The 55,180-nt window shown below is 56.2% G+C and carries 57 protein-coding genes, 1 tRNA gene, 1 other RNA gene, 2 pseudogenes and 2 riboswitches (2 of these 63 cut by a window edge); of the genes and pseudogenes, 37 read left to right on the forward strand and 24 right to left on the reverse strand.

The window, feature by feature from the left end; translation table 11 throughout:
• Positions 1-952, reverse strand: partial view of a methyl-accepting chemotaxis protein gene (locus AAC622_RS04410; protein WP_340260513.1) — the 5' portion only. The gene continues 452 nt to the left of window position 1, outside the view; only the first 952 of its 1,404 coding nucleotides appear in the window; the start codon lies at positions 950-952; its stop codon lies off the left edge, out of view.
• Positions 953-1,080: 128 nt separating this feature from the next.
• Positions 1,081-1,863, reverse strand: a complete 783-nt coding sequence (locus tag AAC622_RS04415) for a glycosyltransferase family 25 protein (protein ID WP_340260514.1) — start codon at positions 1,861-1,863, stop codon at positions 1,081-1,083.
• Between the two features lie 226 nt (positions 1,864-2,089).
• Here AAC622_RS04415 and AAC622_RS04420 point away from each other — a divergent pair, with 226 nt between their 5' ends.
• From AAC622_RS04420 to AAC622_RS04430, 3 genes are read left to right on the forward strand one after another with little or no spacing between them, the layout of a single operon-like run.
• Positions 2,090-2,983, forward strand: coding sequence for an ABC transporter permease (locus AAC622_RS04420; protein WP_340260516.1), 894 nt, complete (start codon positions 2,090-2,092; stop codon positions 2,981-2,983).
• Complete coding sequence (locus tag AAC622_RS04425) at positions 2,980-3,786, forward strand: ABC transporter permease (protein WP_340260517.1); 807 nt, start codon at positions 2,980-2,982, stop codon at positions 3,784-3,786. Before AAC622_RS04420 ends, AAC622_RS04425 begins: the two co-directional genes overlap by 4 nt.
• Positions 3,783-4,871: an ABC transporter ATP-binding protein gene (locus tag AAC622_RS04430; RefSeq protein WP_340260518.1), complete on the forward strand. Its 1,089-nt coding sequence runs from the start codon at positions 3,783-3,785 to the stop codon at positions 4,869-4,871. The genes AAC622_RS04425 and AAC622_RS04430 overlap by 4 nt, the downstream gene beginning before the upstream one ends.
• On the opposite strand, the gene AAC622_RS04435 is transcribed toward AAC622_RS04430, so the two are convergent.
• Positions 4,868-5,110 (reverse strand): sulfurtransferase TusA family protein, encoded by a 243-nt coding sequence (locus AAC622_RS04435; protein WP_340260519.1) that lies wholly within the window; start codon positions 5,108-5,110, stop codon positions 4,868-4,870. The two genes, AAC622_RS04430 and AAC622_RS04435, sit on opposite strands and share 4 nt — an antisense overlap.
• Positions 5,111-5,217: 107 nt before the next feature.
• On the opposite strand from AAC622_RS04435, the gene AAC622_RS04440 reads away from it, so the two are divergent.
• From AAC622_RS04440 to AAC622_RS04450, 3 genes are all read left to right on the forward strand, one after another.
• Positions 5,218-5,964 (forward strand): cytochrome c biogenesis CcdA family protein, encoded by a 747-nt coding sequence (locus AAC622_RS04440; RefSeq protein ID WP_340260520.1) that lies wholly within the window; start codon positions 5,218-5,220, stop codon positions 5,962-5,964.
• A 52-nt stretch (positions 5,965-6,016) separates the two neighbouring features.
• Positions 6,017-6,187 (forward strand): hypothetical protein, encoded by a 171-nt coding sequence (locus AAC622_RS04445; RefSeq protein WP_340260521.1) that lies wholly within the window; start codon positions 6,017-6,019, stop codon positions 6,185-6,187.
• Between the two features lie 92 nt (positions 6,188-6,279).
• Positions 6,280-7,173 (forward strand): fructose bisphosphate aldolase, encoded by an 894-nt coding sequence (locus AAC622_RS04450; protein ID WP_445322596.1) that lies wholly within the window; start codon positions 6,280-6,282, stop codon positions 7,171-7,173.
• Here AAC622_RS04450 and AAC622_RS04455 read toward each other — a convergent pair.
• The 8 genes from AAC622_RS04455 to AAC622_RS04490 form a co-directional block, all read right to left on the reverse strand.
• Complete coding sequence (locus tag AAC622_RS04455; RefSeq protein ID WP_340260522.1) at positions 7,155-7,385, reverse strand: ribbon-helix-helix domain-containing protein; 231 nt, start codon at positions 7,383-7,385, stop codon at positions 7,155-7,157. The genes AAC622_RS04450 and AAC622_RS04455 overlap by 19 nt on opposite strands.
• Positions 7,382-7,579 carry a DUF4169 family protein gene (locus AAC622_RS04460; protein WP_340260523.1) on the reverse strand — a complete coding sequence of 66 codons (198 nt, stop codon included), beginning with the start codon at positions 7,577-7,579 and terminating at the stop codon, positions 7,382-7,384. Before AAC622_RS04460 ends, AAC622_RS04455 begins: the two co-directional genes overlap by 4 nt.
• A gap of 112 nt (positions 7,580-7,691) precedes the next feature.
• Positions 7,692-9,086: a class II fumarate hydratase gene (gene fumC / locus AAC622_RS04465; protein ID WP_340260524.1), complete on the reverse strand. Its 1,395-nt coding sequence runs from the start codon at positions 9,084-9,086 to the stop codon at positions 7,692-7,694.
• A gap of 66 nt (positions 9,087-9,152) precedes the next feature.
• Positions 9,153-9,713 (reverse strand): class I SAM-dependent methyltransferase, encoded by a 561-nt coding sequence (locus AAC622_RS04470; protein WP_340260526.1) that lies wholly within the window; start codon positions 9,711-9,713, stop codon positions 9,153-9,155.
• Positions 9,714-9,776: 63 nt separating this feature from the next.
• The gene (locus AAC622_RS04475; protein WP_340260528.1) at positions 9,777-10,274 is read right to left on the reverse strand and encodes an SspB family protein; all 498 of its coding nucleotides are present in this window, start codon (positions 10,272-10,274) and stop codon (positions 9,777-9,779) included.
• Positions 10,275-10,353: 79 nt separating this feature from the next.
• Positions 10,354-10,710: a DUF4345 family protein gene (locus AAC622_RS04480; RefSeq protein ID WP_317654854.1), complete on the reverse strand. Its 357-nt coding sequence runs from the start codon at positions 10,708-10,710 to the stop codon at positions 10,354-10,356.
• 114 nt (positions 10,711-10,824) lie between these two features.
• Positions 10,825-11,178: a transfer-messenger RNA gene (gene ssrA / locus AAC622_RS04485) on the reverse strand.
• Between the two features lie 107 nt (positions 11,179-11,285).
• Entirely contained in the window at positions 11,286-12,329 is a 1,044-nt protein-coding gene (locus AAC622_RS04490) for an extracellular solute-binding protein (protein ID WP_340260529.1), read from the reverse strand.
• Positions 12,330-12,611: 282 nt separating this feature from the next.
• Here AAC622_RS04490 and AAC622_RS04495 point away from each other — a divergent pair, with 282 nt between their 5' ends.
• From AAC622_RS04495 to AAC622_RS04525, 7 genes are all read left to right on the forward strand, one after another.
• On the forward strand, positions 12,612-14,027 hold the full coding sequence (locus AAC622_RS04495; protein ID WP_340260530.1) for a cryptochrome/photolyase family protein: 1,416 nt from the start codon (positions 12,612-12,614) through the stop codon (positions 14,025-14,027).
• A 78-nt stretch (positions 14,028-14,105) separates the two neighbouring features.
• A complete protein-coding gene (locus AAC622_RS04500) occupies positions 14,106-15,317 on the forward strand; it encodes a cyclopropane-fatty-acyl-phospholipid synthase family protein (protein WP_340260531.1) in 1,212 nt (403 codons plus the stop codon).
• A gap of 8 nt (positions 15,318-15,325) precedes the next feature.
• Positions 15,326-16,432, forward strand: coding sequence for an NUDIX domain-containing protein (locus AAC622_RS04505; protein ID WP_340260532.1), 1,107 nt, complete (start codon positions 15,326-15,328; stop codon positions 16,430-16,432).
• Between the two features lie 79 nt (positions 16,433-16,511).
• Positions 16,512-17,540, forward strand: coding sequence for a cysteine synthase A (locus AAC622_RS04510; protein WP_340251014.1), 1,029 nt, complete (start codon positions 16,512-16,514; stop codon positions 17,538-17,540).
• Between the two features lie 2 nt (positions 17,541-17,542).
• On the forward strand, positions 17,543-19,870 hold the full coding sequence (locus AAC622_RS04515; protein WP_340260533.1) for a mechanosensitive ion channel family protein: 2,328 nt from the start codon (positions 17,543-17,545) through the stop codon (positions 19,868-19,870).
• Positions 19,871-19,878: 8 nt separating this feature from the next.
• Positions 19,879-20,595, forward strand: coding sequence for an alanyl-tRNA editing protein (locus tag AAC622_RS04520; RefSeq protein ID WP_340260534.1), 717 nt, complete (start codon positions 19,879-19,881; stop codon positions 20,593-20,595).
• Positions 20,596-20,680: 85 nt separating this feature from the next.
• Positions 20,681-20,770 (forward strand) — tRNA-Ser (locus AAC622_RS04525).
• A gap of 695 nt (positions 20,771-21,465) precedes the next feature.
• Here the strand turns inward: AAC622_RS04525 and AAC622_RS04530 are convergent.
• Positions 21,466-21,900 carry a helix-turn-helix transcriptional regulator gene (locus AAC622_RS04530; RefSeq protein ID WP_340260536.1) on the reverse strand — a complete coding sequence of 145 codons (435 nt, stop codon included), beginning with the start codon at positions 21,898-21,900 and terminating at the stop codon, positions 21,466-21,468.
• On the opposite strand from AAC622_RS04530, the pseudogene AAC622_RS04535 reads away from it, so the two are divergent.
• Both AAC622_RS04535 and AAC622_RS04540 read left to right on the forward strand, forming a co-directional pair.
• A pseudogene (locus AAC622_RS04535) lies at positions 21,890-23,036 on the forward strand (IS3 family transposase). The gene AAC622_RS04530 and the pseudogene AAC622_RS04535 overlap by 11 nt on opposite strands.
• Positions 23,037-23,057: 21 nt before the next feature.
• On the forward strand, positions 23,058-23,489 hold the full coding sequence (locus AAC622_RS04540; protein WP_340260537.1) for a sugar phosphate isomerase/epimerase family protein: 432 nt from the start codon (positions 23,058-23,060) through the stop codon (positions 23,487-23,489).
• Between the two features lie 253 nt (positions 23,490-23,742).
• Here AAC622_RS04540 and AAC622_RS04545 read toward each other — a convergent pair whose 3' ends face one another.
• Positions 23,743-24,612, reverse strand: coding sequence for a LysR family transcriptional regulator (locus AAC622_RS04545; protein WP_340260538.1), 870 nt, complete (start codon positions 24,610-24,612; stop codon positions 23,743-23,745).
• The gene (locus AAC622_RS04550; protein WP_340260539.1) at positions 24,609-25,607 is read right to left on the reverse strand and encodes a phosphonate dehydrogenase; all 999 of its coding nucleotides are present in this window, start codon (positions 25,605-25,607) and stop codon (positions 24,609-24,611) included. The genes AAC622_RS04545 and AAC622_RS04550 overlap by 4 nt, the downstream gene beginning before the upstream one ends.
• A gap of 119 nt (positions 25,608-25,726) precedes the next feature.
• Here AAC622_RS04550 and phnC point away from each other — a divergent pair, with 119 nt between their 5' ends.
• The 4 genes and pseudogenes from phnC to AAC622_RS04570 form a co-directional block, all read left to right on the forward strand.
• Positions 25,727-26,506: a phosphonate ABC transporter ATP-binding protein gene (gene phnC, locus AAC622_RS04555; protein ID WP_340260541.1), complete on the forward strand. Its 780-nt coding sequence runs from the start codon at positions 25,727-25,729 to the stop codon at positions 26,504-26,506.
• 25 nt (positions 26,507-26,531) lie between these two features.
• Entirely contained in the window at positions 26,532-27,407 is an 876-nt protein-coding gene (gene phnD / locus AAC622_RS04560; RefSeq protein WP_340260543.1) for a phosphate/phosphite/phosphonate ABC transporter substrate-binding protein, read from the forward strand.
• Between the two features lie 23 nt (positions 27,408-27,430).
• Positions 27,431-28,255 (forward strand): phosphonate ABC transporter, permease protein PhnE, encoded by an 825-nt coding sequence (gene phnE, locus AAC622_RS04565; protein WP_340260545.1) that lies wholly within the window; start codon positions 27,431-27,433, stop codon positions 28,253-28,255.
• Positions 28,256-28,351: 96 nt separating this feature from the next.
• A pseudogene (locus AAC622_RS04570) lies at positions 28,352-28,705 on the forward strand (IS6 family transposase); the annotation flags it as partial.
• 122 nt (positions 28,706-28,827) lie between these two features.
• On the opposite strand, the gene AAC622_RS04575 reads toward AAC622_RS04570, so the two are convergent.
• Both AAC622_RS04575 and AAC622_RS04580 read right to left on the reverse strand, forming a co-directional pair.
• A complete protein-coding gene (locus AAC622_RS04575; protein ID WP_340260547.1) occupies positions 28,828-29,226 on the reverse strand; it encodes a hypothetical protein in 399 nt (132 codons plus the stop codon).
• On the reverse strand, positions 29,226-29,540 hold the full coding sequence (locus AAC622_RS04580) for a hypothetical protein (RefSeq protein ID WP_340260549.1): 315 nt from the start codon (positions 29,538-29,540) through the stop codon (positions 29,226-29,228). Before AAC622_RS04580 ends, AAC622_RS04575 begins: the two co-directional genes overlap by 1 nt.
• A 140-nt stretch (positions 29,541-29,680) precedes the next feature.
• On the opposite strand from AAC622_RS04580, the gene AAC622_RS04585 reads away from it, so the two are divergent.
• The 7 genes from AAC622_RS04585 to AAC622_RS04615 all read left to right on the forward strand — a co-directional run bounded on the left by AAC622_RS04585 (position 29,681) and on the right by AAC622_RS04615 (position 36,703).
• On the forward strand, positions 29,681-31,060 hold the full coding sequence (locus tag AAC622_RS04585) for an exonuclease domain-containing protein (RefSeq protein ID WP_340260550.1): 1,380 nt from the start codon (positions 29,681-29,683) through the stop codon (positions 31,058-31,060).
• 28 nt (positions 31,061-31,088) lie between these two features.
• Positions 31,089-31,190, forward strand: a riboswitch (SAM-I-IV-variant riboswitch).
• Positions 31,191-31,272: 82 nt separating this feature from the next.
• A riboswitch (SAM riboswitch) is annotated at positions 31,273-31,341 on the forward strand.
• A gap of 4 nt (positions 31,342-31,345) precedes the next feature.
• A complete protein-coding gene (gene metK, locus AAC622_RS04590) occupies positions 31,346-32,623 on the forward strand; it encodes a methionine adenosyltransferase (protein ID WP_340260552.1) in 1,278 nt (425 codons plus the stop codon).
• Between the two features lie 16 nt (positions 32,624-32,639).
• Positions 32,640-34,316 (forward strand): DEAD/DEAH box helicase, encoded by a 1,677-nt coding sequence (locus tag AAC622_RS04595; protein ID WP_340260554.1) that lies wholly within the window; start codon positions 32,640-32,642, stop codon positions 34,314-34,316.
• Positions 34,317-34,395: 79 nt separating this feature from the next.
• Positions 34,396-34,749, forward strand: coding sequence for a helix-turn-helix domain-containing protein (locus AAC622_RS04600; RefSeq protein WP_340261435.1), 354 nt, complete (start codon positions 34,396-34,398; stop codon positions 34,747-34,749).
• Positions 34,750-34,758: 9 nt separating this feature from the next.
• A complete protein-coding gene (locus AAC622_RS04605) occupies positions 34,759-35,772 on the forward strand; it encodes a hypothetical protein (RefSeq protein WP_340260556.1) in 1,014 nt (337 codons plus the stop codon).
• Positions 35,766-36,353 (forward strand): hypothetical protein, encoded by a 588-nt coding sequence (locus AAC622_RS04610; protein WP_340260557.1) that lies wholly within the window; start codon positions 35,766-35,768, stop codon positions 36,351-36,353. The genes AAC622_RS04605 and AAC622_RS04610 overlap by 7 nt, the downstream gene beginning before the upstream one ends.
• A gap of 8 nt (positions 36,354-36,361) precedes the next feature.
• Positions 36,362-36,703 (forward strand): hypothetical protein, encoded by a 342-nt coding sequence (locus AAC622_RS04615; RefSeq protein WP_340260558.1) that lies wholly within the window; start codon positions 36,362-36,364, stop codon positions 36,701-36,703.
• Between the two features lie 133 nt (positions 36,704-36,836).
• Here the strand turns inward: AAC622_RS04615 and AAC622_RS04620 are convergent, their stop codons facing one another.
• Positions 36,837-37,169: a hypothetical protein gene (locus tag AAC622_RS04620; protein WP_340251020.1), complete on the reverse strand. Its 333-nt coding sequence runs from the start codon at positions 37,167-37,169 to the stop codon at positions 36,837-36,839.
• A gap of 75 nt (positions 37,170-37,244) precedes the next feature.
• Here AAC622_RS04620 and AAC622_RS04625 point away from each other — a divergent pair, with 75 nt between their 5' ends.
• The gene (locus AAC622_RS04625) at positions 37,245-38,051 is read left to right on the forward strand and encodes an SDR family oxidoreductase (RefSeq protein ID WP_340260559.1); all 807 of its coding nucleotides are present in this window, start codon (positions 37,245-37,247) and stop codon (positions 38,049-38,051) included.
• A gap of 5 nt (positions 38,052-38,056) precedes the next feature.
• Here the strand turns inward: AAC622_RS04625 and AAC622_RS04630 are convergent, their stop codons facing one another.
• Positions 38,057-39,574, reverse strand: a complete 1,518-nt coding sequence (locus AAC622_RS04630; RefSeq protein WP_340260560.1) for a UxaA family hydrolase — start codon at positions 39,572-39,574, stop codon at positions 38,057-38,059.
• Between the two features lie 95 nt (positions 39,575-39,669).
• Between AAC622_RS04630 and AAC622_RS04635 the strand changes: the two genes are divergently transcribed.
• The 3 genes from AAC622_RS04635 to AAC622_RS04645 are packed head-to-tail and all read left to right on the forward strand — an operon-like array spanning position 39,670 to position 42,287.
• Positions 39,670-40,398, forward strand: coding sequence for a GntR family transcriptional regulator (locus tag AAC622_RS04635; RefSeq protein ID WP_340260562.1), 729 nt, complete (start codon positions 39,670-39,672; stop codon positions 40,396-40,398).
• A 10-nt stretch (positions 40,399-40,408) separates the two neighbouring features.
• A complete protein-coding gene (locus tag AAC622_RS04640; RefSeq protein ID WP_340260563.1) occupies positions 40,409-41,401 on the forward strand; it encodes a sugar phosphate isomerase/epimerase family protein in 993 nt (330 codons plus the stop codon).
• Positions 41,391-42,287 (forward strand): PfkB family carbohydrate kinase, encoded by an 897-nt coding sequence (locus AAC622_RS04645; RefSeq protein WP_340260565.1) that lies wholly within the window; start codon positions 41,391-41,393, stop codon positions 42,285-42,287. Before AAC622_RS04640 ends, AAC622_RS04645 begins: the two co-directional genes overlap by 11 nt.
• Here AAC622_RS04645 and AAC622_RS04650 read toward each other — a convergent pair.
• Together AAC622_RS04650 and AAC622_RS04655 are read right to left on the reverse strand one after the other, a co-directional pair.
• Positions 42,282-43,121: an amidohydrolase family protein gene (locus AAC622_RS04650; RefSeq protein WP_340251033.1), complete on the reverse strand. Its 840-nt coding sequence runs from the start codon at positions 43,119-43,121 to the stop codon at positions 42,282-42,284. The genes AAC622_RS04645 and AAC622_RS04650 overlap by 6 nt on opposite strands.
• Positions 43,122-43,143: 22 nt before the next feature.
• The gene (locus tag AAC622_RS04655; protein ID WP_340260566.1) at positions 43,144-44,169 is read right to left on the reverse strand and encodes an aldo/keto reductase; all 1,026 of its coding nucleotides are present in this window, start codon (positions 44,167-44,169) and stop codon (positions 43,144-43,146) included.
• Between the two features lie 106 nt (positions 44,170-44,275).
• On the opposite strand from AAC622_RS04655, the gene AAC622_RS04660 reads away from it, so the two are divergent.
• The 4 genes from AAC622_RS04660 to AAC622_RS04675 are packed head-to-tail and all read left to right on the forward strand — an operon-like array spanning position 44,276 to position 48,419.
• Positions 44,276-45,079 (forward strand): BtpA/SgcQ family protein, encoded by an 804-nt coding sequence (locus AAC622_RS04660; protein WP_340260567.1) that lies wholly within the window; start codon positions 44,276-44,278, stop codon positions 45,077-45,079.
• The gene (locus tag AAC622_RS04665; RefSeq protein ID WP_340260569.1) at positions 45,076-46,167 is read left to right on the forward strand and encodes a M42 family metallopeptidase; all 1,092 of its coding nucleotides are present in this window, start codon (positions 45,076-45,078) and stop codon (positions 46,165-46,167) included. Before AAC622_RS04660 ends, AAC622_RS04665 begins: the two co-directional genes overlap by 4 nt.
• A 15-nt stretch (positions 46,168-46,182) precedes the next feature.
• Positions 46,183-47,679: an FGGY-family carbohydrate kinase gene (locus AAC622_RS04670; protein ID WP_340260570.1), complete on the forward strand. Its 1,497-nt coding sequence runs from the start codon at positions 46,183-46,185 to the stop codon at positions 47,677-47,679.
• Positions 47,679-48,419 carry a creatininase family protein gene (locus tag AAC622_RS04675; protein WP_340260571.1) on the forward strand — a complete coding sequence of 247 codons (741 nt, stop codon included), beginning with the start codon at positions 47,679-47,681 and terminating at the stop codon, positions 48,417-48,419. Before AAC622_RS04670 ends, AAC622_RS04675 begins: the two co-directional genes overlap by 1 nt.
• A 13-nt stretch (positions 48,420-48,432) precedes the next feature.
• On the opposite strand, the gene AAC622_RS04680 is transcribed toward AAC622_RS04675, so the two are convergent.
• The 4 genes from AAC622_RS04680 to AAC622_RS04695 form a co-directional block, all read right to left on the reverse strand.
• A complete protein-coding gene (locus AAC622_RS04680; RefSeq protein ID WP_340260572.1) occupies positions 48,433-48,888 on the reverse strand; it encodes an RbsD/FucU family protein in 456 nt (151 codons plus the stop codon).
• Complete coding sequence (locus tag AAC622_RS04685; RefSeq protein ID WP_317654729.1) at positions 48,888-49,805, reverse strand: carbohydrate ABC transporter permease; 918 nt, start codon at positions 49,803-49,805, stop codon at positions 48,888-48,890. Before AAC622_RS04685 ends, AAC622_RS04680 begins: the two co-directional genes overlap by 1 nt.
• A gap of 1 nt (position 49,806) precedes the next feature.
• Positions 49,807-50,988 (reverse strand): carbohydrate ABC transporter permease, encoded by a 1,182-nt coding sequence (locus AAC622_RS04690; protein WP_340260574.1) that lies wholly within the window; start codon positions 50,986-50,988, stop codon positions 49,807-49,809.
• 82 nt (positions 50,989-51,070) lie between these two features.
• Positions 51,071-52,708 carry an extracellular solute-binding protein gene (locus AAC622_RS04695; protein ID WP_340260576.1) on the reverse strand — a complete coding sequence of 546 codons (1,638 nt, stop codon included), beginning with the start codon at positions 52,706-52,708 and terminating at the stop codon, positions 51,071-51,073.
• 222 nt (positions 52,709-52,930) lie between these two features.
• On the opposite strand from AAC622_RS04695, the gene AAC622_RS04700 reads away from it, so the two are divergent.
• The 3 genes in view from AAC622_RS04700 to AAC622_RS04710 are tightly spaced (at most 32 nt apart) and all read left to right on the forward strand, a layout consistent with a single transcriptional unit that may run on beyond the window.
• On the forward strand, positions 52,931-53,995 hold the full coding sequence (locus AAC622_RS04700; RefSeq protein WP_340260578.1) for an ABC transporter ATP-binding protein: 1,065 nt from the start codon (positions 52,931-52,933) through the stop codon (positions 53,993-53,995).
• A 32-nt stretch (positions 53,996-54,027) separates the two neighbouring features.
• Positions 54,028-54,480, forward strand: a complete 453-nt coding sequence (locus AAC622_RS04705; protein WP_340242635.1) for an RbsD/FucU family protein — start codon at positions 54,028-54,030, stop codon at positions 54,478-54,480.
• A 9-nt stretch (positions 54,481-54,489) separates the two neighbouring features.
• A protein-coding gene (locus tag AAC622_RS04710; protein ID WP_340260579.1) for a ribokinase crosses the window boundary here: on the forward strand, positions 54,490-55,180 show its 5' portion. It continues 230 nt past the right edge of the window; the window shows 691 of its 921 coding nt (coding positions 1-691); its start codon is at positions 54,490-54,492; its stop codon lies beyond the right edge, outside the window.

A 55,180-nucleotide genomic window follows, 5' to 3' on the forward strand; every position in this document is an offset into this window, starting at 1 on the left:
ACCCGCGCCCTGCTGCGCCGGCGCGCGCGGCCTCAATCGCGGCGTTCAGCGATAGCAGATTGGTCTGCGCCGCGATCCCGTCAATCACGGAAATGATTTGCGCAATGCGATCTGAGCTTTCCTTGATTTTATGCATGGCGGCAACGGCATTGGCCACCACTGCCTCACTTTCGCGGGTGCGGTCACGGGTGGAATTGGCCCCTGACGGAACCCGCCGTGCGGTGTCGACATTCGCCTTTGTCGAAGTGGTGAGTTCCTCAACCGCAGCAGCCGTTTGTTCGATCTGCGCAGCCTGTTCGGTGCCGCGATTTGCCAAGGCATCTGCGGCGCTGTTGATGGCGTGACCCACCTCCTTCACCTCGCGGCTGACATTGGTTGCATTTAGCATCAGATTACCCAATTGCGTTGCGGCCTCATTATAGGCCACAGCCACCTTGGCCAGATCAGGCAGTTGGCTGAGGGTGACCCGCGTGGTTGAATCGCCCTCGCGCAAGGCAAATAGCGCCTCTGCGATTTCCTCGACTGCAGTGACGCGTTCGGTGATATCGGTCGCGACTTTGATAACACGGGTCAGATTGCCGTTCTCATCCTTCACGGGCGCATAAGTGGCTTGGATCCAGATGGTTTGACCTGTCTTGGTGCGGCGTGGAAATTGATCCGTGAATATTTTGCCACCCTTCAGATCATCCCAAAATTTCGCATAGGCCGTGCTACGGGCATAGTCAGGATCCACAAAAAGGGAGTGATGTTTTCCCACCACCTCATCTAACCGATAGCCGAGTGTGGAAAGGAAGTTGTGATTGGCCGTAATGATGGTGCCGTCAATTTTGAAATGAATGACCGCTTGGGTATCATTCACCATGGACAGGAGAGCCTGATCTGCGATTGCAGAAAGGCGGGCCTCTTCGCCATCAATATCATGCTTATGTGGTGTGGCGCGCTGCAGGGTCATGAAGGAATCCGTCATCTATATTCAGTTACAGATGATAACGAACAGCTTAAGGTTGAGTTTAGACACGCGCGCAAAAAATATTTGATGCAATAATTTTTAATTAAAGCTTCTATTTTGCTGCGCTCATCTCATCGTAGAAAGCTGTTTCCCCATGCACGGAATAGTTGAAATATCCGTATGATCAAGCGAGAGATTTCCAGCCATGCGCGATAGGGCAAAACCGTCAAATAGCGCCATTTGGGCAGTTTGAAATCAGGCCCTTGGTTTTGGATTTGCGTCACCTCGCCTGTAATTTGCGCGCAAGGCAGGGGTTTGACGAAAACCGCCCGCAGGCCTGCAAGATATTCGAGGTCAAACATAATGTCATAGGCCAACTGCATGGGCAGTTGCCGCACCAACCATTTGGCCGCGCGCCGATTGACCATATAGGCCCCCGCACCTTTTTCTCGGGTTAGGGCTACGGCCAGGCGATAGCGCCCAGTAAGCCCGCTATAGGGAATGGCGCGGCCCGTGTTCACAGTGGAGAGGCGCAGAATATCCCATTCGCCCGCGCGCGCGATTGCGGCCTGCATCACCTGCCTAAAATCGGGCTCGAATGCAATGTCATCTTCTAAGATCAGCGCGTGATCCGCATCACTGTTTAGAAATTCGCGCAAGGCCTCGATATGGCTGAAGTAACACCCAACCTCAGCAGGCGCGCGTCTGCGGCCATGCAGCAGGCGATAAGCCAAATCGCTGAAATCAGGATGCGGAAACTGCAGCATTTTGCCATCCACCGCCGCGATCCGCTGATAGGGAAGGCTAATCGCCTGAAGCCGCGCGTCAAGTTTGGCCAGGCGCGCAGGTGCGCGATCCAAATTGATCAGATAGGTTTTCACCTTATCAAGGGAGGCGCTTGCAGATTGGGGCATGGATATTATGATGGGCCTGTCAGTGTTGGTGAAAAAGGGGCTACAGGCTTGCCTGCGTTGGTGCAAGGGCCAAGGCGCAGGCAATGGTGCGGCACGACTGTGCAGAATATTCGCGCAAGCGCCCGATCTTGCGCCTTCACGCATCGAATCCCTTGCGCAAAGATTGATTTCTTCTAAAGGTCGAATGCTATGCACCCCTGATTAGGGGCGAATTTGGGGGATATAAATGGCCCGATCCTTTGATCTGGGAAGGTTCCTGCGCCGCGATGAGACCAAAGGAATGGTTCTGATCGCCCCCCCATTCATTTACGCGGTTTTGCTGCTGGCGGCCCCTTTGGCCGCGATTGTTTTGTTTTCCTTCTGGACACAGGATTTCATGACGATTGATCGCAGCTTTACTTTGTCGAATTACCGTGAGGCCTTCACAGACCCGCTATATATGGAATTGCTGTCGCGCTCTTTGCGCATATCGTTATCGGTGACCGCCATCACGGTCGTATTGGCCTTTCCCGTGGCCTATTTCGTGTCTTTCTATGTGGCCCCAGAACGCAAATCCTTGTGGCTGTTTTTGATCACAATCCCGTTTTGGACAAGCTACCTGATCCGCGTGTTTTTGTGGCGGGTGATCTTGGCCTATGATGGGCCTGTAAACGGCACATTGGTGGGCCTTGGTGTGATAGACGAGCCTTTGGCCTGGATCCTCTATTCGGCCAATTCCGTGGTGATCACCTTGGCGCATGCTTATGCCCCCTTTGCGATTTTGCCGATTTTTGTCAGCCTTGAGAAAATAGATCGATCCTTGCATGAGGCGGGGCGCGATTTGGGAGAAAATCGCGTAATGGTGTTTTTGCGTGTCACATTGCCCCTCGCGATGCCAGGTGTTTTGGCAGCGGTTTTGATCGTGTTTATTCCGACAATCGGCGATTACGTCACCCCGCGTCTTGTGGGCGGGTCGGATGGCACGATGATTGCGAATATGATCCAAACCCAATTCATGCGCCTCAATAACGCGCCGATGGGGGCGACCTTATCGGTTTTGGCGATGCTGATGGTGGGGTTTGTCTCGCTTGTGATGATCATTGGCACATTGCGGTGGACACGCGGAGGCAAGTCGAAATGAAGGGGCAAAGTCTTAAGATCTATGTGATCCTTTATTTGGTGTTTTTATACGCACCGATTATGCTTTTGCCATTATTTGCCTTCAATTCGGGCACGGTCATCGCCTTCCCGTTGCAGGGCTTTACCTTTGGCTGGTTCATCGAGGTTTTCACCACCCAAGCGTTGGTTGAGGCCACGCGCAATTCCGTCTTTATCGCGGTCTCGGTTGCGGTCTTGTCGACCTGTTTTGGCCTCTTCGCGGCACGCGCGGCCACGCGGTATAATTTTCCTGCCAAAGGGGGAATTGTGGGCTTTGTCATGCTGCCCTTGGTTCTGCCCGAAATCATCGTGGCGGTGTCCCTATTGGTGGTGTTGATCCAAGCGGGGCTGTCCACGGGGATTTGGTCGGTGATTGCGGGCCATGTTTTAATCTGCACCCCGTTTTCAATTGCGATCCTGCAAGGCAGCTTTGCCAATATGGACAAAAGCCTAGAAGAGGCGGCTGTGGATTTGGGCGAAACACCGCTCAGCACCTTTCGCCTTGTCACCTTGCCGCTTGTCGCACCTGGCATCATTGCGTCCCTTTTGATCTGCTTCACGATCAGTCTGGACGAATTTATCATCGCCTTCTTCCTGTCTGGGAATGAGCCAACCTTGCCCGTGTATATCTGGGGTTTGCTGCGCTTTCCTGCGCGGGTTCCTGTGATCATGGCGCTTGGCACATTGCTGGTGGCGTTGTCGATTATTCTGTTGATTACTGCCGAATATTTCCGCCGCCGTGGCCTGCGCCGTGCAGGCAAGCGCGATGTTGGAGGGTTTTTATGACCAAGCAAGAGCCAATCATCCGTCTGGAGAATGTCCACAAATATTACGGCGATTATCATGCGCTGCGGGGCATCACGGCCGAAATCGGGCAGGGTGAGTTCTTCTCACTGCTTGGGCCATCAGGCTGTGGCAAGACCACGCTTTTGCGAGCGATTGCGGGCTTTGAGGATATCTCCTCAGGCGCGATCATGCTTGGCGGCAAGAATATGGAGGGGGTGGCGTCAAACCATCGCCCGACCAATATGGTGTTTCAATCCTATGCGATTTTCCCGCATTTGAATGTCGAGCAAAACGTGGCCTTTGGTTTGCGAAAATCGGGGATGTCTGCAGCGGATAAGACACGCGCCGTAGGGCAGGCCTTGGAAATGGTGGGCCTTGGGGGCTATGGCGCGCGCGCGGCACATGCGCTTTCGGGCGGGCAAAGGCAGCGTGTCGCATTGGCCCGTGCCTTGATCCTAAAGCCGAAGGTTTTGCTTCTTGATGAGCCACTTTCGGCCTTGGACAAAAAAATGCGCGAGGTGATGCAGGTTGAATTGATCAAACTGCAACGCGAAGTGGGGATTACCTTTATCCTTGTGACCCATGACCAAGAAGAGGCTTTGGTCATGTCTGATCGCATCGCGGTGATGTTCGAGGGCGAGATCGCGCAATTGGATGACCCCGAGCGGCTTTATCGCCGCCCTGTCAGCCGTAGGGTAGGGGAATTCATCGGGATGATGAATTTCCTTGAGGGCAGTTTGGCACATTCAGGCGGTTATTCTGTAGATATCGCGGGGCTTGGCCGCGCGGAGATCGCCCCCGAGCAAGTGGTTGGATCAGGCGCTGCGGGGGCAGTTTCCATTGGGTTGCGCCCTGAAACCCTGTCGATCCTCTTTGACGATGATCCCAAATCCGCGCGCACCGCCGAAGGTGTGGTGGATGAGGTCGTCTATTATGGCGATATGACCTATTATGATTTGCGCCTTGATGGGGCTGCGCGCCCTGTGCGGATTTCTATGCGCAATGTGGTGGGCCGCCCTGTTCTTGAAGTCGGCGCGCGCGCCCGCGTCAGTTGGGATCCCCGCGCGTTTACTGTTTTCACTTAACCCTGCTTTTCTACAAAAAACATATAGGTGCCATTCTCTTGGTGAGATGAGATGAGGGCGTGGCCCGCCTCGGCACAAAAATGCGGCACATCAATCTGGGCCATCGCATCGGTGGCACAGAGCTTGATTACCGCGCCGATCTGCGCCGCCCGTATCGCCTTTTGCAGACGCAAAACAGGCAGCGGGCAGCGTAAATCGCGCGCATCAATTTCAATCTCATATGGGATATGGTCTTGCATGGGGTGTGGCTTAGCGCGCGGGCCTGCCTGCCGTCCACAAGAATGTGATCTCCTGCGCAGAGCGGCCATAGGTGACGCAGCGGCAAAAATGCCCTAAAGCCAAACTTATGTTCGGAATCGATCTATATGACGCATCGCTTTTGCCCGCGATCCTAGTGGCGTTAACCGCAGGGGTGCTGAGTTTTCTTAGCCCTTGTGTATTGCCAATTGTTCCACCTTATCTGGCCTATATGGGCGGGATCAGCCTAGACGAGGCTAAGGGGCGGGGACGCAATCGTGCGGTTCTTGCGGCCTTGTTTTTTGTTCTGGGCCTTTCGACCGTGTTTCTATTCTTGGGTTTTACCGCCTCAATTTTCGGCCAGTTTTTTCTGCAAAACCAAATTCTTTTGTCCCGTATCTCGGGCGCGGTGATCATCGTTTTTGGCCTCCATTTTTTAGGGGTTTTCCGTATCCCGATGTTGGATCGCGAAGCACGGCTTGATGCGGGTGATCGGGGCGGATCTGCGCTTGGGGCCTATGTTTTGGGCTTGGCTTTTGCCTTTGGCTGGACGCCGTGCATCGGCCCGCAGCTTGGGGTGATCCTGACCTTAGCCGCGAATGAGGCCAGTCTCGCACGCGGCACAATTTTACTTGGGGTATATGCCGCGGGATTGGGGATACCGTTCTTGCTAAGCGCGCTGTTTCTTGAGCGTGCGATGGGGGTCATGGCGCGGCTCAAGCGCCATATGAAGCTGATCGAGCGGCTGATGGGGGCGCTTTTGAGTGTCGTGGGGCTTGCCCTTTTGACAGGTGCGTTTTCCGCCTTTTCTTTCTGGCTTTTAGAGAATTTCCCAGCCCTTGGTGCGCTTGGTTAAAGATTCCTTTTTCATATAGCAATTTCCACTCTTTCGGCGATAGTCTGGCCGCATGGATCGGGTGGGTCATATCGTGCGCCATAGGGCGGTGTTCTCAGTGCCAGGGTTTGACCCTGCGCTGCCACGCGCCTTGCGCGAACGGTATCGCCGCAAGGCCGCGAAACAGGCCCATCTAACCCTGCGCGCCGCCAATGGGATTTGGCTAAACATCACGCAGCGCTAACGGTAGCGATAACATCGCCCATGCCCCTATGCAGCCTTGTTTTATTGGCGTATGCAGCCAAAAAGGCGCAGCTAGAAAAAGGCGGTTTTACGATGTTTGATATGTTCCAAGACATGCGCTCGCGCATCATGACGGATGCAGGTTTTATCGCCGCTTTGGATCAATCGGGCGGCTCCACCCCGAAGGCGCTGGCGCTTTATGGCATCACGGAAGATGCTTATAGCAGCGAGGTGGAAATGTTTGCGCTGATGCATCAGATGCGCGCTCGGATCATTATGGCGCGCGATTTCACTGCCGAGAAAATTCTAGGCGCTATCCTGTTCGAGCGCACCATGCGCGACACGATCAACGGCACGCCTGTGGCAGAACTTCTGTGGCGCGATAAGGGCGTTGTGCCGTTTTTGAAAATCGACAAAGGCTTGGAAGAGACGCGCGATGATGTGCAGCTTCTTAAACCGATTTCGGGCTTAACGGCGCTTTTGTCAGATGCGCGCGCCTTTGGCGTCTTTGGCACCAAGGAACGCTCGGTCATCCATGCCGCCAATTCTGGTGGCATCGAGGCGGTCGTGGCGCAGCAATTCGATCTTGCGGCAGAGGTCTGCGCAGCAGGGTTGGTGCCGATTATTGAGCCAGAAGTGAATATTCACGCGGATACCAAATCCGAGGCGGAAACCCTATTGCGCGATGCCATTGCCCGCCATTTGGATCAACTGGCCGTTGGCCATGAGGTGATGCTCAAGCTGACCATTCCAAATGAAGCAGGGCTTTATGATGGTTTGGCCGATCACCCCTGTGTCTTGCGGGTGGTGGCCCTGTCGGGGGGCTATAGCACAGATGACGCTTGTGCGCGCCTGTCGCAAAACCCAAAAATGATAGCAAGCTTTAGCCGTGCCCTGACCGAAGGCTTAAATGTGGCGCAATCTGATGCCGAATTTAACGCGGCACTTGGGGCGAATATTGATAAGATTTACCGCGCGTCTCTTTGAGCGCGCAATTCTTTTAGGACAAATAACCTAATCGCCGTGGCAAGGCCCGAGGATAATCCACGGGCCTCGTCTATTTCTGCGGCTAGGGCATTCACCGACTGCCCGCGCGCAGCGGCAATAGCGCAGAATTCCTCCCAAAACGGAGTCTCCAATGAGACGGAGCTGCGATGCCCGCGCAAGGTGAGGGAATGCTTTTTGGGGCGGTCAGTCATTCTGCATCATATTCTGAATCGGGGGTCAGTTTATGCTGATCCAACACTTCGCGAAGACGCGCCTTGCGCGTGGCGGCGAGTAATTTCTCAGCCTTTGATTGACCAAATTTTACAGCATTTTCAGATGCCTGTTTGCGGTTCTTCATGCGTTGTTTTTCCTTGCGCGCGCGGCGTAGATTGATGATCTGGCTCATACTCGTCACTCTTTGCAAGGTGGCTATCTGGCGGTTTCATCAGTGATTTGGCAAGAAAAATGGGGTGCCTGCAAGAGGCACCCCATCATCCGTGATGAAAATGCAGCAGTGATTAGCCTTTTGGGCCAATCATATCTTCGGGCCGCACCACGCGGTCAAAGGTTTCCCCATCGACAAAGCCCAGATTGATGGCCTCTTCGCGCAAGGTGGTGCCATTCTTATGCGCAGTTTTTGCAACTTTGGTGGCATTGTCATAACCGATCGTGGGCGCAAGCGCGGTGACCAACATCAGGCTTTCGCGCATTAGTTTTTCGATCCGTTCGACATTGGCCTGTGTGTCTTTCAGCATACGCTCGGTAAAGCTATCTGCAGCATCCCCCAACAGCTGCATGGATTGTAGCAGGTTATAGGCCATCATCGGGTTATAGACGTTCAATTCAAAATGGCCTTGGCTGCCCGCAAAGGAAATCGCGGCATCATTGCCCAAGATATGGGCGCAGACCTGTGTCATCGCCTCGGCCTGTGTTGGGTTCACTTTGCCGGGCATGATTGAGCTGCCTGGTTCATTTTCGGGCAGGATCAATTCCCCAAGGCCCGATCGCGGTCCAGAGCCCAAGAAGCGCATATCATTGGCGATCTTATAGGCGGCCATCGCCGTTGTTTTAATCGCGCCCGACATAAAGACCATCGCATCATGCGCGGCCAAGGCTTCGAATTTATTGGGCGCGGTTATGAAGGGCAGGCCCGTGATCCGCGCCATGTTGGCCGCAACGGTGGTGTCCCAGCCTTTATCTGTGTTCAGGCCAGTGCCAACCGCTGTGCCGCCCTGCGCCAATTCGTAAATGCCCGGCAGGGCCATTTCGATACGGGCGATCCCATTGCGCATTTGCTGCGCATAGCCCGAGAATTCTTGCCCCAAGGTCAGCGGGGTCGCATCTTGGGTATGGGTGCGGCCAATCTTGATAATGCCTCTGAACTCCTTGGCCTTCGCCTCAAGGGCGGTGGCCAGTTTGTCGAGGCCAGGCAGCAACACATCGCGCGCGGTCATTGCGGCGGCGATATGCATGGCGGTGGGGAAAGTGTCGTTAGACGATTGCCCCATATTGCAATGGTCATTGGGGTGAACGGGGGTTTTCGAGCCGATCACACCGCCCAAAATTTCAATCGCGCGGTTCGAGATTACCTCATTCGCGTTCATGTTGGATTGCGTGCCAGAGCCTGTTTGCCACACCACAAGGGGGAAATGATCATCAAGCTTGCCATCGATCACCTCTTGCGCAGCGGTGATCATGGCATCGGCCAAGTTCGCGGGCAGTTTGCCGCTTGCCTTATTCGCCTCGGCACAGGCGCGTTTGATCATCCCAAGGGCGCGCACGATGGCAACGGGCTGTTTCTCCCACCCAATGGGGAAGTTAATTAAGCTGCGCTGTGTCTGCGCGCCCCAATAGCGGTCGGCAGGAACCTCCAACGGGCCAAAACTATCGGATTCGGTGCGGGTTTGGGTCATCAAAGATCCTCCAGTATGCTGTTGCATACCAAATAGGGCCTGCGCTGCTTAATCGCAACGGGGAATTTAGTGCATCGGCCGCGTAAAGCGATAGACGCGGGCAGGGGGCAGGTTGCGCCAAATCTTATCGCTGCGTGTCCATGACAGGGCCATCTCTTTGCGCAGATCGGCATTTACCGAAGGGTTTGGCCCATAGGTGAATTGCACAAAGCTGCCCTCGCGCGCGAGGCTGTTGAAACTGCCTTTGAGAATATCGCGCTGCACCCCAATGGGCATCGACAGGAGCGGCAGGCCCGAGATCACGGCCTGCACATTGTTTAACCCTAATCTTTCGAGATCACAGGCGCTCATGTGATGGACATTCACCCCTGCAAAACTCTCGCGCAGATGGGTGCAAAAGTTGGGGTTCATCTCAACCGAATGCAGCATCTGCGGGGCAATGCCACGGCCCAAAATGGCGCGGGTGATATTGCCCGTGCCCGGGCCCAATTCGATCACGGGGCCTTTATTGGGATCAAGACCTGCGACCATCTCTTGGCACAGCGCCGCCGATGAGGGGGCCAATGCCGCAACCTGATGGGGTTTTGACACAATCTGAGAGAGGAATAGGCGCAGATGTTTGTTCATACCGCATCCGATGCAGGGTTATTGTAATTTATTTATGTCGAATATGCGGAATGCCCACAAATTTCAGGTATTTTTTCTGAACCTATCCAGAGATACCACTTCGCCCTGCGCTTTGGCCCCTTTCGGGGCGAGGTCGGGGTCTGTGACGGGGTCATCCTCGGCGGGGGTGTCTGGATCAGGGGTGTCATCTTCGGCTTCCACCGATTCAAACCGCAGACCAAATTCAACCGAAGGATCAACAAAGGTGACAATCGCGTCAAAAGGCACGCGCAGCGCCTCGGGGTTGTCGCCAAAATTCAGAACGATGGAAAACCCGTCCTCATCCACCTCAAGCGCGTCATACCAATGTTGGATCACAATGGTCATTTCCGCGTCATAGCGCTCGCGCAGCCAATCGGCCATTTCCACATCAGGATGGCCCGTGGAGAAGGTGATAAAGAAATGATGGTTCCCAGGCAGGCCGTTATCCGCAACATCCTCTAGCACAGTCTGGATCAGCTTGCGCATCGCGTGATGCATCAAGCGACCATAGGGGATAGAGGCGTTGGAACTCGAACTCATCATCATTGCCTTTACTGCATCTGCAGACCCAAGCATAGAAGATTCGGAACGGAAAGAAAGCGCGGTTTTGGCCCGCGCCTCAGCTGTTTGCGAGGATCAACCACGCGGCTAATCCCGCCTCGCAGCCAAAAAAGGTCAGGCTTTGACGCGACCACGCCTTGTCGCGCAGGATCGAGGTGATCCGACCAAGCGCCGCCCCCGCATAGGCCAATCCCACCACAACCCATGCCAGCGGGTCATTGATCAAGATCGCGCCCAGACCAAGGCCCACAAACAAACAGCCCGAGGCGGCAGAGACTTCGGTATAGGCCATATTGGTGGGGCCTGCGCGCATATCAAGCACATCCATCGTCCAACGCGTGGCCAACCACCCAAGCGCGCCAAGGGCGATGGTGATCGCGCCCGCCGCGAAATTTAGAATATCAACGATGCCCATCTGACCCTTCCAAGCCCTGTCTTTCGTCTTATTCGGCCGGAACAGGGGATTGGATCACTTTTCCTTGCATCTGCAAGAAAATCTTTTTCGCGATTTAGGTGGCAATCGGGGGGAAGTGCAGGCTTCTGTTGCCAGGTGCCTGCGGACCCCGCCTTACGCGGCTAGGCGCAAGGGCTTAGTTTCGGCGACCCGAACTGCTTACGCAGCCAGAGCCATTGCCGGAGCACGGTTGTCATTTGCAACTGTACGATTTGAACCGATAACGGTGGTATCTCACCGAGACAAAGCTAACCCCTTTAGACGTTCGTCGATCCTATTTCGGCCCCATGATCCGCAAATGACGGGGTATGGTGGAGCCGCCGGGTACCGCCCCCGGGTCCGATCCGCTTATTACGAGCGCGTTTATGTCCATAGCCCCGCGAAGGGGACAGGGGGATTATAGGCGCTGTGGGGGCGGATGGGAAGGGGGGGCAGCCTTCTAATGGTTGGTTCGATTAGCGTCCGTCCCACGCCCCCCCAAACGCAAAACGAGCGCCCTTTCGGGCGCTCGTCTCGTTTCCACCTTCTGACCTAAATCAGAAGCCTGCTTTGATCCGCACAAAGGCCTCGGCCTGTGCCTCGCGGCGGTCGTTGCTGATGGGCAGCTGTGCCAGAACGGGCACGGTCACTTCGCCCAAGCCATTGGCCTCGAGCGTTTCTGCGCCAAGGGCGGCAAGGGCCGCGCTATTGGCGGTGCCAAAGCCGCCATCAAGCAGGGGCTGTGCTGACACCTCGGACTGCATCGCGTTGACGAAGTCATAGGCCTTGTCCTCCGACCCTGGCGCATCGGCCATATTCACATAGCCGCAGAGCCAGACAGATGTGCCCTCGACCGTGTTGCGCGCGAAGCCAACGGGGAAGCCCTCATCGGCCAATGCCACGGGCACCTCGTTCCAAGCCCAAGCCACCAGAACCTCGCCCGATGCCATCAACTGGCCCAATTCGGCGGGGTCGGTCCAATAGGTGCGCAGGTTTTCGTGAATCGAACGCAGCCATTCGGTGGCCGCCTCAAACTCGGCATCGGTGGCTTTGGTCCAATCGGTCACGCCCGTGGCGAGATAGGCCAACGCATAGGCGTCATCGACATTGTCAGGGATCGACAAGCGGCCCGCGAAGGCGGGATCAGTGAAGACCTGCAAGGAGGCCACCTGTTCAGCGGTCACCTCTTCGGTGTTATAGGTGATCGCAGTTGTGCCGTAATCGGTGGGCAGGAAGAACAATTCAGACGTGCCCGCAAGCACATTTTGGCCCACAAGGCTTGCGTCCAGATCATTGAAGGCCGCGATGCGGTTCTGATCCCATGGTTCAATGATGCCCGACTCTTGCCAACGCGGCACGGAGCCTGCGCAGATATGGGTCACATCGGATTTGAACCCAGAGACCAGACGCTGAAACGCTTCATCTTCATCCCCGAAGAACACAAAGCTGGGGCTTGCGCTATGTTGGTCGATATAGGGTTGGTGGTAGCCGGGTTCTTCAAAGCCCGAATAATCGAACACGGTCAATTCGCTATCTTGGGCGAGGGCCACACCAGACATCGCCATCAGTGCAACAGTGCTAAAGAGCATTTTCTTGGTCATAAGCAGCAATCCCGATCCTGTGAGTTAAGGGAAAAATCGCAACGGACGCTAGGGCGAAGCCAACCATCACGCAAGAGGATTCGCGAAATTCGCGCTTTGGGATCGGGCAAGCGCCAAAACATTGAGCAGTTTGTGACCCGAGATTTTACCCCCCATACCTTGACCCGCCAGATGCTGCACTAGCTTGCACCCAAAAGATTGGGTTGGGCCTTGTGACACCGCCCCAAAACAGGAAATGCCAAGGCCAATCGCGCCAGCGGCCAAAGATAATAAAGAGGGGCCATGACAGACGCGCCTGTCCTATATTGGATCCGCCGTGATTTTCGCCTCAGCGATAATCCAGCGCTTGTGGCCGCCGCCGCCATGGGGCCTGTGATCCCCGTTGTGGTTTTGGATGACAGCGTTGATCAGATGGGCGCGGCCTCCCGTTGGCGCTATGAAATGGGGCTGCGCGCCTTGGCCCACGCCTATCGCGCCCACGGTCTTGATCTGGTGATCCGCAAAGGGGCGGCTGATGCGGTCTTGGCGGATCTTGTGGCCACGACTGGGGCCAAGGCGGTGCATTGGAACAGGCTCTATGACCCCCATGCCCGCGCGCGCGACAGCGCCATCAAGACCGCGTTGCGTGATCAAGGCATCGCTGCGCAGAGCCATAATGGCCATCTCCTGTTCGAGCCATGGGAAGTGCAAACAGGGCAGGGCGGGTTTTACCGCGTCTATACCCCCTATTGGCGCGCGGTGATGGGGCGTGATGTGGCGCGCCCCTTGCCTGTGCCAGCCTTGCGCGGGGTCGATCATGCGCTTGACAGCCTATCGGCCGAGGATCTGAACCTTGCGCCGCAAATGCGCGGTGGCGCCGAGGTTTTGGCGCGCTATGCGCAAATCGGGGCAGAGGCCGCCCAAACCCGTCTGGCGCAATTTCTCGATCACAAGGTGGGCGCTTATAAGGACAAGCGTGATTTTCTCGATCAAGACGCCTGTTCTAACCTGTCCGAGCATCTCTCGCTTGGAGAAATCAGCCCGCGCGAGATTTGGCATATGGGGTGGGAGGCACATCGCCATGGTGCGGCGGGGGCCGAGCATTTTGTGAAGGAATTGGTTTGGCGCGAATTCGCCTATCATCTTATGTATCACTCGCCCCAGATTGCGACTGAGAATTGGCGCCCTGACTGGGACAGTTTCCCATGGGCCACCGACCCGCATGCCCCGCAGGTTCTGGCGTGGAAACAGGGGCGGACGGGCATTCAAGTGATCGATGCTGCGATGCGCGAGCTGTATGTGACGGGGCGCATGCACAATCGCGCGCGGATGTTGGTGGGGTCCTATCTAACCAAACATATGATGTGCCATTGGAAAATTGGCCTTGATTGGTTCGCCGATTGCCTGATTGATTGGGATCCCGCCGCCAATGCGATGGGGTGGCAATGGGTTGCGGGCTCTGGCCCTGATGCGGCCCCTTATTTCCGCATCTTCAACCCAGAAACCCAAGGCGAAAAATTCGACAAGCACGGGCGGTATCGGGCGCGCTGGATTGCTGAGCTATCAAACCCTGCACCGCAAACCGCGCTTGATTTCTTCGAAGCCGCGCCGCGGTCGTGGAATTTGCAGCCTAATATGGGTTATCCCACCCGACCCATTGTGGATCTGGCCGAGGGGCGCGCGCGGGCGCTTGCCGCATATAGCGCGCGAAATTCTTAACACATGCAACGATGAGATGAATTCGCTTGAGCCTGCACAGGTTTAAGGCGAAACTGGCTGATAGTGTCAGGGGGAACGATGACAATAAAAACAACCACCAAAGGTGAACCAAACCTACCGCGCTATTTTGAGGCGGTTTTTGCCAAATCTGTGGACATGAAAAACGGCCGTTTGGATATGGTTCTGCCCGATGGTCGCATCTTCCGCGCCGAAGGGGCTGGACAGGGGCCTGTTGCTGAAATTCACATTCACAATGTGGATGTGTTTGCGCGCCTGATCCGCGAAGGGGATCTTGGGTTTTCCGAGGCCTATTTGGATGGGTGGTGGTCAACCCCTGACCTGCAAGCCTTTCTTGATCTGGTTCACGCGGGCAATGACGATATCTATGATGGTTTCTTGGGTCTCAAAATCGCCCGCGCCTACGAGCGCTTTCGGTTTTGGCTGCAAAGCAATTCCAAATCTCAAGCGCGCAAGAATATCTCTTATCACTATGATCTGGGCAATGATTTCTACAAATTGTGGCTTGATGACACGATGACCTATTCCTCGGCCCTGTTCCAAACGGGCCAAGAAAGCCTTGAGGCCGCGCAGATCGCCAAATACGCCTCGATGGTGGATCAGATGGGCGCACAGCCTGGGGATCATGTTTTGGAAATCGGCTGTGGATGGGGTGGGTTTGCCGAATATGCCGCGCGCGAACGCGGCCTTAAGGTCACGGGCCTAACCATCTCGCGCGAGCAGCATGATTACGCGGTTGATCGGATTGCCCGCGCGGGCCTGTCTGATCAAGTCGAGATCAAGATGCAAGATTACCGCGATGAAACGGGGCTTTATGATGGGATCGCCTCGATTGAGATGTTCGAGGCGGTTGGCGAGAAATATTGGCCCGTCTATTTCAAAACGCTGCGAGATCGCTTGAAACCTGGCAGACAGGCAACTTTGCAAATTATTACAGTTCAGCATCGCCGTTGGCAGATTTACCGCAATACGGTCGATTTCATTCAGAAATATATCTTTCCCGGTGGTATGCTGCCATCGCCCGTTGTTTTGCGCGAAGAAGTGCAAAAAGCGGGGCTTGAGGTTGCGGGGTCAATTGAATTTGGCGAAAGCTATAGCCAGACCTTGCGGCGTTGGTGTGACACTTTCAACGATCGTTGGGATGAGGTGGCCGCCCTTGGGTTTGATGATCGCTTCCGCAGGATGTGGAATTTCTATCTAACCTCTTGTGCCGCAACCTTTCATTTCCGCAATTGCGATGTGACCCAAATCACGGTGCGCAAGCCAAGCTGAGGGATAGTATGACTGATCTCGCGCTTTACGGCACGCTGCGTGATCCTGATATCCTCAAGATTGTCTTAGGGCGGGCAGGGGGCGAGATGCCATCTGCCCGTCTCTCTGGCTATCGTGTGGCGATGGTTGCAGGACAGCATTATCCCATGATCTGGCCCGAGGGCGGGGCGGACTGCGAGATAGAAATTTTGCAAGGGTTGGATGCGGGCGATCTCGCACGGATTGATTTTTATGAGGATGTGTTCGGATATTCCCGCATAACCATTTCCCATGAGGCGCGACCGCTGCAGATTTATCTGCCACCTGAAGGTGGGTCTTGGCCGAAAGGTGGGGTCTTTGATCCTGCAACTTGGGCTGTGGCACATGGCGCACTCACCCGTTTGGCCGCGCAAGATATCATGTCGTCATATGGCATTGAAACGGCCAAGGTCGTTGCCGCCCGCCTGCCGATTATTCGCGCAAGGGCGCAGGCCCATCTGCGTGCGGGCGATCATCCGCCCGTGGGCAAGACCCCCAAGCGCAACATGAGTATCGTTCATCAAGATATTGTCTATAATGGATTTTTTAATTTAATTGACATTGCAGCCTCCTATCAACGATTTGATGGCAGCCTGTCTGATCCTGCGGGGCGTTTGATCCTTGATCTTGGCGAAGCTGTCACTGTGCTGCCTTACGATCCCAAGCGGGACTTGGTGCTTTTGATTGAACGATTCCGCCCTGCCGCGGTGGTTCAAGGTGATCCAAACCCATGGCTGCATGAGACTGTGGCAGGCATATGTGACGAGGGCGAAACCTACGAGCAGACTGCGCAGCGCGAAGCTCGCGAGGAAGCAGGGGTCGCGCTGCACGCGCTGCATCTCATCGGGCGGTATTACCCAAGCCAAGGGGCGGTTGCGCAAATCCTGATTTCTTACATCGGGCTTGCTGATTTGGCGCAGGATTATGACAGCACCCATGGCCTGTTGGCCGAAGGAGAGGATATTCGCGCCTTAACCTTACCCTTTGACGCAGCCTTTCGCCTTGTGCGGGAGGCGCGCCTGAGCAACGCGCCGCTTTTGCTATCCTTGATGGCGCTTGATCGCATGCGTGCCGAGCGGGGCTGGCCCTCACAATAGCGCCAACGCCCCTTGAGTTATCGCCCCATCCCACCTATCCCTTGAGAAAGCAAAGAATTCTGCCAAAAAGGGGCGCGCTATGACCATTTATTCCGATCTTTCTGCTTCGATTGGCAATACGCCCCTGATCCGTCTGAACAAGGTCAGCGATGAGACTGGGTGCGAGATTTTGGGCAAAGCGGAATTCATGAATCCCGGCCAGTCGGTTAAGGATCGCGCAGCCCTTTACATCATCCGCGATGCCATTGCGCGCGGTGATCTCAAGCCCGGCGGCACGATTGTTGAGGGCACGGCGGGCAATACGGGCATTGGTCTTGCGCTTGTCGGGGCCTCGCTTGGGTTTCGCACTGTGATCGTGATCCCCGAAACGCAAAGCCAAGAAAAGAAAGACATGCTGCGTTTGGCAGGCGCCGAATTGGTGCAAGTGCCTGCGGCTCCCTATAAAAATCCGAACAATTATGTGCGATATTCGGGGCGTTTGGCGGCTGAACTTGCAAAATCCGAACCTAATGGGGCGATTTGGGCCAATCAGTTTGACAATACCGCCAATCGTCAGGCGCACATTGAGACAACAGGCCCCGAGATTTGGGAACAGACCGCGGGAAAGGTGGATGGGTTCATCTGCGCGGTCGGATCCGGCGGCACATTGGCGGGGGTTGGTGCCGCGCTGCAACCCAAAGGCGTGCGCATCGGTTTGGCTGATCCTGAAGGGGCCGCGCTTTATAGCTTTTACACCAATGGAACCTTTGACGCGCCAGGAACCTCGATCGCCGAAGGGATCGGGCAGGGTCGCATTACTGCGAATTTAGAGGGGTTCACGCCCGATTGCGCCTATCGCATCTCGGATCAAGAGGCGCTGCCGATCGTGTTTGATTTGCTCAGCACGGAGGGCTTGTGCCTTGGTGGCTCATCAGGGGTGAATATCGCAGGCGCGGTTCACATGGCGCGCGAGATGGGGCGGGGTCATACCATCGTGACAATTTTGTGCGACTATGGCACCCGCTATCAATCAAAGCTGTACAACCCTGAATTCCTGCGTGAAAAGGGCTTGCCCGTGCCCGCGTGGCTTGACTGCGGCGCGGCGGATTTGCCCGTGGTATTTGAGTAATGATGACATTCGCACGACCAAGTTTGGCCCTGACGCGGCTTTTGATCGCTTTTGCGGTCTTGTGGCTTAGCCTCACAGCCGAGGTTTTGGCGCAAGACCCGCCCGATTACACCGCGTGGTCACAACTGAGCGCGCGCGCGCAGGTGATGATTGACGGGGATCGCGCGTCAACCTCGATGCTTGAGGCGGTGCGCGCTGAGATCGTCACGTGGCGCACGGTGTTTTTGGACGCGCAAGATATCAATGCCAGTCGCATCGCAACATTGCGCGAACAGATCACGGCCCTTGGCCCTGTCCCCGCAGAAGGGGAGGTCGAGCCTGCGGCGATTGCCGCACAACGCGCGGATTTGACCCAACGCCTGACTGATGCAGAGGCACCCGCGCGGCGCGCGGAGGCGGCCCATCGCGAGGCGCAAGGCCTCATCGGGGAAATTGATGCGCAAATCGCCGCCCGTCAGGCGGGCGCCTTGTTGCAGCTTGAACCCGCCCCGATTAACCCCGCCAATTGGCCCAGTGCGGTTGCAACACTGCTTGGCTTCGCTTTTGCCGTAGGGCAGGAGGTCGTAACCTACTCACTGGCGCCTTCGCAGATATCCGCCCTTGGGGCGAACCTGCCGCTTGTGGCGATTTTTGTGATTGTGGGGCTTGTTCTTTTGACCCGTGGCAGGGGGTTTGTGGGGCGGTGGATGGAAACGCACCACAGCCCAAGCCCAACCCCCACAGCGCGGCTTGCCCTGTTAGGTCTGTCACTTTTGCATCATGCCATGCCCGTCATTGGGGTTTGGGCCTTGGCCTATGCGGTGCAGATCTCGGGCATGGTCGGGTTTCGCGCGGCGGTGTTGGTGCAAATGGCCGCCCCGATGGCGCTCAGCTTTATGGCGGCGATTTGGCTTGGGCGGCAGGTTTTCCCCCTCGATGAGACCAACCGCCCCCTTCTGCGCCTAGACGAGGCGACACGCGCAACAGGCCGCCGCTTGGCACGAGTTTTGGGGGCGATTGTGGGGCTGTGGCTTTTGGTGGGGCAGGTCGCACAAACCGAAAATTTCACTTCCGCAGACCGATTGGTGATCAGTTTCCCAATCGTGGTCTTGGCGGGTCTGATGATGTGGCAATTAGGCTGTCTGTTGGCCGTTCATGTCAAAAATTCAGCCCAGTTGGACGGCGCGCGCCCCCTGATGCTGCGCATGACACGCGCGCTGTCTTTGGCGGTCATGGCGCTTGGTCTTTTGGGGCCGATTTTGGCAGGGGTTGGGTATTTCACCGCAGGATCGTCCTTCCTTTTGCCGATGTTGTTCAGCCTGTCCTTGCTTGCGGTTCTCGGCATCTTGCAGCGGGTGGTGACTGATGCCTACGGGGCCTTAACCCGCCGCAGCGAGGGGTTGGACGAGGCTCTGACCCCGACCTTGATCGGGTTTATCTTGGTCTTGGCCTCCTTACCCGCCTTTGCCCTGATCTGGGGGGTGCGGCCCGCGCAATTATCTGACATTTGGGCGCAGATTGTCTCGGGGTTCACCATTGGCGGCGTGACGATTTCGCCTCGCAATTTCCTGATTTTCGCGATTGTCTTTGCGATTGGCTATACGGCAACCCGCGCGCTTCAAAGCACGCTGCGATATAACCTTCTGCCAAAAACCCAAATCGACCAAGGCGGTCAAAGCGCGATTTTGGCGGGAACGGGCTATGTTGGTATTTTCTTGGCCGCACTTTTTGCCATCACCTCGGCAGGAATTGATCTGTCCTCCCTTGCGATTGTGGCTGGTGCGCTGTCGGTCGGTATCGGTTTTGGCCTGCAAACAATCGTGTCCAATTTCGTCTCAGGGATCATTTTGTTGATCGAGCGCCCGTTCAAAGAGGGTGATTGGATCGAGGTCAATGGCCAGATGGGGTATGTGCGTGAAATCTCCGTGCGCTCGACCCGCATTGAAACCTTTGATCGTTCCGATTTGATTGTGCCGAATGCCGATTTGATTGCGGGGGTGGTCACCAATATGACCCATTCCTCCGACACAGGCCGCCTGATTTTGCCCGTTGGGGTGGCCTATGACAGCGACCCGCAGCTTGTGATGAAAATCATGGCCGAGGTTGCCGAGGCGCATCCGATGGTGATCTTGAAACCAAAACCAACCATCTTGATGGTAAATTTTGGGGCAGATGCGTTGGAATTTGAAATTCGCGCGATCCTGCGGGATGTGAATTTCCTATTGTCGGTGAAATCCGAGATGAACCTTGAATTGCTGCGCAGGTTCCGCGAGGCAGGTATCGAAATCCCATTCGCACAGCGTGATTTGTGGCTGCGCAACCCCGAGGCGCTTGCCGCCCCTAAATCTTGAGTGCTGGTATGAGTGAGCTTTTATTTCTAGAAGATGCCTATCGCAAAACTGCGCCTGCGACTGTAAAGGGGCTGACGGATGCAGGTGGGATCATCTTGGATCAAACCATTTTCTATGCCCAAGGGGGCGGGCAGCCGGGCGATAGCGGGTGGTTGGATTACGAGGGCGGGCGCATCGCCATCGCCACCACGATGAAGGGCGAGGGCGGGGATGTTGTTCTCTTGCCTGCCGAACCCGTGGCCTTGCCAAAATCTGGCGCGGCGGTTGAGCAGCGTCTTGATTGGGCGCGCCGCTTTAATCATATGCGCATGCACACCGCCTTGCATCTTTTGTCTGTTGTGCTGCCTTATGGGGTGACAGGCGGGGCGATTGGCGCGGAACGCGGGCGGCTTGATTTCGACATTCCCGATAGTTTGCCCGAGCGTATGATCCTGCAAGGTCAACTTAACGCATTGGTGGATCGCAACCTGCCCGTAACACAGCACTGGATCACCGAGGCGGAATTGGATGCAAAGCCTGAGATGGTCAAAACCCTCTCGGTCAAACCCCCGCGCGGCGCGGGCCGTATTCGTCTTGTGCAAATCGGCGAGGGGGCTGCGCAGATTGACCTGCAACCTTGCGGCGGCACCCATGTTGAGCGCACGGGCGAGATCGGCAAATTGGAGATCCTTAAAATCGAAAACAAAGGCCGCCAAAACCGCCGCGTCAGCATCGGGTTTGCCTAATCTCGGGCTACGGTGAAATTCTCTGCGGGGGATGTCAATTCACGGGTTGCACAAAGGGGGTGAAATCCTATAGGAGACCCCTCACGGACAGGTGGCCGAGTGGTCGAAGGCGCACGCCTGGAACGCGTGTAGGCGGGAAACCGTCTCCAGGGTTCGAATCCCTGTCTGTCCGCCACCTATACTTACCGAAACCGATAATGGGCCCTCGCGGGCCCCTTTTTTCTTTTGGTTTCAAAGGGGTTTAGTCATGGTGACCGCCCTTCAGAGACTGTCATAACGGTCAAAATCGGTCTCGGAACTGCACTTGTCTCTAATCGAGCGCCCCCGGCCCTCAGAGGGGCGCTTTCAAAATATCGTTTAATTACGGAATCTTGGAGATTTCGGTCGAGCGCCCTTTTCGAAAGTGTAACCGATAGCAAAATACGTTTCGAATCCGAGGGACTGGCGTAGGACGGTCGGAAGTTTGAATTCAGAGCGGGTTCAAATACGGTTGGGTGCCAAATACGTCCCCGCGCCGAGCCGCTCACTCCAGTTCATAGGCCGCTGCGGATGTTTCGACGAGGGAATAGGCGTATTGCAGATGGTCATGGAGAAGCGTTTTGGCACGCGTATCGAGGGTTAACCGACCGCTCTCGAACAGTGGACGCTTTTCAGTCCTCAACGAGGGTATTATAAAAGCGGTTGGCCACATAGACGCAAAGTTGATCGCCCGACAGCCGGCCGCTTGCGTGGCTGTTCAGCCTGGTGACCAGCCCGTATTTCTTAGGCAAAGTCTTTGTTTTTGTATCGATCTCGCGACCCGACATGCCGCAACAGACGAGTTCACTGTCCCTGGGTTGGTTTCGACCTTCAAGCAGTCGATCATGAGGGCTACGACGAAGCACTGCCGAAATCCTCCCTGTAACGACGAGGCGAGGTTCCCACGCCCTTCGCAAAGGCACGAGTAAAGTGCGCTTGATCGGAGTATCCGGCAAGGAAGCCGATCTCTGCGAGGCTCGGGCCGCTCTTTTCGATCAAATACCCCGCCGCAACCTGCAGGCGCGCCTCGGCGACCAGCCGGGACAAGCTCAGCCCCTGATCAGTCAGGCGGCGTTGCAGCGTTCGGGCGGACAGTCCTGCACCATCCGAAATCTCGTCGAGAGTCCAGCGCCTCAGCGGGTCGGACGCAAGGCGATGACGTAGGTCCGGGACCAACGCGTCGGCCGGTTCGGTTGCGACGGGCGGTTCGGCGACCAGACTGAGCCTCCCCCACTGAACCGGTCCACTGCTATGTTTAGGAAACGGAGGACCATGAATGGCAAACAAACGACCAAAGCCCGAAGAGATCGTTACAAAGTTACGTCAAGTTGAAGTGTTGATTGGGCAAGGATTGTCCCGTCTTGATGCGATCAGACAAATTGGTGTTGTTGAGCAGACCTATTATCGCTGGCGCAGACAGTATGGCGGTATGGGCGTTGATCAATTGAAAGAGCTTAAACGTCTACAAAAAGAGAATGAACAGCTGAGAAGAGCTGTTTCTGATCTGACACTCGATAAGCTGATCTTAAGAGAAGCTGCACGGGGAACCGTAGGTCCGCGCAGCGAAACTTCTAAGCCCCGCTCGTCGCAGGGCATGTATTGATCATGTTCGCACGCAATTGGATGTTTCAGAGCGCAGAGCCTGTCGTGTGCTTGAGCAACATCGATCCACACAACGTAATCCCCCAAAAGGGCGTGCGGATGAAGAGAGACTTGTTGCGGATATGATTGAGTTTGCCCGACGGTATGGCCGCTATGGCTATCGCAGAGTGGCCTACCTTCTGAGAGAGGTGGGTTGGTCAGTCAGCGATGGTCGCATTGAGAGGCTGTGGCGACGAGAGGGGCTCAAAGTTCCACCTAAGCAACCCAAGAAAGGGCGGCTCTGGCTGAATGACGGTTCATGCGTCCGTCTTCGTCCCCAGTACCGCAATCATGTTTGGAGCTATGATTTTGTGCACTGCAGAACGGATGACGGGAGACCGTTTCGAACCTTAAACATTATCGATGAGTACAGTCGGGAATGCTTGACCATCAAAGTTGAGCGGAAATTGAACTCCACGAATGTGATTGATGCCTTAACAGATCTGTTCATCTTGCATGGGCCACCTGCATACATTCGTTCTGACAATGGGCCTGAGTTCGTTGCTCTAGCGGTCAGAGATTGGATTGCGGCTGTTGGCGCAAAAACAGCTTATATCGAACCTGGAAGCCCGTGGGAAAATGGATATTGCGAAAGCTTTAACGGCAGGTTCCGTGATGAGCTTTTGAATGGCGAAGTCTTCTACACGCTACGAGAAGCCCAAATCATCATTGAAAAATGGAGACAGCACTACAACACAAAGAGACCGCACAGTGCATTGGGCTATCGCCCGCCCGCTCCTGAAGTCATCATACAAATGGATCAGAGGCCAAATATGCACTAACTATAAACTCGGACCGGTTAAATGAGGCTGCTCAACACGCTAGCTAGGGTTGTTAAGCGTGCAGAAAGCCAAGGCGTTACTTTGGTGATCGAAAATATTATGGATATTGATCCGGCAGAACGGCGTAGATTAGCGGAAAGCTTTGAATCGGAACGTGTGAAGTTGTCTGTGGATACTGGGCATGCGCATTACGCTCACAATTCAACAGGTGCACCACCGGTGGATTACTTTATCCAAGATGCTGGGGCTATGCTAGAGCATGTACATCTACAGGATGCGGATGGCTATGCAGACCGTCATTGGAGCTTAGGCGAAGGGACAATCCGCTGGGACGCGGTGTTTCGTGCAGTGGCGTCACTCGAGCAGCGCCCACGGCTGTTGCTTGAACTGCGCGATAAGAGCCGGATCCATGACTCGATGCGCTTCCTCCAGGAACGGGGTTTGGGGCGATAACATTTGGCCGCGCGGTTTCGTTTTCTGCTTTGCATCTAATGGGAGGTTAGAGATGATTTCAGCTGCGCGGCTAGCTCATCTCCACGAGGTCGCGCAGGTTCATCATGTCAGTGGTCATCGGTGGTCCTCTCGATTTTGGGTTGGTGTCAGCAACCAGACCTTAACCGAACATCGCCGGTGACCACCTCACCCAGAACCACACCACGCTCAGGGAGAGCATCCAAAAGGCGATCTTGGCGGGCCGACGATCGGCCTATGCGTGTTCGGGGATCAGAAAATCCAACATGCGCGCGGCGGGGACGGCTGCGGCACTGTCCTTGAGAATCGCGAGATAGAAAGGTTTTGTCAACGCTTTGCCTTTCAGGCGGCAGATCGCCAGATCGCCTGAGGCCACTTCTGACCGGACCGAGCGCGCCAGCACGATGGACGCCCCCAAGCCGGCGGCCACGGCGCGCTTGACCGCTTCGGTCGAGCCAAGGTTGCCGACGGTGTTCAACTCTGCCGCCTGCGGGCCAAGGGCTTCAGTCAGGAGCGTGCCCGTCCCCGTGCCTCGTTCACCGCCCAGAATGCGAAGCGTCTTGAGTTCGTCGAAGCTGATCTCGGGCCTGGTGGCAAAGGCATGGTCCGGCGGCAGGATGATCACCATCTCTTCGTGGGCCCAGGCCCTTGCGGACACGGCGGCATGCGACAGGGGCCATTCCATCGCGGCAAGGTCAACCTCACCGGTCAGGAGCATCTCGGCGATCTTGGGATTCGGGGCCGATACGACCTCCCACAGCATCTTGGTGTCCTGGGTGGCCAGAAAGGCCGCCAGGTTCTGCGGCATGACATACGAGGCGATATTGCCACTGCAGCCGATCTTGAGCGTGTCGGAAAGTGCCGCATCGCGCGCCCGGGTGGCAGAGGCCAGAACCTGCTGGGCATGCGGCAGAAAACGCGCGCCAGCCGGGGTCAGGCGGCTGCCCGCGTGGTTGCGGCTGACCAGCTCGGCCCCGAGATCGCCTTCGAGCTTCTTCAGGTGCTGCGACAATGTCGGCTGCGCAATGCCGATTCGTTCGGCGGCGGCCTGAAAGCTGCCTGCTTTGGCGAGGGCCACGAAACTGTGCAGGAGCGTGATGTTCATCGACCCAGAACCTCGGGGTTGAGCGCGTTCCGGGGGCAGCCGCCCTTGAGGGTGGTGATGATGCAATCGGCGGCGGAGGCGGCGATCTGGCGGCGGACATCGGTGACGGCCGAGCCGATATGCGGGCTGAGCACCGTACGGTCGCTGGCGAGGATATCGGGATGGATCCGGCGCGGCCGGTCCGGCCTGTGCCAATCCTCCATTTCGAAGGTATCCGCCGCGTATCCGGCAAGATCGCCCGCGTTCAAGGCCGCAGCGACCGCCGCTTCATCGACAAGCGATCCGCGCGCCGGATTGACCAGGTAGGCACCGGGCTTCATGCGCTTGAGGAAATCGGCATTCACGATATGCAGGGTGCGGGGCGTGAGGGGCAGCGCCAGCACGACGAAATCAGATGTCGAGAAGACCGTGTCCAGCGGCGCATATTGGGCGGCAAGCGCTTTTTCCGTGGTCGGATCGAGACGTTCTTCGTCAAAATAGAGACGGCTTCCCCGGAAGCCCGACAGAAGGCGCATCGTCTCGCGGCCTACCGCACCTGCGCCGATCACGCCGACCGTGGCACCCTGAATGCTGCCACCGTAGAAGCGGGGGCGCCAGCCGGCGAATGCGCCGGAGCGGACATAGCTGTCACCGGCACGCATGTTGCGGGCCAATGCGATCATCAGGCCAAGGGCCAGTTCCGCCGTCGGTTCGGTCAAGAGGTCCGGAACATAGGTGACCAGCACACCACGACGGGTGCAGGCGGCCACATCGAGGTTGTCAAAGCCCTTCAGGGCCCCGGCCACGATTTTGAGATCGGGACAGGCGGCAAGGAAATCATCATCGATACATTCGGTCATGAAGGCCATGACCGCAGCCGCATCGCCGCAGAACGCGCGCAGGGCATCGGGGGAGACAGGCTCGCGTTCGGTATTGGCCACGACATCGCCAACCGTCTGAAGGCGCGCGATGGTTTCGGTTTCGATCCAGTTCGGGACCACGATCTTGGGCTTCATCAGCATTCCTCCGGGCAATGTGGAGTTTGGCTAGCAGGATTTCCGCGTTATCGCAATATGTAATAAAATTGTCATAAATATTGCTTATCGAAAGGTAACTACGATGGAGAATCGATACCATGGACGGGTCACCAAAGCTTGCCGCAACCGATATCTTGAGCCTGCACGGAATCGAGGTGGTCTACCCAAACGGCACAAGGGCGCTGCACGAGACGACCTGCCAATTCTCGGATGGTGAGTTGACGATCCTGCTTGGGCCGTCGGGTGCCGGCAAGTCGACCTTGCTGCGGGCCTTGAACATGCTGACGCGCCCCACCGCCGGCACGATCTTGGCCAAGGGACATGGCGCGCTGGAAACGGCTGCGGATATCCGTGCCCATCGCCGCGATACCGCGATGATCTTCCAGCAGCATCAGCTGATCGGGCGCATGAGCGCCTTGCGGAACGTCCTGATTTCGCGTCTTGGCCGGCATTCCCTATGGAGCAGCATGAGCGGGTTTTCCATGGCCGAGCGGCGCCTTGCACTGCAGTCCCTCGAGCGCGTGGGCCTGTTCGACAAGGCGCTTATCCGCTGCGACAGCCTGTCGGGCGGCCAGCAGCAAAGGGTCGGCATCGCGCGCGCCCTGACCCAGGAGCCCAAGCTGATCTTGGCGGATGAACCGATCGCGTCGCTCGATCCGGCGTCATCGAACCGGGTGATGACCATCCTGCGCGATGTCTGCCGCGAGGATCGCATCCCGGTGATCGTGAGCCTGCACCAGCTTGATTTCGCTAAGGCCTATGCCGACCGGATCATCGGCCTCGCGGGGGGCAGGATCGTGTTCGACGGCCCGCCCGAAACCCTGACCGACACCGCTCTGACGCGCATCTACGGCGCGCACGCGGACAGCGCCACCTGACTTCATCAACCCTAGGAGACCCAAAATGAAGACGATCCTGACCTTTACCGCCCTGCTTCTGGGCACGACCGCGGCCTTTGCGGCGGGTGATCACGACCCCGACACGCTGCGCGTCGCCCTGCTGCCGGACGAAAACGCTGCCACCGTCATCCAGAATAACAAGCCGCTGGCTGCCTACCTGGAAGAGACCCTGGGCAAGGATATCGAGCTGATCGTGACGACCGATTATTCGTCGATGATCGAAGCGATGCGTTTCGGACGTGTCGACGTCGCCTATTTCGGGCCGGCCTCTTACACGATCGCAAAGGCCAAGATGGAAGGTGGCGACCTGGATATCGAGCCCTTCGCGGCCCGTGTGAAGGATGGCAGCACCACCTATCAATCCGTGCTGATCGCGAATGTCGAGAGCGGCATCGATTCGATCGACGATATCGAAGGCAGCGGGATCGACGTGGCCTTCGGCGACCAGGCGTCCACCTCGAGCCATTTCGCACCGAAATACACCATGATGCTGGAAGGCGTCACGGAAGGCGACGATTACAAGCAGAACTTCACCGGGGCGCATGATGCCGTGGCGCGCAATGTCGAACTGGGCAATGCCGCTGTCGGCGGGTTGAGCCGCCCAATTTTCGAAAGCCTTGTGGCGAAAGGCACGGTCGATCCGGCCAAGGTGGTGGTGATCGGATATTCCGCCGACATTCCGCAATATCCTTGGGTTATGCGCACCGACATGACCGAAGAGCTGGAGCAGGGCATCAAGGACGCGTTCCTGTCGCTTGAGCGTGGCACCGAGGCTGGAGACGCTGTGTTGAAGCCGTTCAAGGCCGATGGCTTTGCCGCGATCACGGATGCGGATTACGACATCATCCGCGACATCCGCAAGAACCTCCAGTCCAACTAAGCCAGCGACCGAAGGACAGCACCATGCGCCGCCCCGTGACCGATACATCGACCTTGACCGATCCCGAGATGATCCTCGCCGAGGACAGCAAGGGGCGGCGCATCCTGTTTCTTCAAATTCTTGGCGTCCTGGCCATTGTCATCCTGTCGCTTTGGCTGACCGGTATGCTAGACGGAGACCGCCTGGCGCAGGGCCTGCCGGCGATCGGCGTCCTGGTCACCGAGATGCTCCCGCCCGATTTCGGACGCTGGCGGGATTGGATCGACCCGCTTTTGGAAACGCTGGCCATGTCGATCGCCGGAACGGCGCTGGCCATCGCGCTGTCGCTGCCGCTGGGGTTTCTTGCCGCGCGCAACACGACCCCCAACAGGATCGCCTATCAGATTGCGCGCTTCGTGCTGAACACGCTGCGCTCGATCCCGGAGCTGATCCTGGGCATCATCTTTGTCGCCGCTGTCGGTTTCGGGATGCTGCCGGGTGTTTTGGCCCTGGGGCTGCATTCGGTTGGAATGGTCGGCAAGTTCTTCGCCGAAGCGATCGAGCACGCGCATCCGGCCCCGATCGAGGCGACCGAAGCTTCGGGGGCGACGCGGATGCAGGTGATCCTGCACGGGGTGTTTCCGCAGGTCTTTCCGCAATTCGCCGATGTCAGCATGTATCGGTGGGAGTACAATTTCCGTGCGTCCACTGTAATGGGCATGGTTGGCGCAGGCGGAATCGGCACCGAGCTTGTCGGGTCGTTGCGGCTGCTGGATTATCCGCAGGTCGCGGCGCTGCTTCTGGTGATCCTGGGCTGCGTGACGCTGGTGGACATGCTGAGCAATGCGCTACGCTCGCGTTTCAAGTGAGGCAAGGTGCGGCGGTTCAGATAGCCGAACCCTGGGGACGGCTGTGTCAGAAGAACTTTGCTTGAGGCAGGGCAGGGAGCGGACTAGCGTCAGGTTATGACCAAACGCTCCCCCTTCAAGTATTTCAAAACCAGTCCTGAGATCATCCGCCTGGCCGTGATGCTTTATGTCCGATTTCCTCTGTCGCTGAGGAATGTCGAAGATTTACTGCACGAACGCGGCATCGACGTCAGCCATGAAACCATCCGGTTCTGGTGGAACAGGTTTGGGCCGATGTTTGCCTCCGAGATCCGCCGGCGACGTGTTCAGCAACTGCGTGCGTTTTCGCCATGGCAATGGCACGTGGACGAGGTCTTCGTGAAAATCAACGGTGAGCGGCACTACCTCTGGCGAGCTGTCGATCATGAAGGCGAGGTGCTTGAGAGCGTCGTCACCAAGCGAAGAAACAAGGGTATTGTCAGAGGAACTTGTCTTGAGGAGGGGCAGGGCGCTGGCTAGCGTCCCTGCATGACCAAACGCTCGCCTTTCAAGTGCTTCAAGACCAGTCCAGAGGTCATCCAGCATTCGGCCCTTCACTTCGCGCCGCCGTCCTCCGCAAACACCACGCCAGCCTGATCGGCCCAAGGCAAGCCCGCACACTCTGACAGCTGCATCACGGTCACGGCAGATACCTCTCGCCGAAACACCAGTCGTTTCAAGACCTCAGGCGCGAGATATGCCAACCGCAGCTGCCTGCTGACATGGCGCTCTGCGAGGTTCACGGCGATTGCCAGGTCGCGCACTGTGCCGAACTCTCCGGCTTCCATCCGCCGCCGCCAGGACCATGCGCGGCCGATGGCACGCAGGATATGCGGATCTTGGGTGTTATCCTCGCTGGGCAGGTAATCGGCGGGCGGCATGATTTTGGGCCGCCCGTTTTTCTTGCGGAGCTTGAGGGGGACGAAGACTTGGATGGTGTCGGGCGCGGCCATTATTCCGCAGCCTCAAGCTGGCGTGGGGTCATCATCTCCCGCATGACACCGGCTATCCCGTCGGTCCGCAAGTCGATCACTAGGCCTTCAGCGGTCACTGTGACGCGCCGGACGAGCAACTGAATGATGCGGGCCTGTTCGCCCGGAAAGAGCTGATCCCAAAGCTTGGGAAACTGTTGGAGCGCCTCGATGGCCTCTGCCTCGGGTATATCCTCGCGGTCCAGTGCAGCTATGACCTGTGCCGTGGTTTCTGGCGTGCGCAGGACACGGCGGATTTCCGTGATGACGGCTGCCTCAGCGGTGTCGGCCGGCAAACGCTTGGTCGCAAAGGTTACTGGTTATATCTGGCAGCGCACCCAAAGTTTCTTTGGCAGCGGATCAGCCGGCAGAGCATCTGGCGTACCATCACGCCAGAGCAGTTAGGGTCCTTTTCATTCGCCCGAAAGCGCTAGCGGTGGATTTTGTTTTTTACGATTTAGAGACCACAGGGATCTCCCCGGCGTACGACCAACCGCTGCAATTCGCAGCGATCCTGACGGATGAACATTTCGTGGAGAAGCAGCGTGTGAACCTTCGCTGCCGTTTAGCTCCCCATATTTTGCCATCGCCGCAGGCTTTGATCGTTACAGGGGTCACGCCTGATCAACTGACGGACCCAAGCCTGCCATCCCTTTTTGAATTCTCTCAGAAGGTCGTTGCACTGACAGAGCAGTGGGCACCGGCGATTTGGGTTGGCTACAACACAATGAAATTCGACGAGGAGGTGCTGCGGCAGACCTTCTATCAGAACCTGTCGCCGAGCATTTACGCCACCCAGTTCAACGGCAATACCCGCTTCGACATTATGACGGCTGTTTATACAGCCTACGTGCGAGACCCCGGACTTCTGGCCTGGCCCCAAGATGAAGCCGGGCGGCAGAGCTTCAAGCTCGACCGACTAGCCCCCGCCAACGGGTTCAATGGCCACAACGCTCATGACGCACTTGGAGATGTGGAAGCCACGATCCACATCGCCCGCCGGATAGCTGACAGAAACCCAAGCCTCTGGGCAGAACTCTTGTCCACTGCCCATAAAACGGAAGTTCAAGCCAAACTCGAAACCTTTCAGCCGATGGAGTTGGTCCTTCGCTTTGGAGGGGGCGAACCCCGTGCCTACACGGGAGTCTTTTGCGGCTACACCCCAGGGAACAATACACGGGCAGCATTCTTCGACCTAGATGCCGCTAATCCTGCGGATCTATTGAGCGCATCCGACGAGGCGCTCTTCGCGGCGGTTGATGCGTCCCCCAAAGTCATCCGTAGCGTGTCGACCAACAAGGCGCCGGCGCTCTTGAGCATGGCAGAGCCCAGTCCCGAACATCAGCGGCGCGCCGCAGTTATTGCAGCCGCACCAGAATTTCGAAGCAGGGTTGGGGAGGCGATGGCTGAGCGCTTTGTTGATGATCCTGAGGCGCCACCGAAGCCGGTTGAGGAACTGATCTACGGCGAGTTTTATTCAAACGCTGACAAGAACCTGCTTGGGGAGTTTCAACACGCTGACTGGCCACGTCGCCAAGAGATCGTTTCCAGCCTGTCTGATCGTCGCCTTCGTCAACTGGGCAACCGTTTGGTCGCGTTTCATAGCCCCGAACTTTTGACTACTGAGGAGACCGCGCGGTTCCGCGACTACCTGCGATCAAAGTGGTTGCCAGCGGCGGAAGAAAAGACCCAATGGATGACCCTTGGTCGAGCCGCCGAAGAAATCACCAACATCCAAGAGATGAACGGGACAGATGACGCGGTCATAGACGCCATCCGACAATTTTTCGCAGACCGCCGGAGGGTGCTTGATTGACGAGGCCGTCGGCTTTTGATATTATTACTAAATGCATCAAGAGCTGGGCTGACGCCCGCGCCAACCTGCCAAGACCGGCAAGGTGGTTTCCCGAGAGGGGATGCGGCCCTAGGCAACTAAAGGTCGTTAGCGTCGTCAGCCCTCCTCGGAAACGAAGGAGGGTTTTTTGTTTTCGACCTAACCAGATCAGGCCTCAAATCCTGACCAACCGTAACACACCCGGGCATTTGAACATCAGCTTGTGCGCCCTGCCAGATGGCTAAAGCACTAAAGAGAGGAAAGACCATGAACCAACTTTACCCATTTTCGTCTGAGAGCGTTTCTGCTGGGCACCCAGACAAAGTTTGTGACCAGATTTCAGACGCGATCCTAAGCGAGTGCCTCCTGCAGGATCCGGCATCACGTGTGGCTATCGAAGCCTCTATCAAAGACCACACACTTTTTCTCTTCGGAGAAATCACCTCGCGAGCGCGCATTAACGCCCCAGAAATCGCCAAAGATATCCTGGCTCGCATCGGATACGACGATCCTGCTTGGGGTTTGTCGATTGAACGCCTCCAAGTCATCGAGGCGATCTCTAGGCAGTCCGCCGAGATCGCATTCGGCGTCGATGGCGACGAAACCGGCGCAGGCGATCAAGGCATCATGTTTGGATATGCCTGTAACGAAACGCCAGAGCTTATGCCTCTTCCAATTACGCTCGCTCATCAGCTCATGCGCGCGCATCACAGTCTGCGGCGGTCTGAAGCGGGCTCGGGGCTGGGTCCTGACGCAAAAGCTCAGGTGACGGTGCTCTACGAAAACGGCCTGCCTCGAGAGGTCACGGACGTTGTCTTGTCAACGCAGCATCGCAGTAGTCTTGGTCTCCGTGCTTTGCGCGAACTGGTTATCGATGCCGTCATCAAGCCAACGCTGGGCGACCGTTGGCGACCAAATGTGCGGCTCCACATCAATCCCGCAGGGACGTTTCACATGGGAGGGCCTGCCGCTGATGCAGGTCTGACGGGGCGAAAGATCATTGTGGATACTTACGGCGGATCCGCTCGACATGGGGGCGGTGCGTTCTCGGGGAAAGACGCAACCAAAGTGGATCGGTCGGCAGCCTACGCCGCGCGCCAACTCGCCAAGGATGTGGTCAGCCGGGGCTGGGCGGACAGCTGTGAAGTACAGGTGGCCTATGCCATAGGTGAAGCAAGGCCTGTCAGTTTTGCGTTCTTGCCCACCGGTGATGCGAAAGGTCATGAAATTGCCAAACGATATCAGCTGGAAGGCATTGATTTGTATGGGCTCTTCGAACCAGCCCAGATCATCGAACGCCTGCAATTGCGCTTGCCAAGCTACCTTCGCACGGCTGCTTTTGGTCATTTTGGCCGCGATGATGTCAGTTGGGAAAAGCCGCTCGATCGATCGCAACAGGAGCGAGACCATGTCAGGGAGCTCGCCATCCGCGAACAGGTTGGCAGAACGGGTTTCGTATCAGGCTTGGCGCTGGACCAAGTGAAAGCGAAGCGTGCTGAAGACTACGCGGAGGCCCGCGCAGAGTTCATGGCAAGTCACATTTGAAGATAGGGAGAGAAAAATGTCCGATTTTGTGAAGTCTCTCGCTCAGTCTGCCGCTCAGATCGACAAGGTCGCTTCCGGCAGTCTTTATCCACATCAATCTGATGGGGTGGCCTTTTTGCTCTCGAAGCGCCGCGTCATCTTAGCAGATGACATGGGTCTTGGGAAAACCCGCCAAGCTATTGTTGCCATGGAAGTCGGCGCTCCTTCGGGGAAGATCCTCGTCGTGTGTCCAGCGTCGCTAAAATTGAACTGGAAACGAGAAATCCAGCTTGTTGACCCCGAGGCCTCAGTAGAGGTGCTTGGTGTTGATCGTGAAACACCTGATGACGCGCGTTGGATCGTTCTGAACTACGACATTCTCGGCAAGCATGCCGAGCGCCTGCATGGCGTAAACTGGTCAGGCGTGATCCTTGATGAAGCGCATTTCATCAGAAACGCCAGCCAGCGTACCAACCACTGCCTGAAATTGCTCGGTGTTCAGGCTGAAGCTCGAGCGCCAGTTCTTGGTCCAGACTTCGTATTCCTGTTGACTGGGACGCCGATGACGAACAGGCCGAAAGACCTGTTCAACTTGTTGCGCTGCGTTGGCCACCCTTCAGCAAGATCGTTTTTGTCTTATGCCAAGCGGTACTGTGACGCCTATCGCAACGATTATGGCTGGGTAACGACCGGTGCTTCGAATCTCGATGAGCTGAACCTATTGCTGAAGGAAGTCTCTATCCGACGGAAAAAAGAAGACGTGCTCGATCTACCGCCCAAGATCCGCAGCTGGGTGCCAGTGGATATATCGGGCAGCGCTGCAGCATTTAACGCAGTGGAATCGTTCGTCACCTGGTATTCGGGAACTGATCCTTCAAAGCCCAACGACACTGAGTTTTTGGCTCGCCTGACCAAGGTCAGAACTGCGTTGCACAAGGCGAAGCAAAAAGCCGTCGAAGAACGCATTCGGGACGTGGTGGCAAGCGGCGAGAAGGTGGTTGTTTTCACATGCTTCAGCGAAGGCATTGAACGCCACAAGGCTAAGCTAGGCGATACTGCGATCACGATCACCGGTGCTGATACAGCCGAAAAACGCATCGCCGCTGTTGACCGGTTCCAACAGGACGAAACCGTCAAAGTCGCACTGTGCAATATTATTGCAGGCGGCGTTGGCATCACACTGACTGCTGGCACACATGTGATCTTCCAAGATTTGGACTGGGTCCCTGCAAACCATGCTCAGGCAGAGGACCGCTGCTACCGCTTGGGACAAACCCGCCAGGTGACGGTTGAGTATTTCACAGCCGACGGCACTCTGGACGGCTATATAGCCACCCTGCTGGATCAGAAAATGAAGCTCATTGCAGCCGTGGAAGCTGAGGAACTTCCGGACACAAGCATCCTGCGTGAAATCCAAGACGGCCTCCGCCGCCTCGCCCCTGCATTGATGGAGGAGGCCCGAGCAGCGCGTGCCACTGGCGATGTGGCGCAACGGATTGAGAAACTGGCAGCGGCCCAACCGCGTGCCACTGCTGACACCAGTCCGCTTGGGGAAACAGGGCAGTGGGAGTTTACCAGTTCGAGAGACCCATCTGCGCGCTACCTCGTGACCTTCGGTCGAGCCGGACATTTGGAATGCACCTGTCAGGGGTTCGCCTATCGTGGCAACTGCAAACATGTGCGAGAAGTTCGCGGGAAGATTTTCGACGAATAGGCTCTCTATTCTATGGCCGGCAGTCAACGCTGTCCGGCTAACTATTGACATGTCGTGTAGTAGTTACTACACACTACACATGAAGAGTTTTGGATCATATGTGCGAACACGCAGGGAGGCGCTGAACGCCGAGGACAAATCTATGTCCCTGCGTCAGGTGGCATTGAGGATCGGTGTGGAGCCGGCCTTCTTGAGCAAGATTGAGCGCGACGTGGCGCCGCCGCCATCAGAGGCAAAGATAGTGGCACTTGCAGAAGCCCTTGGTGAGGATCCTGACTTACTCTTGGCGATGGCAGGGAAGGTCTCCAGCGACCTTCAGGCCATTATCCGAAAGCGCCCGCAACTGATCGGGGAGCTCCTTCGGCAGCTGAAGACGCAGCCTGATCACGCAATTCTGAGCATCGTTCGGCAGGTCACGGACGGCGACTGGTAGGAGGTCGACATGATTACACTTCAACATGAACAGTTGGTATTTCGTTTTCCGCATGTTGATGATGATGCGGGCATCCGCATCGATTTCCAACGGACGCTTCGCCTGCCAGACGACGGCCACGACTATCACCTGCCGCCGGGGCTGGGGCGCTTTCCGCTCCGTCACATCGAAGATTTTGATCTCGGCTCGAGCAATCGCCGCAAAGCGCGCGGCGGTGTCATCATGCCGATGTTTCAGACGGATGCACTTTGGCTGAACTTCAGCAGCCTTGGCTATGGGCGGCCCGCGCTACCAGTCGCGCTGAAGATTGGCGCCGGAAAAATCAACGCTGTCTCCGGTGAAAAATGGGCGGATGGCCTGAGTCAAGATCCACAGAATTACGTCGTCCTTCCCGAACAACCCTGGCTCGATGGGTTCAATGTGGAGAAAGGTAAGGTTCGGCAGTTCGTCGCTATGCCCTTGGGCAAGGGCTATACTGTCGAAGAACAGATTGATCCTGAGAGCGATGTCGGCGGCATCCAGATTGAGGCTATCCCGATGAAGAAGGAGGTCTACGAAGAACTCAAGGCAAAGCGCGAGGAAGTGTCCTCAATTCGGTTTGGCGTCAACATGATGATGGCCTGTGAGGCGCCTGCCTCTATGGAAATGGGGCTCGGCATGGGCGGCTCAATGCGCCAAGAAATCTATGATGATGAGTATGGTTTGGATGCTTGGGACCTGGCAAATAGCCAGCGCTGTTTCATCATGCTCGCGAATGCTGAGCAGTGGATGTCTATTACTGGCGAAGAGCCGCCGCTCTCACCGATTTCGGCAGAAGCTTACAGCAAGGCTGGCCTGCCTTGGTTCGACTACTATGACGGCGATCGCCAGGCTATCGAGGGAGCAAAGGCCCTCGGGAACATAAAATCGGTAAAGGCGATCGCAGAAGCCAAGCGCGAAGACGCTTGGCCAGAAGAAAAATCGAAACTCGATTACTTGGTGAAGAAAATCAAAGGCATGAAGGTTTCGGACGGTTCATGGTGAACGGGGGCTCGGAGCTTACCAGGGCTACCGGTGAAATCTACTATCTGCCTGGCATGGGCGGTCGGCTTGATGCAGGTCTTGGCGAAGAATTATTGCGGCGCGGATTTGCGCTTAGTGGTCGGGAGACTATCGGGGCCTTCAAGAAACTACGCTTCGGCGAACAGGTCGATGCGGTCAAACAGGACTTGGTCGAGGGGTTCTGGAGGCCAGAGGCGCGGGTCATAGCAAACTCATTCGGGGGCTATCTGTTCCTTCATGCGCAGCTTGTGCTGGAGCCGTTTCCAGGCCGGGTGCTTCTCCTTTCCCCTGTGATTGGTGCCACCGCGCAAGGCGCAACTGGCATGAGGTTTTATCCTCCTAGGGCGGATGCGCTGATGCAGACGGCCCAAGCCGGTGGATTTCCTAAGCCTGACAACATTGAGGTGCATGTCGGAGAGGAAGACTGGCAAGCAGGACCGCAGGCTCTTGTAGAATTTTGCAACGCTGTCAGGATTAAAGTGCATTTGGTTCCAGGTCGAGGTCACATGCTTGGGTCTGACTATGTGGGCTCCTTGCTTGAAAGTTGGCTAAATAGTGGGTGACCAATAAGATGGCAAAATCATCCAAGAAGAAGACCCGCGACGAACAGGCTCGGAAAATTGCCGTGCAGTTGGTCAAAGCTCGAAAGCAATTGTTGGAATTGAGACGAAAGCTCTTAGAGACGGGGGCCATTGATGAAGACCGGCGTCGGCAAGCTATCGATCTGATCGCTAAAATAAATAACTATAAACAGCAGCTTATAGAAATGGGTCTAGATCCAAAAGAAGCTGCCAAGTGGGCTATGGAGCAAAATAAAACCAACCGCAAAGGTAAGCGTTCGTCTGTTAAACGCCCACGGGGAAGTGGTATCGGTATGTACGGTTTGGGCAACTCGGTGAAAATTTGGAGGTAAAATCGCGCCGAAAAATTCTCGTTCGCAACTGATACTTGGCGCTACGTCGCTCTTCGTTCTCTTTGGAATTTGAGCGAGAGAGAGTTGGGTGCCAGGTTGGCTCCCTCCGCCACCCCACCCTTTGATGAGCTGCTTACATCGGATCAAACTGATCGGCGGCAAAGACCGTGTGAATGACATGGCCGTCAAACATCTCGAACAGCCGCTTTGATACTTCTTTACTTTGCCATCTTGTGGGGGAATTCAGCGCCTCTTCGATGTCATCGCGGGTTTTGAATTTCATGGCCATCACAAGCGGGAAGGGGCTGTCGGGGTCATCGCTTTCCACTTCGCGCATCACGCGCAACTCTTGCAGATTGGGAAAGGCTGACCAAAGCGGCACAAGATTTTCGCACCAATGGCTGTGGAAGTCTGCCTCCATGCCATCCTTGATTTTACCCTTAAAAAAGGCGCATCTTACAAACATCTGTCCCGCTCCATTCTATGTGTTGCAGCGATAGGATTGCCGAAAGCCTGCGCACAAGCAAGGGGAATGGGATGGATGTTCGCCCCTGTGAAACATGGGGGTCATGTAAGCGAGAAACGGGGGCGGGTCATGGATTTTGGACTAAAGGGGAAACCCTGCATCGTGACAGGCGGGGCATCGGGGATTGGCGAGGCGATTGTGCAGGATCTTGTGGCCGAAGGGGCCAAGGTCATCGTGATCGACAAAAACCCCTGCAAGGTGGCGCAGATTGCGACATCCGTCACCCTTGATTTGACCGATGATGCGGCTTGTGCTGCGGCATTGAGCGATATTCGCGCTGAATTTGGGACGATTTACGGGCTTGTGAATAATGCAGGCCTCAATGATGGCGTGGGGCTAGATGCGGGGCCTGACGCGTTTCGGGCCTCTCTCAATCTCAACCTCGTGCAATATTACACCTTGATGCATCACCTGCATCATGACCTGCGCGCAAGCCGTGGTGCGGTGGTCAATGTGGCCTCAAAAACCGCTGTGACAGGGCAGGGCGGCACATCGGCCTATGTGGCCGCAAAGGCGGGCGTCTTGGGTTTGACGCGGGAATGGGCGGCGGAGCTGGCCTCGGAGGGTGTCCGCGTGAATGCCGTTTTGCCCGCCGAGGTTATGACGCCTATGTATCAAAACTGGCTGTCGACCTTGCCTGATCCAGATGGGATGCGCGGCAAGATCGAGGCCGCGATTCCCCTGTCGCGCCGGATGACCGAAAGCGCGGAAATCGCGGCAATGGTGGTGTTTTTGCTCTCTGCGCGGTCGAGCCATACCACGGGGCAATGGATGTTCGTGGATGGCGGATATGTGCATCTGGATCGCAAGCTGACGCTCTGATCCAACTACATCACTGCCCCCACTTGCCACGGCACGAATTCGACCCCACCAAAGCCCAATTCCTCGCTTTTCGTGGTGCCGCCCGAGGCCACGCGTAGGATTTCGCGGTAAATCTCTTGCCCCTTATCTGCAAGGCTGATGTTGCCGCTAATGATGTCACCGCAATTGATATCCATATCGTCCCCCATGCGGGCATAAAGATCATCATTGGTCGAAAGCTTGATACAAGGTGTGGGCATATAACCCGACACAGACCCACGGCCCGTGGTGAATGTGATGATATTGGCGCCTGAGGCAATCTGCCCTGTGACCGAGCATGGGTCATATCCAGGACTGTCCATATAGACAAAGCCCTGCGCGGTCAGGGTTTCAGCAAATTCATAAACCCCCGCCAAAGGGGCAGTTCCACTTTTGGCCACCGCGCCCAAAGATTTTTCAAGAATTGTGGTCAGCCCGCCGCGTTTGTTGCCTGGGGATGGGTTATTGTCCATCTCGCCGCCATTTCGGGCGGTATAATCTTCCCACCACTGAATGCGCGAAATCAGTTTTTCACCAATTTCGGGCGATATCGCGCGGCGGGTCAAAAGATGCTCTGCCCCATAGATTTCTGGGGTTTCAGACAGGATTGTGGTGCCGCCCTGACGCACGATTAAATCAGACGCATACCCCATGGCAGGGTTGGCGGTGATGCCAGAATAGCCGTCCGAGCCCCCACATTGCATGCCTACCAACAATTTTGAGGCCGGCGCAGGGGCGCGTGTCGCACGATTGGCCACGGCTGCAATCTCGCGCAGCATGCTGAGACCCCGTTCAATTGTGCGCTTTGTGCCGCCTGTCTGCTGAATGGTCATATAGCGGAAACTCTCGCCATCGCGCAGACGGGCGGGGCCGATCAGGTCAGGCACCTGCATCACCTCGCAGCCCAGACCGACCAACAGGATCGCCCCGAAATTTGGGTTTTTCGAATATCCTGCCAAGGTTCGGAAAAGCATCTGATACCCTTCGCCCAAGCTAGACATCCCGCAGCCAGAACTGTGCACAATCGGGACAATCCCATCGACATTTGGGAAATCCTTCAAGAGCCCCGATTTTTCAGCAGCCTCCGCGATGAAACGGGCCACACTACCTGCGCAGTTCACGGATGTCAGAATGCCAATATAGTTGCGCGTGCCGACCTGCCCATCAGGCCTATGATAGCCCATAAAGCTGTCGCTTTCATCCGCCGCAGGAAGGGGGGTGTTCTGCGTGGCAAATTCATAGCCGCGTTTGTGATCGCCAAAAGACAGGTTGTGGCTATGCACATGCGCGCCTGCGGCAATATCTTCGGTCGCATAGCCGATAATTTGACCATAGCGGATCACCGCCGCGCCCTTGGCAATGGGGCGCAATGCAAATTTATGTCCTTTTGGAATGTCGGATTGCGCAAGCGTTTCAAAAGATGATAGAGCCGCGCCTGATCGGATATCGACCAAGGCAATTCCGACCGTATCATCTGCGTTCAGGATCAAAATATCTTGGGTCATCGCTGGCATCATTCATTCAAAGTGAGAGTTTACGATCTTGAAATTTCCACGGCAATCATACTAACATGCTAGAATTATCGAGATTGAGCGACATGATGCAAGAGAATTCACCATCAGACCCCGCGCAAGGCAGCGAATTTAGGCTGCGGTCTTTGGATGCCTATGAAGGGAATTTGGCACGGCGCACCTACGCCGCCCTGCGTGAGGCAATTTTGACCTTGCGCTACAAACCGGGCGAGGCGCTGCGCAAGCAGGATATTTGTGCAACGCTTGGCGTGTCGCGGTCCCCTGTGGCAGAGGCGATAACACGCCTCTCCAACGAGGGTTTGGTGGATGTGGTGCCGCAATCTGGCACATTTGTCGCGCGCTTCTCGATGAAAGAAATTTGCGAAGGTGCGTTTCTGCGGGAAAGTATCGAACTGGCCTGCGCCGAGCTTTTGGCCGAGATTATCACAGACGAGCAGATCACCGAATTGCGCCGCAATTTGCGCCTTCAAAAGGTGATGGTTGAGGAGGGCGATTTTGCCGAATTTTATCGGCTAGATGGCGAAATGCACGATCTCATCATCGGCTTTACAGGGTTCAAGCAATTATCGACCATTGCCAAAACGGGATGGCTTCATGTGGATCGCGCACGGCAGTTGATCTTGCCCATGCCAGGGCGCGTGGCCGAGACATTGCAAGAGCATTACGATTTGGTCGATGCGATTGCCGCGCGTGATCCGCAAGCGGCGCGAAAAGCGATGCGCGCCCATTTGGGCCAGTTGATGAAATCTTTGATCCCGCTTGAGAAGACCCATCCAGAATTATTCGACCCCAGTTGAAAGTCAGTAAATGTCCTATCCTGCGAATAAACCCCGCTATGCCGCGCGTCTGAATGCATTCAAACCACTGGCCGAGGGGCGGGGTATTGCGGGCATGATTGCCGCCGCCGCCCGTGTTGAGGGGATGGATGCGGCGGATTTGAACTATCCTGATCATTTCGAAGGGCGTCCTGCGCGCGAGATTGGCGATATGTTGCGCGATAATGGCTTGGGGTTAAACGGGCTTGCGATGCGCTATTACTCTGACCCTGCCTTTGCCATAGGGGCCTTTACCAACCCAGATCCCGCAACACGGCGCAAGGCGATTGATCTGACCAAACAGGGTCTAGATGCTTTGGCGGAAATGGGTGGGGGCGTGATGACCCTTTGGATGGGCCAAGACGGGTTTGATTACGCCCTTCAGGCCGATTACGCGCGTCTTTGGGGCTATACGCTTGATGCTTTGGCCGAAGTCAGCGCCCATAACCGCGATCTGCAAATTGCAATCGAATATAAACCCAATGAGCCCCGCGCCTTTGCGCTGATGCCCGACATGGCCACAACATTATTGGCCATTCGTGATGTCGGGGCCGAAAATTTGGGCGTCACTGTGGATTTTGCCCATGTGCTTTATGCAAATGAGATGCCCGCCCATGTGGCCTATCTGGCGCAGCGCCATGCCAAGATTTTGGGGGTTCACCTGAATGATGGCTATGGCAAGCGCGATGATGGCTTGATGGCGGGCACGGTGCATCCTGTGGCGACAGTCGAGTTATTCGTGCAATTGCACCGCATGGGCTATGATGGTGTCATTTATTTCGACACATTTCCCGACCATTCGGGCCTGAACCCGATTGAAGAGGGGCGCACAAATATCCTGATTATCGAGCGGTTGCGCGCCATTGCCGCAGAACTCGCCGAAAGTTCAGAGCTGTCTGATCTGTTGCAAAAGCAAAACGCGGCCCTCACCCAGCGATTGATCGCCGAGCGGCTTTATGGCGGGGTGATCCCTGATGGGCGCTGATATCCTTGTGATGGGGGCGCTGCATCTTGATGTGATTGTCAACGCCCCCGCTTTGCCCGCCCCAGACGAGACGATGATGGGCCAAGATGTGGCCTATCGTTTTGGTGGCAAAGGCGGCAATCAGGCGGTTTCTGCCGCCCGCATGGGGGGCAAGGTTGCCATGATTGGCGTGGTTGGCACGGATGATTTTGCGCAGCCTTTGCGCGCTGAACTGGCGCGCGCAGATGTCGATAGGTCCATGCTTGCCACGTGTGATGGGGCCTCAGGCATGAGCGTGGCCATCGTGCAAAATGATGGCAGCTATGGCGCCGTGGTCGTTTCGGGCGTGAACCGCCAAATCAACGCGCAGCAGGCAAAACTTGACCCACCCCCCAAAGTGGTCGTGCTGCAAAATGAAATCCCTGTTGCGGAAAATCACGCGCTCTTGGTGCGTTTGCCGCAGGATGTCATCGTTATCTGGAATGCGGCCCCCGCTTTGGCGCGTGACGCGGTGATGATTGAGCGGGCTGATATTTTGGTGGTTAATCGCCTAGAGGCCGCAATGCAGGCAGGGCTGCCGCATGATCTGCCCGATCCTGGGGCGGCCTTAGCGCAGCTTGCGCGCGAAGGGCGTGCGGTGATCATTACACTGGGCGCGGATGGCTATATCGCGCAAGCGCGGGACGGCACTCGCTTTGAGGCCAAGGCGCATCGCGTGCCCGTCATCTCCACCCATGGGGCGGGGGATGCTTTCGTGGGGGCGCTTGCCGCTGAGATTGCGCGCGGTGCCGATTTAGCGGCGGCTGCGGCCTTTGCCCAAGGGGCGGCGGCCCTTCATGTCTCAACCCCGCTTGAGGGACGCGCCAATATTACCTCTGCGCAACTGCGCCATGCCTTTGGCCTATAGCGCCAAGCGATAGGCCTCGGCCGCCGTGCCGCCAAAGACCCGTGCCCGTTCTTCGGCGGTTAGAGTATGGGTCAGCTCCTCCGCCGCATGGCGCCATGCGTCATATTCCGCCCGCAGACGGCAGACGGGCCAATCTGACCCCCACATGATGCGCTCAGCGCCGAAACAGGCAAAGACATGATCCGCATAGGGGCGGAGATCTTCGACTGTCCAACCTTCATTTGCCTCGGTCACAAGGGCCGAAAATTTCAAATAGGCCTTGGTGTCACGCGCCAAAGCGGCCATGCCATCGGCCCAAACCTGAAACGTCTCGGCGCTATGCGCGTGGATTTGCGGCTTCATGCAGTGATCAATCACGCAGCGCATCTCGCTGTGGCGGGTCAAGATGGTGTGGAAATTCGCCAAATGTCGCGGAAATCCAAGCGCGTCAAAGCACAGATCATGCTTGGCGATGGCCTGATAGGCCCATGCGATATCTGCGCGCAGCATCCAGTTATCGTCTTCAATATCTTGGATCATGGGGCGCACGCCCACGAATTTAGGATGCTTTGCAAATCGCGCTAAGACCGCCTCATCGTCTGGATTTTCAAAATCAATCCACCCCACAACGCCTGCAACAAAAGGCGTGGCATCGGCAAGGCCCAACATATAGGCGCTTTCCTCCACTGTTGGGGCGGCCTGCACCAAAACGGTTTTATCGATGCCATGACGCGCCAGATGCGGGCGTAAATCATCCGGGCCATAGGGGCGATAGAGCGTGGCATTTGAGGGATCCATCCATCCATAATCGCCACGGGCAGGGTTCCAGAAATGTTGGTGGGCATCAATTTGCATCGTTTGTCTCCCCGTTGCGAATTTAGGCGGTTGGTGCGTCTTGGCGCATCAATCCTGCGGATTTGAGATCAGACCAAAGGGCGGGCGGGATTTGCGCCTGTGCCGCGCGCAGATTGCTGGCCATTTCTGCAGGGCTTTGCCCTCCTGGGATCACCGAGATCACCGATGGATGCATCAGCGGAAACCGAAAGGCGGCATCGACAAGGCGCACATCATGCGCGGCACAAACCGCCTCAATGGCCGCGACCTTGTCCAAGATGTGTCGCGGGGCAGGGTCATAGTTGAAATACGCCCCCTCGCGCGCACCTGTCGCCAAAATGCCCGAATTATAGGGGCCGCCAATGACAATCCCAATTCCACGCGCAGCGCAGAGGGGGAGAAAGGTTTCAAGCGCCTCTTGCTCAAGCAGCGTGTAGCGGCCCGCAAGAAGGAAGATATCGAAATCGCCACGCTCGGCCAGCCATTGTGACGCTTGCCATTCATTCAGACCCGCACCAAATGCCGTGATCACCCCTTGATCACGCAATGCGGTCAGCGCGGCCAAGCCCCCCCCCATGAATGCGGCGCGCTTTTCCTCAAGCACGGCATCGGTCTTGTGGGTGAAGAGGTCAAGATCATGCACATAAAGCACATCAATGCGGTCTATTCCCAAGCGCTCAAGCGAGGCCTGAAAAGAGCGCATCACACCATCATAGCTATAATCGAACACCTCGCGCCGCGCGGGCACATCAAACCATTTCCCGAACCCATCCCGCGCCTCTGGCGCTGTGACCTGCATCAGCCGCCCAACCTTGGTCGAGATCACATAGTCTTTGCGCGGTTTACCCCGCAGAAAATGGTTGATCCGCGTCTCAGAGAGGCCAAGCCCATAAAGCGGTGCAGTATCGAAATACCGCAACCCTGCATCCCACGCATCTTGCAGGGTGTTTTGCGCATCCTCCTCAGAGATCGCGCGATAGAGATTGCCCAAAGGGGCCGCGCCAAACCCGAGCTCGCTCAGCCTCAGCCTGCCATTTCCAAGGCGATCCCAATTGCGAAATTTGATCATTCTGCTCCCTCCAAGGTTTAACTGACATGCTAGTATGTTTTGCCTTGGATGCAAGATAGTTTCACGTTAGGCTATGTCTCGCGCAGGTCGCGCATGGGAGAGTGTCGTGCAGAAATTCAAAGCTATTTTTGGGGATAAGAAACCTGTCATCGCCATGGTTCATTTCGGCGCCCTGCCAGGTGCGCCGCTCTATGATGCAGAGGCAGGTATTGAGGGGTTGATTGCAGGCTGCAGGAAAGATTTGCACGCCTTGCAGGCCGCAGGCGTTGATGCGGTGATGTTTGGAAATGAGAATGATCGCCCCTATGAATTGAATGTGGATACTGCCTCGACTGCGACCATGGCCTATGTCATCGGTCGGCTGCGCGATGAGATCACTGTACCCTTTGGCGTGAATGTTTTGTGGGATCCCAAAGCAAGCCTTGCTTTGGCGGCGGCAACGGGCGCGAGTTTTGTGCGTGAGATTTTCACGGGCACCTATGCCTCGGATATGGGGGTTTGGGCGCCTGATGCGGGTGCGGCCTATCGCTATGGCGCGCGTGTCGGCGCGGGCGATGTTGCAAAGTTTTTCAACATTAGTGCCGAATTCGCCTATAGCCTTGATCAGCGCTCGGTCGCGGATCGTGCGCGCAGCGCCGTGTTCTCGTCCATCCCTGATGCGGTTCTAGTCTCAGGCACCATCACGGGTGAGGCCGCGAAAATGGAGGATCTCGAAAGCGTCAAAGCGGCTGTGCCCGATGCGCCCGTTTTGGCGAATACAGGCGTTAAGCATGAAACTGTGGCCGATGTTATGCGGGTCTCGGATGGCTGTATTATTGGATCGGCGCTCAAGGTGGATGGGCACACATGGAACGCGGTTGATCCTGATCGGGTCAAGGATTTCATGGATCGGGTGCGAGCAATCAGATGAGCGAGCAATTAAAAAAAGATCTTATTGATCTGATGCAGATCGTGGGCCTGTCAGGCCATGAGGATCGGGTGCGCCGCGCGATTGCGGCGCGTTTGTCGCAAATGGGTATTGCGCATGAAACCGACAGGCTCGGCAATCTCATGGCGCGGTTTTCAGGCGATCCTGATGCGCCGTCCGTGATGGTTTTTGCGCATATGGATCAGCTTGGGTTCTTTGTGCGTAAAATCGAACAAGATGGCAGCATCAGGGTTGAACGCATGGGCGGCGTGCCCGAGCGTGCGCAAGCCTCGCAGGCGGTGCGGCTCTGTATCGGGGAGGGGCGTGATATTGATGCTGTGATTGCCAATAAATCGCATCACGCAACCACCCCTGACGAGAAATATCAGGTTTTGACCACGCCGCAGATCCGCATTGATGCAGGCTTTACAGCCAAGGCAGAGGCAGAGGCCGCAGGGGTGCAAATCGGCACGCCCGTGGTCTATCGGCCCAATGTGATCGAATTGGCAAATGGCCGCATTGCGGGAACAGCCGTTGATGATCGCGCGGGCTGTGCCGTTCTTCTGGATTTGGCCGCGCGCCTTCAAGCGCGCAAATCAGGGCCGCCTGTTGCCATCGTCTTTTCGGTTCAAGAAGAATTCAATTTGCGGGGTGCAATGTCTGCTGCACAAATTTTGCAGCCTGATATTGCCATACAATTGGATCTGATGCTGGCCTGTGACACGCCCGACATGGCGGATCGGGGGGAGATGGTTTTGGGCGGTGGCCCCGGAATGTCGCTCTATTCCTTTCATGGTCGGGGCACCCTCAATGGTGTGATCCCGCACCCTAAGATGGTAGCCCTATTCGAAGGCGTTGCCAAAACGGCCAATCTGCCCCTGCAGCGCAGCGCGCAGGTCGGGGTTTTGACTGACCTTTCCTATATTCAGCAGATGGGGCAGGGTGTTGCCGCAATCGATTTGGGCTTTCCATGCCGCTACACCCATTCCAGTCTCGAGGTTTGCGCGCTCAGTGATTTGACTGATCTTGCGCAGCTTCTTGAAACAGGGCTTGCGCAAATTGGCCCAGATTTCAATCTCAACCGCGATTAATGGGGGGCTTGGGCTATGGCCGTGTTTCTTGGCGTAGACATTGGCACCTATGAGACAAAGGGTGTTTTGACCAATGAGGTCGGCCAGATTTTGGCGCAGGCCGCTGTCAGACATGAGATGATCGTGCCACGCGCGGGTTGGGCCGAGCATCGCGCAGAAGAAGATTGGTGGGGTGATTTCGTTGCGGTCACCAAGGCGCTGCTTGCCCAGTCTGGGGTTGATCCGCAGGAGATTGCTTGCATCGCCACCTCAGCCATCGGCCCCTGTATGCTGCCCGTGGATGCCGCAGGCACGCCCTTGATGAATGGCGTGCTTTATGGGGTGGATACCCGCGCCACCGCGCAAATTGACCGCCTTAATGCTGAGATTGGCGAAGATCAGATCTTGGCACGCTGCGGCAACGCGCTGACCTCGCAATCTGTGGGGCCAAAAATCCTATGGCTCAAAGAGACGCAGCCCGATCTTTATGCGGCCACAGCGAAAATTCTGACCTCAACCTCGTTTCTCGTGCATCGCCTGACGGGGGAATATGTCATTGACCATTACACGGCCGCAAATTTCAGCCCGCTTTACGATGTAACCACACAGGACTGGACGCAATCCTTAAGCGATCAGATCATCGAAACGGGGCGTTTGCCGCGCCTTTTATGGTCGAGTGAGATTGCAGGGCGGGTGACCAAACAGGCCGCAGCGCAGACGGGATTGGCCGTTGGCACCCCCGTCACGGCAGGAACAATTGATGCCGCCGCCGAGGCGCTGAGTGTCGGGGTGCAAGAGGCGGGTGACATGATGATGATGTATGGCTCTACCATCTTTATCATACAGCGCACCGCAGAAAGGGTGAGTGACGCACGGCTGTGGTATGCACCATGGCTTTGGCCCGACAGCCACGCCTCAATGGCGGGTCTTGCGACATCGGGCACGCTGACCCATTGGTTTCGCGACAGGTTTGCGCCTGACCTGCCAAAGGACACGGCCTTTGGTGCCTTGGCGCAGGAGGCGGCGGCCTCCCCCGTGGGGGCTAATGGCGTTTTGGTCTTGCCCTATTTTTCGGGCGAAAGGACGCCGATCCATGACCCGCTGGCCAAAGGGGCGATTTTTGGCCTGAACCTGACCCATAGCCGTGGCGACATCTATCGCGCCTTGATTGAGGGGATCGCGATGGGAACCGCCCATGTCATCGAAACCTATCGCGAGATTGGCCATGCACCTGAACGCTGTTTGGCGGTTGGGGGCGGCACGAAAAACCCGCTGTGGTTACAGGCAACCTCAGATTTTGGGAATATCCCGCAGATCGTCTGTGAAAAGACCATCGGCGCGTCATTTGGGGACGCATTCCTTGCCGCCTGCGCCATTGGGGCTGCGCGGCCTGAGGATATCAGCAAATGGAACCCTGCCACCCACGAAGTGGCGCCCAATCATAGTGCGGCGCATACCCGTCACTATAAGCTGTTTCGCCAATTATACGAGGACAGCCGCGGCGTGGCGCATAGCCTAGCTGGGGGGCAGTAATGCGGTTCGAGCGGATGTTGCCCCATCAAATTCGGCATGCGATTGCCGATAACACGCCTGTCGCCTTGGCGCTTGGGGTTATGGAATATCACGGCGAACATATGGCTGTTGGGATGGATCTCTTGGCGGTCACAGAGATCCTCACGCGTCTTGAGGCGGAGATGGATTTGGTGATCCTACCGCCCTTTGCCTATGGCGCGGCCAGTTATGCGGTAGCGGGGCCAGAGGGCACGGGCAGCATGGATATTGATGCATCCAAAATTTCGGCACTGGCCGAGGATATGTTTTTTGCGCTTTTGCGCATCGGGTTTCGCAATATTCACGGCATTATCCATCACCAATCGGAAAACTTCACCGCAGGTATGCCAACCGATCTGGCGTTCAAATTCGCGGCGCGGCGCGCCTTGTTTCGGTATCTGCAAGAGACGCGTGGCGAAGGGTGGTGGGGCGATAACGCCATGGCCGATTACTATGCCGAGCACGCCACGGGCAGCGACCCCTTCAACTGGATCAAAATTCACCCGCTCATGGGGCCCGAGGTGAAGGCGCATTATCCCTTTGATCATGCAGGGGCAGGGGAAACTGCCCTGATGATGGAGCTTGCCCCCGATGTGGTCGAGGCTGCACGCATGGCGCAGAACACAGCATGGTATACGTCCAGCGCGACCGAGGCGACACCAGAGCTTGGCGCGAAAGGGGTGTCCTTGATCATGGCTGAGATGCGCAAGCGCCTGAGCTAACACCCCGCGCGCGCTAAAGTGGTGCTAAATCCACCACACCTTTTTTCAGGATAAAGCAGCCGTAAGGCCCACTATCGGCGGTGCGAATGATACAAAAGGCCCGCTTTGCGGCCTCGTAGAAGGCAAATCGTTCCAAGGCCTCGACCAAGACAGGTGCGCCGATTGAGGCATCCAGAACCTTCTGCATCTTGCCGAAAATGGGCGCTACGCCTTCTGGGTCACCCACAACTTGCATCCGCCTAACGGGGGCAGGGACAAAGCTATCGAGCGGCATGAGGGACAGAATGGCGCGCGTTGCGGTCGGAATATCGCACCCCGCCATATCCAAAAGGCTGCCATAGGTCGTCTCTTTTGCGATTGTCACGGCGGGGTGATTGATGTCACACATCACCAGATCATCCCCATGCCCCATTTGCATCAGCGCATAGACGATTTCAGCGGAAAGACGCTGATCAATGCCCTTCAGCATTATTTCACCGCCCCCGCCGCCATGCCTTTGATGATATATCTCTCAAGGATGATGCCGATAATGATCAAGGGCACAATCGCCGCAAAGGACAGCGCCGCCATAGACCACCATGAAATGCCCTGTGAGCCCGTTTGTGAGGCCACCATCACAGGCAAGGTCTTTGCCGCAGATGAGGTCAGAAGTGCTGCAAAGAAATACTCGTTCCATGTCAGCACAAGCGACAAGATGAACGCGGCCACCATACCGGGCAGGGCGATTGGCATCACAATGGTGCTAAAGGCCCCCCAGATCGACAAACCATCCACCAAAGCTGCTTCTTCCAACTCGGTCGGGATTGAGCTGAACTGATCCCGCATGATCCAAATAACAATGGGCAGAACCGTCAGCGTATAAAGCAAAATCAACCCGATCCGCGTGTCAAGAAGATCAAGCGATTTATATAAAACCAAAAAGGGCAGGGCCAAAACCACAGGCGGCAGGATCAACTGGCTGAGAAAAAAGAATGAGATGTCCGAATTGCGCATGAAGCCAAATTTATAGCTAAACCGCGACAGTCCATATGCGGCGCAACTGCCCAAAACCACCGCAAAAAACGAAGCGGTGACAGAGACAACAGTCGAATTCCAAAATCGCTTGAGAAATTCTTCGCGCACAGTGGATTCATTTCCGATTGTATCAGGTGACAGGCCAAGCGACCGCCACCCCAACCAATTGGGCGTGAAATCTGCCCAAGGGATGATATTGCCCTGCATCACATCAGGCGCGGTCTTAAACGCTGTTGTGGCTGTCCAAAAAATTGGAAACAGGCACACAACGGCCCAAAGAATCAACACGCCATAGATCAGGCCGCGCGAGAGATACCAAACGGGGCGAAATTTGCGGTCAGTGTCACTGTCTTTGAAAATCTGCGCCGACATTTTAATACCTCGGTTTCATCCAGCGATCTGCTAGTTTCATTAGGATTGTCATCGCAATCACTATCACAACCAAATAAACAATCGCCAAAAGCGTGCCATATCCCACATTGGATCGGTCACGATATTCTCGGAAAATAAAGCTGGTTACACTATCGGTCGCGCCGCCTGGCCCGCCCGAGGTGATGTTGATGATGATATCCGCCAATTTGAGCTTAAAGATAATGCGGATCAAAATCGCAGTGATGGAAACGGGCAACATTAAGGGGAAGGTCACCTCCCAAAATTGCCGCCATTTCGAGGCGCCATCGACCTCGGCCGCTTCGAACAATTCGCGCGGGATTGCCTGAAGCCCTGCAAGGATCATGATCATCATGAAAGGGATGAACGTCCACGCGTCCATCATCATGATCATCGCGCGCGCAACCCCCGCAGAGCCGAAGAAAGACGGGCTTGCCCATCCCAACCATTGACCAAAATCACTGATATAGGAACCCAGCCAAAACAGCGGGGCAGGCAGGTCGGCTGAAGGCTCGGAGGCGATATAGCGCATAAAGCGCGAAATCGGGCCAAAGCGGATCTCCAACATGGATTTACCAATCATCCAGCTGACCGCAACGGGGGACAGCATCAATGGCAGAAGGAAGGCCACACGAAAGAATTTGCGCCCTCGAATTTGCCCGTTCAGCAACAGGGCAAGGCCAAAGGCAACCGTATATTCCACAACAATCGCGGCGGTATACCAAAACATGTTGCGCATCGCGTTCCAGTAAAACGGGTCGCCCGCCATCTGCCGCAGATTGTCGATGCCATTAAATTGCCGCCCATCGGGCGAGGAGAGGTTCCAATCTGAAAAGGCAATGACCAATCCAAAGAGCAGCGGGAACACCACCATAGAGATCACAAATAACGCGGCGGGCAGAACAAACAATGTGCGTTTTCCATGTTCGCCGCGGATCAAAACCTGCGACACGCAAAGGCAGGTTGACCAAAATAGATACGCATAGAGGGAGGGCCGCCAATTTTCAAACCCGATGGACAGTGTGCCAATCCCATCGAGGGTTTGTACGGCCATAATCAATGCCATCAGCGCGGCTGATCCCCAGACAAGGGTTTTTCCCAAACGGCGGCGTTGATCCGAAATATGATCTGCCGTCACCACGTGAAGCCTGTCGCCGTCTTCCATGCTTATCGCCCGATTTATCGTGTAAATGGATTAACAAGTCTGTGGCCGACCCCGAAAGATCGGCCACAGCGTGTTTTTGCCCTTAGAGCCCGAGAGAGGCGCGATAGAGGCTGATTTGAGTGTCTCTACCAATTTGATCGGTGATGCCTTCCCAGGCAGCGGCAATCGCATCGGCGGTCTCTTGTGCCGATCCGTATTGGCCGGCAAACCCTTTGGCCAGTTCGTCTTCCGCCACCGAGTAGTATTGGAAGATACCAGGGATACGCGGTTCAATTGCCGCGTTAGGGTGGTTGTAGCTATCCGCGTTCGAGCCCAAATAATCCTCAACATAATCGCGGTCATAGCCCGCTGCTTCCCACTCGTCATATTGGAAGTGCGAGTTACGATAGGGCTGGAAGCCCGATGGATATGCGGACATCCACAAGGATATATCTTTGCCGCCAAGATGCGCCGCTGCAGACCAAGCAGCTTTACGCTTGAGTTCATCACCCTGCACGTTTTTGGTGACATAGATGCCCCAGCCCAAATAGGCCATGTTGGGCGCCTCGTTGTAGGTGTCTTCCCACTGGCCCGTCTGCGAGTTGTAGACCCGGTCTGAGCCCGGATTAATGCCAAAGCCTACAACGTCACCGACTACGGACGTATCTGATGTCCGTGCGTTGGAGCCAATATCACCCCACCACATTAGCATCGAACCTGTGCCAGCCAAGAATTGCTGGAAGCCTGTTGTCCCGGGGTCAGCATTGATCTGATCTGCAGGGTATGCACCTGGAGTCTCGATCAAATCCATCACGTCTTGGATGGCCTGAACCCATGCGGGATTGTTTACCCGTGGGGCCATGGTGTCTGGATCAAACAGCCATGCTGGGTCACTTGGATGCTTGGCATAGGCGGCAGCGCGGTTGGCAATAAAGTAGAAGCCAAAACCGCCCCAGCCTTTCAGCGGGTCAAGATAGCCATGCGCAGGCAGACCAGTAAGGGGGTCGGTCTTGCCCACCAAATCCTTGGTCACTTGGTTCACCTGTTGCCATGTGCTTGGCACTTCGGCCCCACCGATTGCGCCATCGCCGAAGTAATCCTTGCGATAGCAGAATGTATGGCAGTCTCCATCAATGGTGATGCGATATGTTTTGCCATCCCATGTGCCCACAGGTGGCTGCAAATACCCAACCAAATCATCGGCTTCGATCTGGTCTTTCACCCATTCTGGCATTTCATCCAACAGACCCTTGCCTGCGGTGTCGCCTTCAAATGGGGCGCCCATTTCGATGATGTCGAAGTCAACTGTGCCAGTGGCAATTGCCTGCTGCAAGCGGGGGTTATAATCGGCCTGTGCAAGGTCGATCCAGTTGATCTTCGCGCCTGTGTAGGCCTCCCATGGCTTGAGGAACCCGCGGAACAAGAAGTTATGCAGGTTTTGGTTGTTGAGGCCTAAGAAAGTCAGCTCAACACCTTCAAATTCGCCTTCCGCAACATTCTCTCGGACCGGACCAAGGCATAACTCTCCAACGCGCTGCCAGTCTGCATCGGTCGGTGAGCCCATTCCTACCCCCGGAATTTGTAGAATTTGAGCGCGGACGTCACTATGACCTGCTGCGTTCGCAACTTTAGGTGCTGTCAAGGCACCAGCGCCACCTACGGCGGCAATTGCGCCGACGCTGGCGGCACCTTTGAGCATATTACGGCGGCTCATCTGTGCAGCCACAATAGCTTTATACATTTCAACTTTCACGACTTATCCTCCCAGATATCTTCGCTTAACTTGTGCAGTTTCGACGCTAGCTGAGTCCGACGTTTGAATATTTTTTAGTTGCTAGCGATATTATCTTTCCAGCCAGCAATCATTCTGTCAAGATTCTAACATGTTAGTATGCATCTGGAATGGACAGAGAAAGACTTTCGATTTAGTTGTTAAAGGCCGACTGACTTAAGGAACATGAGCATGGCAGGGTTAGAAATACGATCGCTGATGAAGTCCTACAGTGATGTGATGGTTTTGCATGGTTTGGATTTAGACATCGAACACGGTGAGTTTGTTGTTTTAGTTGGCCCGTCTGGTTGTGGTAAATCAACTCTTTTGCGTATGATCGCAGGTCTTGAGGGTATAACGAGTGGTACAGTCCAAATTGGTGATCGTATCGTGAATAATTTGCCACCGGCTGAGCGCGATATTGCTATGGTGTTCCAAAATTATGCACTTTATCCTCACAAGACAGTGCGTGCGAATATGGCCTTTTCGCTGCGGATGCGCGGCATGGATAAGGCCGAGGTCAACAGTCGCGTTGATCACGCAGCTGAGATTTTGGGCCTGATCCCTTATCTTGATCGCTATCCCCGTGCATTATCAGGCGGGCAGCGCCAGCGAGTTGCTATGGGGCGTGCAATCGTCCGTGATCCGCAGGTGTTTCTGTTTGATGAGCCACTTTCAAACCTAGATGCGAAATTGCGCGTGCAAATGCGCACCGAAATTCGGGAATTGCACCAAAGGCTACAAACAACCACCGTTTATGTGACCCATGACCAAATCGAAGCGATGACCATGGCCGATAAGATTGTGGTCATGCAGGGCGGCTATATCGAACAAATTGGCACCCCACTTGAGTTGTACGACCGCCCACGCAACGTCTTTGTTGCGGGCTTTATCGGCAGCCCTTCGATGAATTTCTTTGAAGGGCAGGTGGTCAAATCTGGGCGTTCTTTGGCGGCGCAGATCGATGGTGCGGTGGTTTCCTTGCCAAAAGGGGCGGGCGTTGCCGAAGGCCAAGAGGTCATCATCGGCATCCGTCCCGAGGCCTTGCAAATCGCGGATAAGGGGATTTCTGGCACGATTTCAGTGATCGAGCCAACAGGTTCAGAGACACATGTGATGTTGCGCCATAGCACGGGGCAGGATTTTACACTGATCTCGCGCGAGCGGCGCGATTTCAAGGTGGGTCAAACGATCACGATGACGGCTGATCCAGATGACCTGCATATTTTCGATAAATCCACCAAAGAACGCGTGTGATCATCACTATTCGAGAAAAAGGGGGGGGTATCATGCTGAAAGGAATTGATCCAAGGCTTAATGCCGATGTTTTGCATGTTTTGCGCATGATGGGGCATGGCGATGTTCTGATCATTGCGGACACGAATTTTCCATCCGACTCGGTTGCTCGCGCCACGGTTTACGGCAACCTGTTGCGCATGGATAACCTCACCGCGGCCGAGGCGGTCGAGGCGGTTCTTTCGGTCATGCCCCTTGATACTTTTGTTGATGATTTTGCAGGCCGTATGGAAATTGTGGGCGAGCCTGACACAATCCCCGCCGTTCAGGCCGAGGTGCAGCAAAAAATCAACGCCGCCGAAGGGGCGGAGCGGCCCATGATCAGCATTGAGCGATTTGCCTTTTATGATATGGCGCGGCAAAGCTATGCTGTGATTCAAACGGGCGAGCGGCGTTTTTATGGCTGCTTCATGTTGCGCAAAGGCGTGATTGGCCCTGACGCATAGGGGAAATGGATGTCTAAGGCGATTGTGATTTTGGGCGTATTTGTGGCTGATACGGCCTATACCGCGCCGCGTCAGCCCGTGATGGGCGAGACGCTGATTGGATCACGTTTTGTGTTGGGGCCAGGTGGCAAAGGGTCGAACCAATCGGTTGCGGCCGCCAAGGCAGGCGGGGATGTGCATATGATCACGCGGCTTGGCCAAGATGATTTTGCCAAGATGGCGCTTGATCTTTGGGCCGAGTGCGGCGTGACCCCCCATGTCAGCCACCACCCCGAAAGCTATACGGGGGCTGCGTATATCTTTATCGAAGAGGGCAGCGGCAATAACGCGATTATCGTCAGCCCCGGTGCGGCCGCCGAGATCGCGGTTGCCGATCTTGAGGCGCGCGCCAGCGTCATCAACACGGCAAAGGTTTTCATGACCCAACTTGAACAACCTTTGTCCGCTGCAAAGCACGGGTTGAGCATGGCGAAATCCGCAGGGGCGCTGACGATCTTAAACCCCGCACCTGCGCAAGAATTAGGGCGGGATATCTTGGGCCTTTGTGATTATGTGACGCCCAATGAGATTGAGGCGGAGCAGTTGACAGGGGTGAAGGTGACCACGCCTGAAACTGCGCAATTGGCCGCGCAAAAATTGCTTAATCTTGGTGCCAAGGCGGCGGTGATCACCTTGGGTGAGCAAGGCGCCCTTTACCATG

The sequence above is a fragment of the Roseobacter sp. HKCCA0882 genome, assembly GCF_037805225.1.
Classification (GTDB): domain Bacteria; phylum Pseudomonadota; class Alphaproteobacteria; order Rhodobacterales; family Rhodobacteraceae; genus M30B80.

Excerpts from the sequence above, each read along its gene's own strand:
- AAC622_RS04455 (WP_340260522.1), bottom strand. The coding sequence starts at position 7,385 with ATGACTGACCGCCCCAAAAAGCATTCCCTCACCTTGCGCGGGCATCGC.
- AAC622_RS04460 (WP_340260523.1), bottom strand. The coding sequence starts at position 7,579 with ATGAGCCAGATCATCAATCTACGCCGCGCGCGCAAGGAAAAACAACGC.
- AAC622_RS04655 (WP_340260566.1), bottom strand. The coding sequence starts at position 44,169 with ATGATCAAATTTCGCAATTGGGATCGCCTTGGAAATGGCAGGCTGAGG.
- AAC622_RS04515 (WP_340260533.1), top strand. The coding sequence starts at position 17,543 with ATGACATTCGCACGACCAAGTTTGGCCCTGACGCGGCTTTTGATCGCT.
- AAC622_RS04665 (WP_340260569.1), top strand. The coding sequence starts at position 45,076 with ATGAGCGAGCAATTAAAAAAAGATCTTATTGATCTGATGCAGATCGTG.
- AAC622_RS04675 (WP_340260571.1), top strand. The coding sequence starts at position 47,679 with ATGCGGTTCGAGCGGATGTTGCCCCATCAAATTCGGCATGCGATTGCC.
- AAC622_RS04630 (WP_340260560.1), bottom strand. The coding sequence starts at position 39,574 with ATGACCCAAGATATTTTGATCCTGAACGCAGATGATACGGTCGGAATT.
- AAC622_RS04575 (WP_340260547.1), bottom strand. The coding sequence starts at position 29,226 with ATGGCCGCGCCCGACACCATCCAAGTCTTCGTCCCCCTCAAGCTCCGC.
- AAC622_RS04505 (WP_340260532.1), top strand. The coding sequence starts at position 15,326 with ATGACTGATCTCGCGCTTTACGGCACGCTGCGTGATCCTGATATCCTC.
- AAC622_RS04645 (WP_340260565.1), top strand. The coding sequence starts at position 41,391 with ATGGGCGCTGATATCCTTGTGATGGGGGCGCTGCATCTTGATGTGATT.
- AAC622_RS04475 (WP_340260528.1), bottom strand. The coding sequence starts at position 10,274 with ATGAGTTCGAGTTCCAACGCCTCTATCCCCTATGGTCGCTTGATGCAT.
- AAC622_RS04510 (WP_340251014.1), top strand. The coding sequence starts at position 16,512 with ATGACCATTTATTCCGATCTTTCTGCTTCGATTGGCAATACGCCCCTG.
- AAC622_RS04635 (WP_340260562.1), top strand. The coding sequence starts at position 39,670 with ATGCAAGAGAATTCACCATCAGACCCCGCGCAAGGCAGCGAATTTAGG.
- AAC622_RS04520 (WP_340260534.1), top strand. The coding sequence starts at position 19,879 with ATGAGTGAGCTTTTATTTCTAGAAGATGCCTATCGCAAAACTGCGCCT.
- AAC622_RS04670 (WP_340260570.1), top strand. The coding sequence starts at position 46,183 with ATGGCCGTGTTTCTTGGCGTAGACATTGGCACCTATGAGACAAAGGGT.
- phnE (WP_340260545.1), top strand. The coding sequence starts at position 27,431 with ATGCGCCGCCCCGTGACCGATACATCGACCTTGACCGATCCCGAGATG.
- AAC622_RS04685 (WP_317654729.1), bottom strand. The coding sequence starts at position 49,805 with ATGTCGGCGCAGATTTTCAAAGACAGTGACACTGACCGCAAATTTCGC.
- AAC622_RS04650 (WP_340251033.1), bottom strand. The coding sequence starts at position 43,121 with ATGCAAATTGATGCCCACCAACATTTCTGGAACCCTGCCCGTGGCGAT.
- AAC622_RS04690 (WP_340260574.1), bottom strand. The coding sequence starts at position 50,988 with ATGGAAGACGGCGACAGGCTTCACGTGGTGACGGCAGATCATATTTCG.
- AAC622_RS04495 (WP_340260530.1), top strand. The coding sequence starts at position 12,612 with ATGACAGACGCGCCTGTCCTATATTGGATCCGCCGTGATTTTCGCCTC.
- AAC622_RS04435 (WP_340260519.1), bottom strand. The coding sequence starts at position 5,110 with ATGCAAGACCATATCCCATATGAGATTGAAATTGATGCGCGCGATTTA.
- AAC622_RS04700 (WP_340260578.1), top strand. The coding sequence starts at position 52,931 with ATGGCAGGGTTAGAAATACGATCGCTGATGAAGTCCTACAGTGATGTG.
- AAC622_RS04625 (WP_340260559.1), top strand. The coding sequence starts at position 37,245 with ATGTTCGCCCCTGTGAAACATGGGGGTCATGTAAGCGAGAAACGGGGG.
- AAC622_RS04640 (WP_340260563.1), top strand. The coding sequence starts at position 40,409 with ATGTCCTATCCTGCGAATAAACCCCGCTATGCCGCGCGTCTGAATGCA.
- AAC622_RS04545 (WP_340260538.1), bottom strand. The coding sequence starts at position 24,612 with ATGAACATCACGCTCCTGCACAGTTTCGTGGCCCTCGCCAAAGCAGGC.
- AAC622_RS04615 (WP_340260558.1), top strand. The coding sequence starts at position 36,362 with ATGGCAAAATCATCCAAGAAGAAGACCCGCGACGAACAGGCTCGGAAA.
- AAC622_RS04600 (WP_340261435.1), top strand. The coding sequence starts at position 34,396 with ATGAAGAGTTTTGGATCATATGTGCGAACACGCAGGGAGGCGCTGAAC.
- phnC (WP_340260541.1), top strand. The coding sequence starts at position 25,727 with ATGGACGGGTCACCAAAGCTTGCCGCAACCGATATCTTGAGCCTGCAC.
- metK (WP_340260552.1), top strand. The coding sequence starts at position 31,346 with ATGAACCAACTTTACCCATTTTCGTCTGAGAGCGTTTCTGCTGGGCAC.
- fumC (WP_340260524.1), bottom strand. The coding sequence starts at position 9,086 with ATGACCCAAACCCGCACCGAATCCGATAGTTTTGGCCCGTTGGAGGTT.
- AAC622_RS04610 (WP_340260557.1), top strand. The coding sequence starts at position 35,766 with ATGGTGAACGGGGGCTCGGAGCTTACCAGGGCTACCGGTGAAATCTAC.
- AAC622_RS04420 (WP_340260516.1), top strand. The coding sequence starts at position 2,090 with ATGGCCCGATCCTTTGATCTGGGAAGGTTCCTGCGCCGCGATGAGACC.
- AAC622_RS04620 (WP_340251020.1), bottom strand. The coding sequence starts at position 37,169 with ATGTTTGTAAGATGCGCCTTTTTTAAGGGTAAAATCAAGGATGGCATG.
- AAC622_RS04480 (WP_317654854.1), bottom strand. The coding sequence starts at position 10,710 with ATGGGCATCGTTGATATTCTAAATTTCGCGGCGGGCGCGATCACCATC.
- AAC622_RS04680 (WP_340260572.1), bottom strand. The coding sequence starts at position 48,888 with ATGCTGAAGGGCATTGATCAGCGTCTTTCCGCTGAAATCGTCTATGCG.
- AAC622_RS04445 (WP_340260521.1), top strand. The coding sequence starts at position 6,017 with ATGGATCGGGTGGGTCATATCGTGCGCCATAGGGCGGTGTTCTCAGTG.
- AAC622_RS04705 (WP_340242635.1), top strand. The coding sequence starts at position 54,028 with ATGCTGAAAGGAATTGATCCAAGGCTTAATGCCGATGTTTTGCATGTT.
- AAC622_RS04500 (WP_340260531.1), top strand. The coding sequence starts at position 14,106 with ATGACAATAAAAACAACCACCAAAGGTGAACCAAACCTACCGCGCTAT.
- AAC622_RS04450 (WP_445322596.1), top strand. The coding sequence starts at position 6,280 with ATGTTTGATATGTTCCAAGACATGCGCTCGCGCATCATGACGGATGCA.
- AAC622_RS04430 (WP_340260518.1), top strand. The coding sequence starts at position 3,783 with ATGACCAAGCAAGAGCCAATCATCCGTCTGGAGAATGTCCACAAATAT.
- AAC622_RS04605 (WP_340260556.1), top strand. The coding sequence starts at position 34,759 with ATGATTACACTTCAACATGAACAGTTGGTATTTCGTTTTCCGCATGTT.
- phnD (WP_340260543.1), top strand. The coding sequence starts at position 26,532 with ATGAAGACGATCCTGACCTTTACCGCCCTGCTTCTGGGCACGACCGCG.
- AAC622_RS04550 (WP_340260539.1), bottom strand. The coding sequence starts at position 25,607 with ATGAAGCCCAAGATCGTGGTCCCGAACTGGATCGAAACCGAAACCATC.
- AAC622_RS04695 (WP_340260576.1), bottom strand. The coding sequence starts at position 52,708 with ATGTATAAAGCTATTGTGGCTGCACAGATGAGCCGCCGTAATATGCTC.
- AAC622_RS04595 (WP_340260554.1), top strand. The coding sequence starts at position 32,640 with ATGTCCGATTTTGTGAAGTCTCTCGCTCAGTCTGCCGCTCAGATCGAC.
- AAC622_RS04415 (WP_340260514.1), bottom strand. The coding sequence starts at position 1,863 with ATGCCCCAATCTGCAAGCGCCTCCCTTGATAAGGTGAAAACCTATCTG.
- AAC622_RS04440 (WP_340260520.1), top strand. The coding sequence starts at position 5,218 with ATGTTCGGAATCGATCTATATGACGCATCGCTTTTGCCCGCGATCCTA.
- AAC622_RS04470 (WP_340260526.1), bottom strand. The coding sequence starts at position 9,713 with ATGAACAAACATCTGCGCCTATTCCTCTCTCAGATTGTGTCAAAACCC.
- AAC622_RS04540 (WP_340260537.1), top strand. The coding sequence starts at position 23,058 with ATGAGGCTGCTCAACACGCTAGCTAGGGTTGTTAAGCGTGCAGAAAGC.
- AAC622_RS04490 (WP_340260529.1), bottom strand. The coding sequence starts at position 12,329 with ATGACCAAGAAAATGCTCTTTAGCACTGTTGCACTGATGGCGATGTCT.
- AAC622_RS04425 (WP_340260517.1), top strand. The coding sequence starts at position 2,980 with ATGAAGGGGCAAAGTCTTAAGATCTATGTGATCCTTTATTTGGTGTTT.